The following is a 45,607-nucleotide window of genomic DNA, read 5'->3' on the forward strand; positions in this document are numbered from 1 at the left end:
CGATTACACAAGCCATTTCGAAACAATTATTACCGATTTACGATAAACCGATGATTTATTATCCTCTATCAGTTCTTATGCTAGCGGGAATTCGAGAAATTTTAATTATTACTACGCCGAAGGATCTTCCATCCTTTCAGCAATTGCTCGGGGACGGTTCACAATGGGGCATTGAGCTTGAATATGCAATACAGAAGCATCCACGCGGTTTAGCGGATGCTTTTATTATTGGGGAAAAATTTATCGGAGATGAAAACGTCGCTCTGATTCTAGGAGATAACATTTTCTACGGTCAAGGATTCACCCCGATTTTAACAATCGCAGCAAATTTAAAAGAAGGGGCGATCATTTTTGGCTATCAAGTAAAGGACCCGAAACGCTTTGGCGTAGTTGAGGTAGATGCTGATCATAACGCAATTTCCATAGAGGAAAAACCGAAGCAGCCAAAGTCTAATTATGCCGTAACAGGGCTCTATTTTTATGATAATGAAGTGGTGAAGATCGCAAAGGAGGTAAAGCCTTCTCCGCGTGGGGAACTAGAAATAACGGATATTAATCAAGAATATTTACGAAGAAAGCAATTGAAGGTCGGATTATTAGGACGCGGTTTTGCCTGGCTTGACACAGGCACGTTTGAGAGTTTCTTAGATGCCAGTCACTTCGTAGAAACGATAGAAAAACGACAAGGATACAAAATTGCTTGTTTAGAAGAAATTAGTCTTCGCAATAAGTGGATTTCAGAAGAAGAGGTGTTGACAAGTGCTTTAAATTATAAGAACGAATACGGAGCTTATCTTCATGACTTAGTATTTAGGAGGGATACAAATGATACCGGTCTCACAACCATTTCTACCTCCTAAAGAAGAATATGATCAGTATATTTCACAGCTTTGGGATACGAAATGGCTTACGAATCATGGGAGATATGTCCAGCAGCTTGAAAGTGAATTAAAGAAGTACTGTCAGTGCTCTTCCCTTTTTTATGTAAGCAATGGTACATCAGCATTGCAGCTTGCCATTAAAGGGTTGGGAATAAAGAATGAGGTGATTACTACACCCTTTTCATTTGTGGCGACGACGACATCGCTTCTTTGGGAGAACTGTACCCCTATTTTTGTTGACATTGATCCAATGACATTTTGCATCGACGCAGAGAAAATCGAGGCGGCGATAACGGATAGAACAGAGGCTATTTTGGCAACCCATGTTTTCGGTATACCTTGTGATGTTGAAAGAATTGAAGAAATTGCAAGGAAGCATAATCTATTAGTAATTTACGATGCTGCACATGCATTCGGCGTGCAATACAAAGGCCGCTCATTGCTCACATATGGTGATTTATCGACGATTAGCTTTCATGCAACAAAGCTCTTCCATACGGTTGAAGGTGGAGCAATTATGAACAATACGGAAAATAGCGAGCTCGATCAGACGATCCAATTAATGAGAAACTTTGGTTTTGTTGAGGAGAATTACGCAATGATCGGGATTAATGGGAAAAATTCAGAGTTTCACGCGGCCATGGGTCTATGTAACTTGAAATATGTTGATTCGTTGATTGAAAAGAGAAAAGAGCTATCTGAAGCTTATCGCAAACTTCTTGGAGCCATGCGAGAAACGCCCAAAATAATGACTTTGACAAAATATAATTATGCCTACTATCCAGTTCTGTTTGAAACGGAGGGGCTGTTATTGCAAGTGCAAAAAAGTTTATATGAAAATCAGATCGCCTCAAGGAGGTATTTTTATCCATCACTCAATACGTTGCCTTATGTGACGAGTGCTCACAATTGTCCGGTTTCTGAGGATATTTCCAGAAGAATTCTTTGTTTACCGTTGTATAGCGAGCTCGCTTTAGAGGAGGTTGAACGGATTGCTGCCATTGTAAAAGTAGGGCAAAAAGCAGTCATCGTATAGATGCAGTAAAAGCAATTCAAAAGGGTTGCCCGGTTGAGAAAGTGTTTTTAACAAGGAGTTATAATGTGGCGATTTGTGAAGGGGCATGATTCACATTTTCAAATGCTGTTTTGCATATCCTTTTTTAAAGTCGAGGTTCTTTACCGAAAGCTTGACTGATAGTAAAAAAAGATGTGTCCAAAGCTTGTAAGCTTCATAAATAAAGAGGTGGAAAGATCGGATGAATTTATTGGTTACGGGAGGAGCTGGTTTTATCGGCTCTAATTTTATTTCCTATATGCTGTCAAACGTTAAGGAAGAACTTCATATTGTAAACTTGGATAAATTAACGTATGCCGGAAATCTTCGTAATGTGGAAACGGTGGAGAATGACCCCCGTTACTCCTTTGTTCACGGAGACATTTGTGATGAAAATCTTGTCGCAATGATTTTTGAGAATTATAAAATTGACGGAGTGATCCACTTTGCCGCAGAATCTCATGTGGATAATTCTATCGAAAATCCAAGGCCTTTTTTGCAAAGTAATATTATGGGTACTTTTACGCTATTAGAAGCGGCGCGAAATTATTGGATGGATGGAATCGGTGTCTATAAAAAAGAATTTGCACATGCAAGATTCCATCATATTTCGACAGATGAGGTGTATGGAAGTCTTGGAAAAACAGGCTATTTTACAGAAGAAACAAAGTATGCACCGAATAGCCCGTATTCAGCTAGCAAGGCTTCTGCTGATATGCTCGTCCGCAGTTATTTTGAGACCTTTGGCTTGAATGTGGTCACGACTAATTGCTCGAACAATTTTGGGCCAAGACAGCATGATGAGAAGCTTATTCCGACGATTATCCGCAGAGCGCTTGCACTAAAACCGATTCCCATTTACGGAAATGGAGAAAATGTACGGGATTGGCTTTTTGTTACTGAGCATTGTCGGGCAATAGAAAAGGTTTTTGTAAAGGGCAAAGCTGGAGAAACGTATGTAATTGGTGGTCATAATGAAAGGAAAAATATAGAGATTGCAACGATGATTTGTGAAGTTCTTGATCAAGTTATGCCCGATCTGCTCAAAAGTTGCCATCTTGCGAGTTATAAAGAGTTAATCCAGTATGTGAACGATCGTCCAGGTCACGATTTTCGCTATGCGATTGATGACCGTAAACTTTGCGCAGAACTTGGCTTTGTTCACAAATATTCTTTGCAAGAGGGAATGGAACAGACTGTTTCTTACTACTTAAAAAAATATGCGGACGGGTTGAAAGGAGCATGGACATGAGCACTAATTTTCCCCTTCTTGAAGAGCTTCATTTGCTTAGCGGAGCAGATGATTGGAGTCCATTTTTAGCACGGTTCTCGAACCTTGATGTTTATTATACAAAAGAGTATATAGAGTTATTCGCAGTCATTCAAGATGGCACACCGAATGCGATTTATTTTGAAAATGAAGATGGAAAGGTTTTTTATCCATTTATAAAAAGAGGCATTGATGGTACCGGAGAATTATATTTTGATCTGATTACGCCATACGGTTACGGTGGTCCGTTAGTTGAAGGGGATCCAACGATTATTCGCGCGTTTTATTCATTATTTACCGAGTATTGTCTTAAACAAAATATTGTTTCTGAAACAGTCGCACTCCATCCGCTCTTAAAAAATCATGAATATATAAAAGAGGTTATGAGGACGGATTATGTGCGGAAAACAACGGCTGTTGATTTGTCCCTTTCGCTGGAGGAAATAAGAAGTCAATATTCAAAGAATGCGAAAAGAAATATTCGGAAGGCTGTTAAAAACGAGGTGACGATTTCAATTGCGAACAGCAAGGAGGAAATCGATCAATTTATAAATATGTATTATGAAACGATGGATCGCAATAAAGCATCAAAGTTTTATTACTTCGATCGCACCTACTTTCATAAGCAATTAATGGACACAGATTTGAGCAAGTCAGTGCTTTTGTTAGCATGGAGTCATTCAGAGATAATCGCTGGAGTGCTGCTGTTAATAGGTAATCAATTTGCCCATTATCATCTCGGTGCATCGAGAACAGAATTCTTGTCTTTACGACCAAACCATCTCTTATTTGATGCGATGATTGAATACGCGAAATGGTGCCATTCTAGGTTTCTCCATTTAGGAGGTGGGTATTTAGATGAGGACGAACTGTATCGTTTTAAAGCCTCATTTACGAACAAAGCCTCTTTTGATTATTACCTTGGCAAACATATTATTGATGAACAGAAATATGGCGAGTTAATAAAGCTAGCAAACAAGTCTAGTGAAGAAAGGTACTTTCCAGCATATAGAATGGGGTAAAACGATTGAAATGTTCTTTATAAAGAACTATAATGTATACAAATAAGAATAAACCTTGTTTTTTCTGAGAAATGTTCAGTATAAATAACGAGAGTGTAGATAGATAAAGTCATCAGTGAATGAAACGTAAAGCTATTTTCTTAAAAAGGAGTCTTGAAATTGAAGGGAACGGCAAAGACCGCTTTTATGTTGCTTGTGCATAATCATCCTGAACAGTTGAACAAATTTTTAGTGCAGCTAGTCGAAGAGGAGGCAGCGGATGTATTTATTCATATTGATGCGAAAAGTGATGCAAGCATAGGGGAAAGAATCATTCGGCATCCTCAGATTATGATTTTAAAAGAAAGAGTGGCTGTAAGCTGGGGTGACATTAGTCAGGTTGACGCTACGCTTCTTTTATTAGAAGCGGTTTGTAATTCGGATGCTCACTATGATTTTGTTTGCTTAAGAAGCGGGCAGGACTTATTAGTGAGAAATGGTTTTAAACAATTTTTAGCAGAAAATAGAAATGCACTCTTTTTAGCGTATCGGCCGCTAAAAGAGAAAGATTTCGGGATGGTAAAAATCCAATGGCCAAAAATCGTCCGAAATCGTTACGCTAATTATCATCCTTTACGCCTATTGCGCCGATTATTGCTTTGGCTTTACAAACGAGGCATTCATATTGTGCCAAACAGAAGGTATTTCCCTGAGCATTTCACGCTCTATAAGGGGTCGCAATGGTTCACAATCCCGTTTGATGCAGCTGTTTTTATTGTTGATTTTCTGAATAAGAATCGCTGGTACTATCCTTTTTTTGAACATTCATTAGTACCAGATGAGAGTTTTTTTCATACGCTTCTTTTAAATTCCTCTTACAAAGAAAAGGTCATTAATACTAATTTCTATTTTTTAAAATGGGGGGAATCGCTGAAAGAAAGAAATTCACCGCAATGTTTGCATATTGAAGACAAAGCTTTAATTGAAAGCTCTAATATGTTTTTTGCGCGGAAGTTTAATGAGGATATCGACAAAGAGATTGTGGAGTATTTTAAAGCCCGAGTGAAACTAGAGCGGGCAAATGAATTGGCTGCACACAAATATTGAGGAGGCCTGTTTTGAAAAACTCAATACAAGATCGCAATGTAGAAATAAATTTGATGGAAAAGAATATGAATTATGAAATCGTTCAGTCGTTAGCAAAGAGCTGTGGAGGGGCTTTTTTTCTACTTGATCTCGACCAGTTGGAGAAAAACTATCATAAAATGAATCAAGCATTTAAAAAGCATTATGACAATTTTATTGTTGCTTATTCGTATAAAACCAATTATTTGCCTGCTTTATGTACAAAGTTAATTTCATTAGGTGCTTATTCCGAGGTTGTTTCACGATTGGAATATGACCTTGCTCTCCGATTAGGCGAGAACGGTAAGCATATTATTTTCAACGGACCGATAAAGAGTAAAGAAGATATCTATTTTGCTCTGCAGCAAGAAAGCATTATTAATTTAGATTCATTTTATGAAATAGACTACGTGAAACAATATGCCTCTGAAAATCCGTCGCGTCCAATATCACTTGGTATAAGGGTGAATTTTGCTTTAATCGAGGATGGCGAGAGTATTTTACAGGATGGTTATGATGTTAGTAGATTTGGGTTTTCAGTAGAAAATGGAGATTTAGAACGGGCGATTTACGAATTGAAAAAAATAGCGCAGGTAAAAGTAATTGGCTTACATGGGCATTTTTCTACAAAAACGCGCTCTCTGTCTTCTTATCGTTACAAAACAGAAAGACTATGCCAGCTTGCAAAAAAATACATTAATGAAACACTGCAGTTTATTGATATTGGCGGAGGGATTTATGGGGAACTGCCAAAGAGCTTTAAAAGGACCGTTCCTTCCTTCGATGATTATGCTGCGGCGATTGGGACAGTAATGAGAAAAGAATTTGCTGGGGAGAGCAATAAGCCCGCATTAATATTGGAGCCGGGTGTTTCGATGGTTGCGAATACGATGAGCTTCGCCTGCCAAGTAATCGAACATAAGCGTGTGCAGGGGACTAGTTTTATCCTTGTTGATGGAAGTGCCTACAATATTAAACCTACTATGCATAAAAGTAATCTTCCTTTTAAAATTGTTGCAAAAAATCATAACGCAAAGCTTGAGCATTTATATCATATCGTTGGCTACACATGCATGGAAAGAGACTATTTAGCGCATAACGTACAAGGAACTCTTCCACAGCAAGGAGACTATCTCATTTTTGAACAGGTAGGAGCGTATACGCTCGTGTTGAATCCATTGTTTATTAAAGAGCGTCCTGCTGTAGTAGCAAGGGAAAAGGGACATGCTTTTCTTATAAGAAAAAAAGAGACGCTTGCAGATGCCTTCAATGAAAATATTTATCGTTTTTAAATTGAGGAAAGAGGGAAAGCATGAAAGAAGAATTAAGAAGAACAGTCCCTATTAGCGAAAGAAAATATCTTCTTGCAAATGTTCTCTATATTTTTGCGATCTTAGTGACATGCTCCATTGCTATTTATCTCGGTTTTCTCCAGTTTCGTGGACCGGAGGTGAAGCCGCTTCAAGCTAACGCAGAGCAATTTTCGGCAGAGCGGGCCTTGCAATATTTGGAGAACTTTGCAATCAGCCCACATCCTGTTGGCTCACCTGAACATGAAAGAGTTAGAGATTATTTAGTGAACGCTTTGGAGGAGCTAGGGCTCTCTCCGGAAATTCAGACAGCTGCAGACTCGCTTTTTTCATGGGGTGAACCTTTTAATGGCATCGTTGAGAATATTTTAGCAAGAATACCGGGACATAATTCCTCACAAGCGATTATGCTAACTGCCCATTATGATTCGGAACATAATAGCCCTGGTGCCGCTGATGATGGAGCAGCTGTGGCGGCTATATTGGAAACGGTTCGGATATTGCAGGAAGGAGAACCATTAAAAAATGATGTTATTATTCTCCTTTCTGATGGGGAAGAATTGGGGTTACTGGGTGCTCAAGCGTTTGTTAACGAGCATCCGTGGGTGCACGATATAGGAATTGTCCTAAACTTTGAGGCGAGAGGAAGTGAAGGGCCTTCAGTTTTATTTGAAACGAATGATCATAATGAAAGATTAATAGAAGAGTTTGCGAAAGGGAGCTCCCATCCGATCGCTCATTCTTTTATTGCCGATTTATATAGAATGTTGCCGAATGAAACAGACTTGACATTATATAAATCACATGGAATGTATGGGCTGAATTTTGCCTTTTTCGAAGGAATATACGGTTATCATTCTCCCGAGGATTCTATTGAAAATTTAAGTATTAAAAGTCTTCAACATCATGGTGAAAATATGCTCGACTTAGTTCATCATTTTGGAAACATGGAACTGGAGGCAAAAGAAGATGGATCAAGCCTATTTTTTAATCTGTTTGCCAAAAAGGTCGTCTTTTACGGGAAGCAGTACGTCATTCCATTCATGATTGCAGCTATTTTTCTCTTTATTTTAACTTGTGTCCATGGGATCAGAAAACGAGAGATGGCCACAGCAAGAATCCTGTTTGGTTTTCTTTTCTGTGTCGTAAGTGTGGCTATATCTTATTTTGCAGCAGAAGGGTTATTAAAGCTTTTTTCAGCGTTGACCGGTTACGATCTATGGTCAATCGGGGCTTATCCCAAATTGAGCAATCCTTTATTTATCTCAATTCTATTCATGATTGCTGCCCTTCTAACTGGTGCTTATTCTTTCATACTAGGAGCAGTAAAAGGGCTTAATTTTTTCATGGGGTCGTTATTAGGATGGTTAATTTTAATCGTTGCAAGCAGTTTCCTTTATCAAGATTCTAGCTATATCTTTGTTTGGCCGTATTTATTTGCTCTGATTGGAGTCAATGTTTTTTTAAGGATAAAGAATAGCATAATGGAGAAAGTGGTTCCTTTAACGATCATTATTTTTTCATTCTTGTTTATCACACCGATTATGTATTTGGTTTATGTGCTGCTAACTATCCATTATATAGGAGCTCTTGCTGCTGCTTTTGCATTATGTCTGGTGTTCATAATCCCAGCGCTCAGCCAAATAAGAAGACGCTATTTATCAATATTCCCAGCGATTTTACTGCTGTCGGGAGTATTGCCATTATTATTAGTGTGGAGTCACTAAAAAGGAGAAAGATATGAATATATTAATATGCAGTGTCGGACGTCGTGTTAAATTGATTGAATATTTCAAAAGGGAGTTAAATGAAATCAATGGTAAGGTTGTTGCCGTTGATTGTGATCCAAACGCACCAGCGTTGTACTTTGCTGATCAATTCGAAATTGTTCCTCGAATTGATCAGCATGATTATGTTCAAGAAATTAAGGCGTTATGCAAGAAGTATGAGATTTCGGCTGTTCTATCGCTGATCGATCCAGAGCTTTCATTGTTGGCTCGTTACAAGGAGAATTTTAAAGAAGACGGTGTTGCGGTGATTGTTTCAGACGAGCCAATAATAGAAATTTGTTTTGATAAATATTTGACATCGAAGTTTTTGCAAGAGCATGGGTTTCCCCATATTCCTACCTATACAAATATAGAGGAAGTGAAAAGCGCTTTAGGGAATGGAATGCTGCATTTTCCTTTAATCATTAAACCGAGGAATGGCAGTGCAAGTATGGGGATACAGTGTGTCTCCACGATTGCGCAGCTTCAATCCTTTTATGACCACGATGTTGTGATCCAGCCTTTTATGAAAGGGGAAGAATTTGGGATCGATTGCTATATAGATTTGATTACAAAAGAAGCAACGAATATTTTTATGAAGAAAAAAATAAAAATGAGGGCTGGTGAGACAGACAAATCAGTTGCTGTCAAAGATTCAAGGCTTAGGGAGCTAATGACGGCATTATTGGAAGTTTTGCAGCCAGTCGGACCAATTGATATTGATTGCTTTTATACGGAGCAGGGATATGTGATTTCTGAAATCAATCCAAGATTCGGTGGAGGCTATCTCCATGCTCATGAAATGGGGCAAAACTTTGTCAAAAATTTAATCACCAACTTGCAAAATATCGCCAATGTCCGTGATGAAGGAAATTATCAAGAAGGAAAAACACTTATAAAATATGACCAATATCTCGTTTTGTAATCTTGATCGTTCTTATACCGCTATCGGTTTTTGAAAAATCTCCTAAAGTGGTATGGAGCAATCGCAATATAAGATAAAAATTAAATTTCCAGATGGAAAGAGGACGTTGTAATGAGGAAACATTTGAATTTAATTCAATTTTCAAGAGCCTTGGTTCCATTTTTTGTCATTCTATTGCATGCTAAAGCTTTTCTAACTACTTACTTCCATTACGATTTTTTGCATCTATCTAATGTTGATCGTTCAGGAGGAGTGTACTATTTCTTCGCCCTCTCAGGCTTTATGGTGTATTACTTGTATCATCAAAGCTTTGGTGATCCTTCAAAATTAAAGGAGTATTTATACCACAGATTTATTCGCATCTATCCCCTGTATTGGATGATCACGTTCATGATTTTACCTATTTATTTCATCTTTCCTAATTTTGGCTCTGGAAATGAGCGAGAAATAGGGCATATACTTTCTTCCTTGCTTCTCTTTCCTGATGGGGGACAACCGATATTAGGTGTGGCGTGGTCGTTGGTTCATACGGTCTTTTTTTACTTAATCATTAGTTTGCTCTTTTTTAAAAACAAATGGCTTTCCTTGTTTCTTCCCGTCCTATGGGCAATGCTATCTTTGTTTTTTAGTTTACATATATTGTCCAGTACAAATTATTTTATAAATTATCTGTTCAATTTTTATAATCTCATTTTTTTGCTTGGACTCTTATGCGCCTTTGTTATTTTAAGAGTTAAAATTAGTGTGAAGATTTCAACGGTTATGGTGATTATTGGACTTGCTGGCTTTCCTTTAGCATGGATCAATGAACAAAATCGTTTTATTCCTATTGATTTGCAATATACTACGACAATTGCATCTGTTCTTCTTATTCTTGGGTTCTCTTCGCTTGATTTACAAAAAGAAATCCGTATTCCAAGGCTAGCTAAGTTATTGGGTGATGCTTCATTTTCGATTTATTTAACCCATTTCACCTCCATGTCTGCCATAAGTATTTTCTTTCGCACTACTTCATCACTGGCTATTCCTAACATCATATTAGCTATTTTGCTTATTACAGCTTCAATGATATGTGGTTTATTCGTATATGCTTTTGTAGAAAAACCATTGTATCGAAGACTGAGAAAAAGAACAAAGCGCATGGAAATTGCCGTCGTGCAAAACTAGTTATAAAGTTATTGTTGATCATGCTATTTTTTGCTCATTTTCGCTCTGACTCGATGAAACGAGGGAGAAAACAAGCTTTCTCCTAGTGTTTCATCGAGTCAGAGTCATCTTTCAGCTATGCTGAAAGACGTGAGAAATCAAGATTTCTCACGAAATGAGCCAAAAATCAAAAGAATCATATAGCATAGCCTTCGTTTTAAAATGCTGTTGATATTAGATGAAAAACAGATTTTGCAGTTACCGACAAAAAGTTTAATGGTTGTCGAGATGTAACAAAGGAGCATCTGTATTTTATGAGAATTTTGCTCAGTAAAAAATTATGGATCATGACGATCATCTTGATGATCATGTGCGGATATATTATTTGGGAAAATAATCGGATTGTTATTGTAGAGAAGTCCATTCCTATTCGAGAGCTTCCTGAAGACTTGGAAGGCTTCACGATTGTGCAAATAACTGATTTACATGAAAAAGTCTTTGGAAAAGAACAGGGTAAGCTAATAAATATGATCAATTCCATCAACTATGATGCAATTGTGTTTACTGGAGATATGCTTGTTTCACCAGAAAGCAACAATTATGCTCCGTTTTATACTTTGATTGAAGGAATAAGAAAGAAGGATATTGCCTATTTCGTACCAGGAAATACAGATCCACAAAGTTATATCATTGGAGAGAAGGAAGTGTATGAAAGAGATCGTTTTATTAAGGGAATGGAAGCGCGCGGCCTAAAATTGTTAGACACAGTTGAAAAAGTGAAAGTCGGCTCTTCCAACATATACTTTACCTATTTTGAAAATTCCATCGCATTATTAGAACAGAGTGAACAGGATAAAAAGCTTGAGCCTTTTATTGAGAAGTTGCTCATGTTAGAGCAGTCTTTCGAATCAGAAGTGCTCATCGCCTTAAATCATTACCCCGTCCCTGATGAAAGGATCGATCTTTTAAATGAGGAGGGACGTTTGTGGCCATATGATTTATTGATAGCTGGTCATTATCATGGAGGGCAGATTCGCTTGCCGTTAATCGGTGCCTTGTTTATCCCCGAGCCTTATTATTTGTGGGACGGTTTTTTTCCTCCTCAGAATCGGGTCAAGGGCTTGTGGGACTATAATGGAATTCAGCAATATGTTAGCACCGGATTGGGGAGTAGTGATGCCATTTCGTTTTTAAATTTCCGATTTTACAATCCACCGGAAATAAATGTGCTCACATTATATAAAGAATAATAAGCCGCCGTGATGATAGGTCTTATTACGGTCTAGGCTGAGCTTTGGCTTTATTACATGCAAAATTCTAGTTTCACACGAAATGAGCCAAAGGATAAAAGAGTGAAAAAAGGGTTAACGTTAATTCTCAATATCCTCTTACATTTTTGAAAGTTAACACTGACAAAAAAAGATACTCTTGATTATTAAGATTTTTACTATTATAACGAGGTGAATATCGAATATGTCGTATAGGATGGAAAAATAGTAGATGAAATGTGTTAAACTTATCCAATAATTTTCCGAAAATAACTATATACATCATGAAAGAAGTGAGGGAATTAAATGGATAAAGTGCAGCAAATGTTAATTAGAGAAAATAGAAATAAAAATTTACTTATGTTTATCGCGTTTTCAATTTCCCTTACAATGGGTCTTTTAAAGTCAATTGTTGCAAATCAATTTGACACGGGTATTATTTTCGCAGTTGAACTACTTCTTTTTGTGGGTGCTTATTTGATTTGCAGAAAGATAAGTAAAATTACATCTTTTTTCCCTTATATAAGTGTTATTATGGTCAGTTTATTTAACGGGATAGGTTTGTACTTTACTGGCGGTGGCTTAAATATCATTATCATCTCCTTCTTTTTAACTATCTTTGCATCGATTCATTTTAATAAAAAGGTCTTCTCAATAGGTTTTGTTTCTGGGTTGATTTTACTCCTTTTAACTGCTTATGTCGGGATAAATGATATCGAAGTCATTAAAGCGAATCTAGCGACTATTTTATTAGTCTATTTATTATCTGGATTAATGCTGAGCGTGTTGATTCATTTAAATGGAACGCAAGAGAAAAAAGTTAGGAATCTTATTCTTGAATCTGAAGAACAAGCGGAAGAGCAGAAAAGACAAAAACAGCAAATTCAAGATACGATGAATAAAATATTAAAGGAAGTTGCTACCTCGAATGAGCGAATTAATAACAATTTAATTGCGCAAAGTGAAATGAAAGCAAGCTTGAACGAGATTTCAATTGGCAGCCAGCAGCAGACAGCAGAAATTAACAGCATTTCCGGCAATGCGGGAGAAACATATCAAGTGGTGCTTAATTTACAACAGCTCATGGAGGAGTTATCTTCCGAGGCGAATAAAACGGAAGAAATTACGACTTTAGGTGAAGAGAAGGTAACATCTTTTAACAAGGATGCAATAGAGGTCCATTCATTCATTAATGATTTAAATAAGACGTTAAAAGACCTTACAGTCAATATTACTGAGACTAACTCTTATTCTGATGAAATTAAGCAAATCTCCGAACAAACAAATCTGCTTGCATTGAACGCATCTATAGAGGCGGCACGAGCTGGAGAAGCTGGAAAGGGATTCTCCGTAGTCGCAGAGGAAATTCGAAAGCTTGCTGAATCAACCAAACAAACAGCAGAGAATATAACTGTCAATTTACAAAAGGTTAATACCGACAATCAAGCTTCTATTAAGAAAATGGAGTTTAGTGAACAAAAGTTCAATCAAATCCTTGGTTCCTCTGAAGAGATTGTAAAATATTTTAAACAATTAAAGGCTGTATTTGAGAAATTAAAGGTTAACCTAGATTCATCTAAAAACATGACTAATGCTATTGTCACGAAGAGCCAAATTGTAGAAAGGTCGACAGCGGACTTGGCTGCAATTCTAGAAGAAACGAGTGCAAGCTTGGAAGAAATGACTGTATCTGTTGAAAATGTGACGAGTGATAATGAGAAAGTCGCTCTAGCAATGAAAAACACAACAGAGAACGCCAAAGGTTTATTAAGAAATAACGGCTCTCTTTAAAAGGTGAAAAATGAGGTTGGCGTAAAACCATTATTGAATAGTATGGTCATCAATTAGAGTGATTCATGAGAGCGCAGCTTTTTAGTAATAAGTTCTGTTTTTTACTTCTGACTCGATGAGAGTAAGTTCGTCGAGTCAGAAGTATCTTGAGCTGAAACATGATTTCTCATTACCCCTTAAAAAATCCTCCTTAAAACTCATCATCATGCCTCGTTTTTAAACGCATATGAAAAAAGAGAGATAGGTAAAATATGAGCGTATTTCCAATAGCTTTTTCATTAAACTCTGTAAGTGTTCGTTTTTCAACGACTTAGACACATTGTGAAATCGAACCACTTATGATATAATTTTATATTGCGTATAAAGTGATGCCAATCTTAGGAAGTTAATCATCATTTATATAAGAAGGACAAACAGAATATGTGGACGGAAAGTTTGTCTCGTTTATGATTACTAAGGTTGGTTGTACTCTAAGGCAATTTCCCTAAAATTATAGGGTTATCGCCTATAGAGTGTGGTAAAGTATAAAAATATATCATAACTTAGGAGTGTTTACATGACTGAAAAGATTGAAGTAGGAAGTGTTGTTACAGGAAAGGTAACGGGAATCCAACCGTACGGAGCGTTTGTTGCAATTGATGAAAATACACAAGGACTAGTTCATATATCTGAAGTTACTCACGGTTTTGTTAAAGATATTAACGAGCATTTAAAAGTAGGAGATGAAGTTTCTGTAAAAGTGCTCTCTATTGATGAAGAAGCAGGCAAGATCGGGTTATCCATCCGTGCTACTCAAGAGGCTCCAGCTCAAACAGAAGCACCGAAGGAGAAAAAAGCACCTCGTCGTCGCCAAGCAGCTGCAGCATTCAAACAAGAGGAAGCACCGCAAGGCTTCAATACTCTTAAAGATAAACTTCAAGAGTGGATCGAACAATCTCAACGCTAAATTTAATTTGTATAATGGAACTGACTGAAAAGTCTAAGTTCGATTCAAAAAAGCAAATGAAGATGAATAACCATTCATCATCATTTGCTTTTTTGTTATTAATGTTTTAATCGGAGTAATCTGCTTGTTAACTCCCGTTTTTTATTTTTCGCAATCTGTATTGGAGATTTTGTCTACTCATTCCCAGTGCTTTAGCCGTTTGAGAAATATTCCCATTATGTTGCGCTAATGCCCTTAGTAAAAAAGAACGTTCGGCATCGTGTAAAAATTGTTCGAGGGTGATTCCTTCCTGTAATGTGTTTAAGTCTGCTGAATAGGTGACAGCGTCCTTTCTAAAGGGAGGTTTGTAACGAATATGATTTGGGAGATGGGAAACTGTGAGCATCTCCTCCTCATGCACAAGATTCATGGCTCCTTCAATGAGATGCTCAAGTTCACGAACATTTCCTGGCCAATCATATGCAAGAAAGTGTTCTAATAATGCTTTATCAACCCCAGTGATATTCATCCCAAACAAATGATTATATTTTTGGATGAAGAATTGTACAAGTTCTGGAATATCGCCTTTTCTTTCCCGCAGGGGGGGAATAAATAAGGACACAACACTAAGGCGATAAAATAAATCCTTTCTCATTCGGCCATTTGTGATGGCATCAATCGGATCCTCGTTAATGGTGGCAATAATTCGAACATCAACCGGTCGATCTTTTGTATCACCGATTCTTCTGACTTTTTTCTCTTGAATCACTCTTAATAGCTTTGCCTGTAAAGAGAGATCAAGGGAATTAATTTCATCTAATAATAAGGTGCCACCTTCCGCTTGTTCAAACAGTCCAGGTCGTTCAACAGCACCTGTAAATGCGCCCTTTTTCGTACCGAATAATATAGCTTCCATTAAGGTCTCTGGGATCGCAGCGCAATTTTGTGTAATCAGTGGGCGTGATGCCCGAATGCTGCCTTGATGGATACTTTGAGCAAAAAGCTCCTTCCCGGTTCCAGTTTCGCCGATGATAAGGATAGTAGAATTTGTTCTTGTTGCTCTTTTACTGGACTCAATTACATCGTTGAATGCTTTATCAGAACCAATTAAGCTTTCAAAGGTAATTTTTGCTTCTCCTTTATTGAAAATATGATCCTGCAGTAACTTTTCAATTTTCGTTACATCCTTTGCAATTTCCATGGCACCAATTAAAGTCTCGCCCTTCATAATCGGATATGAATTATTAATGGTTGTGATTTCCTGTCCTTTATTATTAAAATAAGATTGTCTAATATTGGTAATTTTTTTCTTGTGTTGTAACACTTTTAGCAAAGTGCTTTCTCCGTTTTGATGGAAAGAGAAGACTTCTTGAAGCCGTTTCTCGATTACATCTTCAATATTCATCCCTTCAATTTCACTCATTTTCTTATTGTATATAATTGTTTTACCGTTTGAATCAATCACATGTACCCCTATATCGATTGAGTCAAGAACGGTTTCATATATTTCATAGTTCGGGTCCATCTTTCTTCCTCCCTCCCAGCGATTCTTTTTCTTTATTTTATCTACTGCAAATTAATTTTGCAAAATTGAATTAAAATAGCAAAAAAAATTTGCGTGCAAAAGAACCAAATGGCCTTTATCGTAAGGATAAGATCATGGCATAAAACTTGCATTAGATTAAGATAGTATTTATAAATGATAATAAAAAGGAGTGTTCATTCATGATCGTCGGAGACAAGTCCAAAGCGATAATCGAAAAAACAGATAAATACGGTGCAAATAATTATCATCCCCTTCCAATCGTTGTTTCAAAGGCTGAAGGAGTATGGGTTGAAGATCCTGAGGGGAATAAGTATATGGATATGCTCAGCGCCTATTCTGCTGTTAATCAAGGACATCGCCATCCAGAAATTATTCAAGCATTAAAAGAACAAGCTGATAGGGTCACACTCACTTCTCGTGCCTTTCATAATGATCAGCTTGGACCTTGGTACGAATTGGTGTGTCAGTTAACAAAGAAGGAAATGGCTTTACCGATGAACACGGGGGCAGAAGCGGTAGAAACAGCGGTGAAAGCAGCACGACGTTGGGCTTATGATGTGAAAGGTGTTGCCGAAAATGAAGCAGAGATCATTGCTTGTATCGGCAATTTCCACGGAAGAACCATGACTGCTGTTTCCTTGTCCTCAGAGGATGAATATAAGCGCGGTTTCGGTCCAATGCTTCCGGGAATTAAGCTCATCCCTTACGGAGATTTAGAGGCTTTGAAAAACGCCATTACAAACAATACTGCTGCTTTTCTAATTGAGCCTATACAAGGGGAAGCTGGTATTGTCATTCCGCCAGAAGGCTTTTTGAAAAAGGCATATGAACTATGTAAAGAAAATGATGTTCTGTTTATTGCTGATGAAATTCAAGCTGGACTTGCCCGCTCAGGGAAAATGTTTGCTTGTGAATGGGAAGATGTAGAGCCGGATATGTATATTTTAGGAAAGGCGCTTGGAGGAGGCGTTTTTCCAATCTCGTGTGTCGTAGCCGATAGAGATATTCTTGGTGTCTTCAATCCAGGCTCGCACGGTTCGACATTTGGTGGAAATCCGATGGCTTGTGCTGTCTCCATTGCTTCTTTAAATGTTCTTGTCAAAGAAAACCTGGCCGAAAGATCGTTAAAGCTGGGTGAATATTTTAAAAGTAAGCTAAAGGAAATTGACAATCCAATCATTAAAGAAGTGCGTGGAAGAGGATTGTTTATTGGAGTGGAGCTTCATGAGGAGGCTCGTCCTTATTGTGAGAAATTAAAGGATGAAGGCTTATTATGTAAAGAAACACACGATACTGTCATCCGTTTTGCTCCACCTTTAGTCATTAGTGAGGAAGACTTGGATTGGGCGATTGAACGTATTACGAAAGTGTTAAGTTAAGGAAGTAGAATAAAAACGGGAATATTTGTGAAAAATCCTTGCAAGGAATGCAAGGATTTTTTGCATATCGCTTTTTGTTTGAAATACTTCATCAAACGTCTGTATGTTTGAACATTTCTCCTTGAATTTTAAACATAAATTTTTGCATTACCTACTAAGATGGAAGATAATATTAGTGATAACGAAAGGAGACATGAACATGCAAAATTTCACATATTGGAACCCAACAAAGCTTATATTTGGTCAAGGTCAACTTGTACAGTTGAAAGAGGAAGTTCCAAAATACGGTAGAAAAGTGTTGCTTGTTTATGGAGGTGGCAGCATTAAAAAAAGCGGACTTTACACACAAGTTATCAACTTACTTCAAGAGATTAAAGCAGATATTTTTGAGCTTTCTGGAGTTGAACCGAATCCGCGCATCTCTACAGTTAGAAAAGGGGTGGATGTTTGTAAATCAGAAGGAATTGACTTTATTTTAGCTGTTGGTGGAGGAAGTGTAATTGATTGTACGAAGGCGATAGCTGCTGGTGCGAAATACAATGGTGATCCGTGGGAGCTGGTGACGAAGAAGGCTGTTGCTCATGAAGCTCTACCATTTGGAACAGTTTTAACACTTGCAGCAACTGGTTCAGAAATGAATTCAGGTTCTGTGATTACAAATTGGGAGACGAAGGAGAAATATGGCTGGGGTAGCGCAGTTACTTTTCCGGTATTTTCAATTTTAGATCCGGTTCATACGTATACCGTTCCAAAGGAGCAAACGATATATGGAATCGTTGACATGATGTCTCATGTATTTGAACATTATTTCCATCTACAAGAAAACACGTTATTGCAGGATAGAATGTGCGAATCTTTATTGATTACTGTAATGGAGACGGCTCCACAGCTTTTAGCTGATCTTGAAAATTATGATTTGCGCGCAACGATTTTATATAATGGAACAATGGCCTTGAATGGCATGCTGTCAATGGGCTATCAAGGAGATTGGGCAACGCATAATATTGAGCATGCAGTTTCAGCTGTTTATGATATTCCTCATGGGGGAGGACTTGCGATCCTTTTCCCAAATTGGATGAAGCATAATTTAAAGGTAAAGCCAGAACGCTTTAAGCAGCTTGCTGTTCGCGTATTCGGAGTAGATCCAGAAGGGAAGAGTGCTGAAGAAGCTGGTCTAGAAGGTATTGAGAAGCTGCGTCAGTTCTGGAATAGCATTGGGGCTCCTTCTCGATTAGCTGATTATGATATTGATGACAGCAAACTAGAATTAATGGCGGACAAGGCGATGATCAATGGTGAATTTGGTCGCTTTAAGAAGCTCAATCGCGATGATGTTTTAGCCATTTACCGCGCTTCATTATAAAAGCTTTCTATATAATAAGGAAGAAAAGTGAAAAAAATGCTCAAAATGAAGTGTTTTTCTCACCATTTCTTGATAACGGCGCGCGCTTTCGTTAAAGTATATATGAATATGTATAAGATGGAGGACAACTATGGCACAAGTTCGTTTTGATTATTCCAAGGCATTAAGTTTTTTTGGAGAACATGAAATTACATACTTAAGAGATCTAGTAAAGGTGGCTCACCATTCTTTGCATGAAAAAACAGGAGCAGGTCATGATTTCTTAGGTTGGATTGATCTTCCTGTTGATTATGATAAGGAAGAATTTGCCCGCATTAAAAAATCTGCTGCTAAAATTAAGGCAGATTCAGATGTTTTACTTGTTATTGGGATTGGAGGTTCTTATTTAGGGGCAAGAGCGGCAATCGATATGCTCAAGCACAGTTTTTATAATGTCCTTGAAAAAGAAAAGCGTCAAACACCGCAAATTATTTTTGTCGGCAATAACATCAGCTCTACTTATATGAGAGATGTTATGGATTTATTAGATGGAAAAGATTTTTCGATAAATGTCATTTCAAAATCTGGAACAACGACAGAGCCTGCGATTGCATTTCGTATTTTCCGTAAATTGCTTGAAGAAAAATATGGAATTGATGAAGCAAGAAAACGTATTTATGCAACAACTGATAAAGCGCGTGGAGCCTTAAAGACTCTCGCAACGGAAGAAGGCTATGAATCCTTTGTTATTCCAGATGATGTGGGGGGACGCTATTCAGTTCTAACTGCGGTCGGCTTACTTCCAATTGCAGTAAGTGGAGCCGATATTGATGCAATGATGAAAGGTGCTGCAGATGCACGTGAAGAATATAGTTCATCTGAGCTTGAAAGCAATCAAGCGTATCAATATGCGGCAGTGCGTAATCTCCTTTATAACAAAGGAAAAACGATTGAGATGCTGATCAATTATGAGCCTTCACTACAATATTTTTCAGAATGGTGGAAGCAATTGTTCGGAGAGAGCGAAGGGAAAGATCAAAAAGGTATTTTCCCATCCTCTGCTAATTTCTCAACAGATTTACATTCACTAGGCCAATACGTTCAAGAAGGTCGACGTGATCTGTTTGAAACGATTATCAAAGTTGAAGAGCCTCGTCATGAGCTTACGATTGAGGAAGCGGAAAGCGATTTAGATGGACTCAACTATCTTGCCGGAAAAACAGTTGATTTTGTAAATAATAAAGCATTCGAAGGTACATTGCTTGCCCATACTGACGGTGGCGTACCAAATTTAACGGTAACGATTCCAAAGCTTGACGAGTATACATTCGGATACCTAGCTTACTTTTTTGAGAAAGCATGTGCCATGAGCGGCTATTTATTAGGGGTGAACCCTTTTGATCAACCTGGTGTTGAGGCCTATAAAGTAAATATGTTTGCTCTATTAGGTAAACCTGGCTTCGAAGAAAAGAAAGCAGAGCTTGAAAAAAGATTATAGATGATAAAAAGGAAAAAATTAACGATTTAAACGAAATCCCCTTGGAGAAACTAAGAAAAAGTTTCGAAGGGGGATTTTTTTATGATCGAGATGCCTTCGAGTATAGAAGGAAAAGAATACGATCTAGACGATTTGGAACGGTTGCTTAAGCCAATCGGTTATTCGATAGGAGGGAACTGGGATTACGATCATGGCTTTTTTGATTATAAGATGGATGATAAGGAAGGCTATCAGTTTTTACGAGTACCGTTTCAAGTTATTGAAGGACAGTTAGATTCTTCCGTTTGTACAGTTAAATTAGGTAGGCCTTTTTTACTTTCTCATCAATATGAAGGCGGTATAGATGAAAAAGCTGAGGTCGGAAATATAACCGCCTCCATTAATCAGTTTCAATCTCCAGAAAATAAGGATGCTCCTTTTCCGAGACAGTTCGTTGAAACGGGTCAAATTCTCGTTTCTGAGCTCGAGAGCATTCTTTAACATGTCAAGTTGCTGAAATTACTAAGAGAATATCACTTTCTTTAAGGATAAAAGGATGGGGAGGATTAATAAATGTGTCTCCTCCTCTTTTAATCCCGAACAACAGAGATCCATCCTTGAGCAGCTCTTCGCTTGTTTCAATGAAATTTTTTCCGATAAAAGCCGTTGGCGATTGAAAAACAAAACGACTGCCGTTGAATTGTTCAAGCAACATCATGAGCGCATCGACTTTCTCACTGGAATGAAGGCAGTTTGTCATGACAGTGCTCGTGATTAAATTGGTTTTGATCAATTCATCAGCCCCCGCACGAAGCGCGTTTGCTGCTTGTTCGGAGGTTAATATTTCAGCTACTGTGTAGACCGTTGGATTCAGACCTTTTATGGCTAATAAGGTTAAAATCGTATCCATGTCTGCTTGAAGTTCATCTTTATTTTGGTCTGCTGTAATGAGAACCTTTTTCGTATCGTATATATTTGCTTTTATGAGGATTTGATCACTAGTGGCCCTACCTTTAATAAAATGAACATGGTAATCAGAAAATGGATTGGATTGAAGTGTTTGGTCGATTAAAACAATTAAACCGCTATTTCCGCTATGTAAAAGTTTTTCAATGATTACTCTTGAACGCTCATTCCAACCGATAATAATTTTATGATCTTTTCCTTTAAACATTAATTTCCCCTCAATATAATCATTTTGTCGTTTAACAGTAGAAGATGCTAAAGAAACAAAGTAGGAAGAAACAAAGCCAACCCCCAATAATATTAGTAATATTCCGATCGTTTTTCCTAAAATTGTTTTCGGAACAAAATCTCCATAGCCTACTGTTGAGGCAGTAATGATTGCCCACCAAATACCATTAAATAGTGATGTAAACGTTTCTGGTTCGATTAAATAAGCGAGTAGACCGAATGTGAAAAGCATTACAACGGCAATGAAAAGCAGGCGCAAAAAAAATGGCATTCTAATAAATTGCGAAAAAAAATGATGCGGCATTAATTTCATCACCCCGAAGATTTTGTTATTCTTTTATAGTCTGACCATTTCTTTTCAACGATAAACAAACAGAAAAAAACTGCAGAGCGCTGAAACGCTCTACAGTTTTGATTGCTTTTATTCACCTTTTGCCGCTTGCAGGTCTAATGAAATTTTGATCTTATCTCCTACAAGAACACCGCCGGTTTCAAGTGCAGCGTTCCATGTAAGCCCAAATTCACTACGATTAATACTGCCTTCTACAGCAAAACCAACCTTTTCATTTCCCCATGGATCTTTACCAGTTCCTCCGTAAGTGACTGTAAATGTTTGTGGCTTTGTTGTTTCTTTAATCGTTAAGTCGCCAGTTACATCATATTCACCATCACCTGTCTTTGTAATCGATGTAGCCTTGAAAGCCATTTTTGGAAAGTTTTCTACGTCGAAGAAATCTGCTGAGCGAAGATGTGCATCACGATCATTATTGCGTGTATCAACACTCGCGGTATCGATTGTAAACTCGATAGAGGCAGTTGTTAAGTCAGTTGGATCAGCCTCGATTGAAGCATCGAATTCATTAAAAGAACCTTTTACGTTTGCAAACATCATATGTTTTACTGAAAAGTCTACACTGCTATGTGCTGTGTCTAATGCCCATTTTGTTTTTGTCATTGGTAAATCTCTCCCTTTTTGTATTATCTCAAATCAATTTATCTCAAATTCAAGATGTTTTAACTTAAGATAAATTATATAAGTGAACAACATGATTGTCAATAATAAGAAATAAAAAAACCGATGATTTCATCAGAGAAGGTGCATTCTAATTAGAGAAGACAGATTACGAAAGGAATGATGCGTGTATGAACCAACCGCTTGGCTATTTAAAGGAAATCCTATCAAATTACACAGATCGCTCTGATCTTTGTAAAGAAATATACGTTCTAATAAGACAATATGATTTTACATCGGAAGAATCCTTTGTGCGGGAACTTACAAGCGAGCAAATTGACTATTTAAATAAAATTTTGCCAGATGAAATAAATCACGCGAGAGAAGTAGACGATTCAGAAAGAGTTGAGCAATTAAATGAAATATTTGAACTGCTCTATTAATGGAGAGCTGGAGAATTGAGCGTAATAAAGAGTATTTATTAGGATGCCCCCTTTAGGGGCGTTTGGCATTTTAGCAGATGGATCTATCTACCTTGACCACGAAAAAACTCCCTGAAGCTAAAACACCGACCGAATTGGTGTTGGTTGATTCGCTCAATATTGTATGGTTTATGAAAATGGTGAGTTGTGTAGATTTTTATTTGGTCTTTTTGCCAGTTATATTTTGCTTAATCTGTGCAAATAGGTGCTAGATTTGGCCACTCAACAAGAGTATCATGGTTTAATGTCCGAATAGAGGAAACATACGGACATCTAAAGGAGCAGCATCGGCTTATTGTCCGAATACAGCTTCTATTCGAATACACTAACAATGTACGGTCCGAATAGTCATAGCTATAGGCATTTTCCGCTGAACTTCCCCTGTAGATTTACCTATTTTTTAAACAGAAATAAATGATAAAATGCAAGTAAAGTTGTCTATGCTTCTTGCTTTTTTTGAAATTTTTCATGTGGCTCCAAAGGAAAGATTTAAGCTTAAAAACGGGACAATGTTATTTGTCCCGTTCTTCTCTATCCTCAACATAGGGTTCATGTTCATATGCGGGCAAATCTCCGAATGTTGTCATGATTCCTTCTTCGTCGAGTACTTCTTCGTAACGCTCATGTTGTGAGTTTGGATAAACAGTGATATTTTTACCTTCTATATCATTGCCAACAAAGTTTTCATAGTCCTCAACATAGCCGATGTTTTCTTCAGATTCAACATAAACATCATTATAATGATCTTCCACTTTGACAAAATCGGATGGTGTTTCGGAAGTTCCCCAGCTTTGCACCTCTTGCCACGCATCTTCAGCATCAAAAGCGACGGTTTCATCTTGTTCATCCATGTCAAACTTTCCAAATGGCGGCATTAAAACACCTTCTTCAATGGGGCGCTCATGGGAAGTAATTTGGTCGGGTGTATGCTCGATGCAATAGGTGGTGGTTGGTAATGCTTCTAAGCGCTGGAGGGCAATTTCCTTTCCGCAAATTTCACACTTGCCATATGTACCATGTTCGATCGCTTCAAGTGCCTTCGAAATGTTGCTTAATTCATTTCGGTAATGCTCACTAAGGGCGATATCTTTTTCTCGTTCGTATAGTTCAGTGCCTTCATCGGCAGGATGATTATCGTAACTAGAAAGTTCACCAACCGATTCATGATAATGTCCATCGCGTAAATTAAGATGATCGTTTGTTTCGTATCTATCCTCGAGATCCTTCTTTTGCCTTTCCAACTGTGATTTAAATGTTAAAAGCTGTTCGTTTGATAGCATTTATTAGCAATCCTTTCAATAGCAGATCTATTTTCATCTTAGTATGATTCAATTCCTTCATGTTCATGCAAAAGATAAAGCAAGCGAATAAAAATACAATAATAATGATAGCAGTGTCCATCTTATAAAAAAGGGAATTTGTAAGATCATCTGACAAGGAAAAACAGTGGTTCGAAAAAAAGTTTACAGAAAAAAGAAATGAATTTTTATAAAAAATGTTGAATAATTAATTATTGTGCAATCTGTAATGAGGAATAAAGGTAAAAGCAAAAGTTATTAGAAATCAAGCAAATAAAATGGAGATTATATGTAAATTAACCATTTTTCGTATTTTTTGTTATTGTAAAAAAACATTTAAAATGTTGTGAAGATTAATTATTCCGAAAAGTGAAATAATAAAAATTCCTTCGTTGTCCGAAATTTAATCGAAAATTACAATTACTTTCATTTTTCCCTATATTGCAAAAATTTAAACGTGATAGTATACTTTTGCTAATCATTGCTATTTAGTTATTCTTTTTCCCTCTTTTTGAGGTGAAATTAGTGCAAAAGTCTTGTAGTTAGAGAGAGGAATCTAAAGATAAAGAATGATTGTACTTGCTTTTGTTCTCTCTGAATGACATAGGGAAGGTTTAATCGATACAAAAAATCCAAAGCTAAATAACCGAGAAGATATTAAGTTGAGGTGCAGTTGATGACAGAAAAAACGTTATTGGATGTTAAAGGGCTAAAGACTTATTTTTATTTAGAAGGAAAAAAAGTTGCAAAAGCAGTAGATGGAGTTCATTTTTCTGTAAAACCAGGTGAGACTGTTGCCCTTGTTGGTGAATCGGGGAGTGGTAAGAGTATAACTTCTCTCTCCATTATGAAATTAATTGGAAAGCCAGGGAAAATAGAAGAGGGACAAATTTTATTTAATGGTAAAGATTTAGTGAAGTTTTCGGATAAACAAATGACGCAGGTTCGTGGTAGGGAGATTGGGATGATCTTTCAAGAGCCAATGACTGCGTTAAACCCCGTCTTTACAATTGGCAATCAAATAACGGAAACGCTTATAAGACATAAGAAGGTGTCAAAAGCAGAGGCAGAAAAAAAGGCGATTGACTTGTTGAAGCTTGTCGGATTTCCTCGAGCGGAAGAAACAATGAAGGAATATCCACATCAGCTTTCTGGAGGAATGAGGCAACGGGCGATGATCGCAATTGCGATCTCATGTGATCCTAAACTTTTGATTGCTGACGAGCCAACAACTGCTCTTGATGTAACGATACAAGCGCAAATTCTCGACATTATGGATGAGATGAAGAAGAAATTTAATATGGCCGTATTGCTTATTACTCATGATCTAGGGGTTGTTGCTGAGTATGCGGAAAGGGTCATGGTCATGTACGGAGGTCAAATCGTTGAGCAAACTACGGTGGAAAATCTTTTCTTAAACCCAAAGCATCCATATACAAATGGCTTGCTTGAAAGTTTGCCAAGCCTAGAAAAAGAGGTTGATAGATTAGGTGCGATTAAAGGAATGGTACCTGCTGCACATGAGTTTCCGGCTGGCTGCAGATTTTCTGATCGTTGCCCACATGTGATGGATAAGTGTAAAGCGGCAAATCCTGAACTAGTAACTGTTGAGCCGGGTCATAATGTCCGATGCTATCTGTATGAATAAGGGGGCTAACTAGTGTCAGTAATAGAAAAGGAACTAAAGATAGAGACGGAAAATGATTTTATAGTAGAAGCAAAAAATTTAAAAAAGTACTTTCCGATTAAGGGTGGGGTTCTAAAAAGGACAGTTGGACATGTCAAAGCAGTCGATGATATTTCTTTAAGTATTATACGAGGCGAAACCTTAGGGGTTGTCGGAGAATCGGGATCAGGAAAATCGACACTAGGTCGTGTTATTCTTCGTTTGATGGAACCAACCGAAGGTCAAATTTTGTTTGAAAATGAAGACATTTCTCGATTGTCGAACCGGCAGTTACGTCCGTTTAGAAAGGATATGCAAATTGTATTTCAGGATCCGTTTGCGTCTCTTAATCCAAAGATGAATGTTCAAGAACTAATTGAGGAACCGCTTTTAGTGCAAACATCTTTAGATAAGCACGAGAGAAGAGAAAAGGCGATTAGTCTTTTAGAGAAAGTAGGATTGAGACCTGACTCTCGTTTAAAGTATCCCCATGAGTTTTCCGGAGGTCAAAGGCAAAGAATTAGTATTGCTAGAGCGCTGGCATTAAATCCAAAGTTTATTATATGTGATGAACCAGTTTCAGCTTTAGACGTGTCGATTCAAGCTCAAGTATTAAACTTAATGGCTGATCTACAAGATGAGTTTAATTTAACTTATTTATTTATTGCCCATGATTTAAGTGTAGTTAAACATATTAGTGATCGGGTAGCGGTTATGTATCTTGGGAGAATAGCAGAAATAGCACCGAAGAAAAATCTCTATGATACTCCCTTACATCCATATACAGAGGCTTTATTATCAGCGGTTCCTTCGACGGACGTGCTCAATAAGCGTGAAAAAATTATTTTGAAAGGTGATCTTCCAAGTCCTTCTAATCCTCCATCTGGTTGCGCATTTAGAACGCGATGTCCTAAGGCACATGAAAGATGTGCTCTTGAGCGGCCAGAGCTAATTAATGTAAGCGAAGGACACTATGTTGCTTGTCACTTGTATGAGCAGTAGTTTTAACAGCTTTTTCCATATAAGGAGGTGGTGTGCCCTAGGATTAAGCAAGTCTGTTGATTTTCCAAAATTTAAAAGGGGTGAATGAATTTGAAGTTTAAAAGAAGTTGGTTAATTTTACTTAGCTTTGTTCTCATGCTAGGTATTCTTGCTGCTTGTTCAGGAGGCAGTGATAATACTTCTACTGAGGGTGAGGAAGGAGACAAAGAACAAACAGAAGCAGGTCCTCAAATGGGTGGAACAGTTTACGGTGCGATGGATACAGCGCCATCAGGAAGCTTCAATCCGATTTTTTATGAAGAAGCTTATGAGGCAAACATTCTTGATTTTGTATTTGAAGGGTTAGTTACGCAAAATGACTCGTTAGAATTTATTCCAAATCTCGCAAAAGAGTGGGAATATAATGAGGATCATTCTGAAATTACTTTTAAATTAGAAGAAAACGTAAAGTGGCATGATGGTGAACCGTTTACAGCACATGATGTCGTCTTTACTTATAAAGCGATGTCTGATCCTGCTTATATTGAAGCAGGTGGAGTACGTGCATCTGAATATGCTTCAAGATTAGTAGGGTATACAGAATATAGCGAAGGTCAAACAGATGAATTCCAAGGGGTAGTAGCAGAGGATGATCATACAGTAACATTTAAATTTGCTGAGCCAAATGTTATTGCTCTTTCAGATGCCAGCTTCCCAATTATTCCTGAACATATTTTCAAGGATATCCCAGTCGCAGACATGCCTTCAGCACCAGAATCTCGTCAGCCAGGAAAAGTAATTGGGACTGGTCCATTTAAATTCACGGAAATGGTACAAGGAGAGCAATACGTATTAGAAAAAAATGCTGATTATTGGCAAGGTGAACCATATCTTGACAGCGTTGTCTGGAAGGTTGTCGACCAGGCGGTTATTCTTGGTTTATTGGAAAATGGGGAAATTGATTTCGTTGCGGAACCAAATGGCTTCCAACCAGCAGATTATGAAGCAGTTGAAGCTATGGCGAATGTAGAAATTATTGAACAACCAGACTTTGGTTATCAACTTATGGGAATAATGCATAATCATCGTGCTGCTGGAGATATGACATTAGATCCAAGCAAATGGACTGTAAATGAAAACTTAAAGGATCAAAGAGTGCGCCAAGCGATTGCTTACGCTATTGATCGTCAAGCGATTATTGATGGATTGCTTTATGGAAGAGGAATTGTTCAAAACTCTCCAATTGCAACACAATTCTGGGCTTACGACGATCAAAATCCACCAGCATATGAATATGATCCAGATAAAGCAAATGAACTTTTAGATGAGGCTGGATATGTTGACGTAGATGGAGATGGTTTCCGTGAAGATCCGAATGGGGAAAAATGGGGCTTAAATCTCAACTACCCGTTAGGAAACCAAATTCGTGAGCGCTCTGCTCCAATTATCGAAGAGTTTCTTGAAGAAGTTGGCATAAACATTGACCTTCGCCAGCCGAAGGAAGCGGCCGCTTATTTCGAAGATCTTGAGAAAAATTCACAAGATTGGGATTTATACTTAGTTGGTTGGTCACTAAGCAGTGGCGATCCAAGCCCTGAAGGATTATGGGGTTCAAAAGACTTTTATAACTACTCCCGTTGGAATAATCCAGAAGCAGACAAATTGTTAGCAGAGGCAGTTAAACCACCTGAAGCGTTTGAGCAAGAGTATCGTAAAGAGATTTACAGTAAATGGCAAGTGGAATTTGGGGAAGATTTACCTGCGTTAATTTTATATGCTCAAAATAGCCTTTGGGCACATAACTCACGCATGGAAGGAATTGACGTCTTACCATATCGTTTCCACAATAATCCACATCTATGGTATGTAACGGAGTAAAAAAGTTTTACCAGAAATATGGAAAAGAGCGTTCGGTATGACGCCACGCTCTTTTCTATTTGTGGAAATGGCTGAATGGTTCAACAAAAATTCAGTTGACACTTGTAAAAAGGATGTAAAAACAGCTCTAGAATGGAGGGGGTACATTGTTTCAGTATATCATCAGACGAATCCTTGTTTTCATCCCAATGCTCTTTGTTTTAACAGTCATTGTATTTGCGCTCATGCAAGCAGCTCCTGGTGATGCCTTTACAGGAAAGATTGATCCAACTGTCGATCCAGAGGTGTATGAAAAGCGAAGAGAAGCACTAGGTTTGAATGATCCAATCCATATTCAATATTGGAATTGGGTAAAGGGAGCTGTGCGTGGAGATTTTGGTGATTCGCTGATTTATAAGGGCAGGGCGGTATCAGATTTGATCGCAGAGCGATTTAGTAATACTGTGAATTTAGGGGTTATGACCTTAATTATTACCATTGTAGTGTCGATCCCGATTGGCATTTATTCAGCACGACATCCTTATACGCCTTTAGATTATGGAGCAACAGCTTTTGGCTTTTTTGGACTAGCTACACCGAACTTCTTCTTTGGATTAGTGGCTATTTACATTTTTTCGATTAAGCTCGGATGGCTTCCGGCCCATGGAACTGTTTCAAAACCAGGAATAGAGGGATTTGAGTTGTTTTTTGATAAAATAAAGCATCTCATTTTGCCGAGTATTACATTGGGCTTAGCTGGTACAGCTTCATATATGCGCTATATGCGCTCGGAGGTTCTTGATGTCTTAGGTAGCGACTATATCCGCACAGCGCGAGCAAAAGGGATGACGGAAAATACGGTTCTTTATAAGCATACATTACGCAATGCACTGATACCAATTATTACATTGCTTGGTTTTGAAGTGGGAGTTTTATTGGGTGGTGCAGTCATTACAGAAAGTGTTTTCCAATTTCCTGGACTTGGGACCTTATTTATTACTTCTATAGGAAATCGTGATTATCCTGTGATCATGGCTATCAATTTAATGCTTGGTTTCTTTGTCTTACTTGGCAATTTATTAGCCGACATTTTCTATAGTATTGTTGACCCAAGAATCCGCTACGATTGAGGTGAAATCAATGGAACTTAAACCACAGGAAACGACAAGCACAGGCCCGGAATTGAATAAGAACAAAGTGGAAAAAGGCATGAGTCCTCATCAAATTGCCCTTAAACGTTTCATGAAAAATAAGATAGCTGTGGCAAGTGTTGTGATTCTGCTCATTATTGTTATTGCTGTACTTTGTGCACCGCTTATCACAGATCATAATCCAACTAAATCGAACTTGACCATGATTGAACGTCCACCAAGTGCTGAACACCCATTAGGCAATGATAGCTCGGGTCGAGATAATTTAGCTCGCTTATTATATGGAGGTCGCATTTCTTTAATCGTTGGCTTTAGTGCCATGATTTTTACATTAGTCATTGGCGTAACGCTCGGTTCTATTGCAGGATATTATGGCGGAAAAGTAGATGCGATCATTATGCGTGCTACTGATTTAATGCTTATGCTACCTTTCCTAGTTTTATGTCTTACAGTTGTTGCTATTCTTGAAAAGGTAACGGTTGGAATATTTGTTATGATCATCGCCTTCACCTCATGGCCAAACTTAACAAGGATTATACGGGGAACGTTTTTAACGCTAAGAGAACAGGAATTTATACTTGGTGCCAAGGCAATTGGTGTTAGTGATATTAGAATTATATTTAAGCATTTTATTCCAAACGCAATTGGTCCAATAGTGGTAAATGCAACGTTAATGATGGCAACATATATTATTGTTGAGTCTGCACTTAGCTTTATCGGGTTTGGAATTCCGCAGCCGACACCTAGTTGGGGGAATATGATATCGGAAGCGCAGAGTATTAGGATTTTGAGAAACAGTCCAGAAGCATGGATTCCTCCGGGACTTGCTATACTTACGACCGTACTTTGCATAAATTTTATTGGAGACGGACTTCGCGATGCTTTTGATCCGAAAAGTAATAGACGTTGATAAAAATAACCTACTGACTAAAAAATCAGTAGGTTAAATTTATATTTTGAAGCTAGTAGTTGGGAGCAACGTAGATGGTATTAAACGAGATTAGACCATTCAGAATATAAGCCGCTTCCGTTGCAGCCAGGGCAATCGTATGGATTGCTTAAATAAACAAACTCATTTGCAGGATAGATTAAGAAGCCTCTGCCATAACATTCAGGGCATTTGTTTTCATCCTTCATTTTTGCGACGTGTTTTTCATAACGAGAATTTTTCCACTCATTAAATGCTTCAAGCAGCCCCATTGTTTATCACCTCAATTCTTTCATTTTTCTCCTATAAAGAAGGTGCTGAACGGATAAAAAGCTATTATTTTGAGAACTTTTCTTTTCGTGCAAGCCACTAAGTTAACTAGCTTCAGAATCTCGTATTTCGAAGTCAACCTTTAGGCGATTTACATCTGTGCGTAAATGTCATCGAAAACAAACTTTTTCAGTTTGTAAAGCGGATTATTTTTTGAATTAGCGGTGGGAACGCTTCATTTTGCAATTTCAAACACCATATTGATAAAATAAGCTAGAAGTTTGTTTAATATCGCTTATGTTTTGTTATTTTGGTAAATTTTATACAAAAAATATCTTTAATTTTTTTGTAATCGGTTAGAGAGAACGGGGCGGTTGTTGAGCCACTAATTAATAGGTTATGATGATGTTATATACAATTGTACTATAACAGAAGTCGTATTTTTATTTATTATATGAAAAAAAAGAGTAATCGGCACTATTTTTTGATTTTTTTATAAATTCTAAAAAGTATTGATTATTGAATGGTACCGTGATTTAATAGGAACAGATGAACATATCTGATATGTGATGTCTGAAAAGAGCAAAGGAGGAGAGGAGGATATTAACATGAATGTTGAGAAAATTTCCATTAAAAAGGTTTCAGAATCTGTTGTAGAACAAATTGAAGAAATGATTGTAAACGGTTCCATTCGTTCTGGAGAGAAGCTTCCTTCTGTCAGGGAATTATGTGAGATGTTTGGGGTAGGGAGATCGGCGATTCGTGACGCGATTATTACATTGAAAGGAAAGGGGATTGTTGATGTAAAGCAAGGGGAAGGAACGTATATTTGCCATTTTGATTCTAAAAAATTGTTTAACTTGTCTTTAATCGCTCCAGAATCAAACGATGTGCAGGAGCTGTTTCAAGTGCGTAAGCTGCTGGAGCCAGGAATTGCAGAAATGGCGGCACTGTATCGAACAAAACAGCAAATCGCCGAACTAGAGAAATTCTTTGAGCAAACATCTTCATCAGGCTGGGAAGAGGACTATCAATTCCATATGACGATCGCAAAGGCATCTGCAAATCAAATTATCTATCAATTTATGCAATTTATATCTACCACTACGAAAAGGCATATGATTGACTTCCATCATTTTATACAACAAAACGACCTCATTAATGAAAGAATCACCCGACAGCATAAGGAGATTTTTAAAGCTGTAAACAATTCTGCCCCTCATGAAGCAAAAGAAAAAATGACTGAACATTTAGAATATGTAGAAAAAATAATGAAAAACAGTTTATGGAAAGAATAAGTTCGGAGAAGGAGAGGGATGATTTGATTACTTCGGATCTACTAAATGACCTCCAAATCATTGTAAGTGATGAAAGGGTTGTGAAAGGTCAAAATGGGGATGATTTTTTAGGAAATAGCGGAAGGATCGTTGTTAAGCCTGAGTCAGAAGAAGAAATAACAAAAATCTTACAATACGCGAATGCCCATAATCGGAAAATTTCGATCGCCGCCGGGGGAACAAAGCGTGGTTTTGGAGGCATTACAGAGGCAGAAGATATTGAACTTTCACTTGAAAATTTTAAAGGAATTATGGAGCACACAGTTGGAGATATGACGTTAACGGTCAAATCTGGAACTCCTTTTAAAGAGCTTCAAGCCTATTTAGCGCAGTATAATCAAAAAATTTCTTTAGATCCTTTTTACCCAGAGCGCGCAACAATTGGTGGTATTATTGCTGCAAATGACAGTGGTCCGAAACGCTTAGGTTACGGTTCAGCAAGGGATGCAGTAATCGGATTACGAATTGCTTATCCGAATGGCTCGGTGATTCGCACGGGGGGAAAGGTAGTCAAAAATGTGGCAGGCTATGATATGAATAAACTTTTTATTGGCTCTATGGGGACGATCGGTGTGATAACAGAGGTAACATTAAAACTGCGTCCACTTCCGCAATATGAAAGCGTTATCTTACTTGCGTTTCCAGATGGTCATCATGAGTGGATGAAAAGTTTTGCAGTTGAACTTCTTGATTCAATGATGGAGCCGGTTGCTCTTGAATTATTAAGTCCAACCTTGTCTGAAAACCTTACAGGATGTAGATATTATACAGTTGCTATTAGTTTTGAGGATGTAGAAGCATCCGTTCATTATCAAGAGGAATTTGTAAAAAAATTAAGTTCGTCTTTTGCCAATATCAGTATATTGGAAAAGGAAAAAGCTTGTCAGTTTTGGGAGCATTTTTACAATATTGACCATAAAGAGAGCGAAAAAAATGAGACGAAAGCAACACTAAAGATCGCTGTCATCAATTTAGATGTGATTCGTGTTATTAAGGAATGTGAATATTTAAGTGATATCCATAACTTGAAAATCGAAGGGCATGGAGGATTTGGTCACGGTTTGTGTCATGTTCATTTATCTGGAGCGGTAGAGGATGTAAAAACAGCGATTACGCAATTACGGAAGCTAGCTACTGAATTAAATGGTTATGCTGTTTTGAAATATTTACCGTTAAAACTACGCCAGGAAATCAATGTATGGGGAGAAGAACCTTCCTATTTCTCTTTGTTAAAAGGCATTAAAGAAAAAATAGATCCTAAAAAGATATTGAATCCGGGCCGGTTTGTAGGAGGGATATAAATTGAGTTTAAGAGAAAATGAACTGAAAGGTGAGCCGCCTTGTCATACGAATTCTTTAAGTAATTATTTATGGAGTGATCCACCAGATGAACATAAATGGGCTGATTGTGTCCATTGTGGCTTATGCTTAGAAGCATGCCCAACCTATGAACAAACTGGTCAGGAACAGCATTCGCCACGAGGCCGAGTCCATTTAATTAAATCAGTGGCAGAAGGAAAATTAGTGGTTGATGATGACTTTGCGGACCCTGTATTCGTTTGTTTAGATTGTCGTGCTTGTACAACAGCCTGCCCAGCTGATGTGGACGTAGGGGGCTTAATTGAAGAAGCTAGGGGACAGGTGCGTCAAGCAATGCCTTTAAAAGGATGGAAAGGAATGACAAGCAAATTTTTATTAGAAGGACTGTTTCCTCACCAAAGTCGTCTCCACTCGTTGGGTAGTTTACTTGCATTTTATCAGAAGAGCGGGTTGCAAAAGGTTGTTCGAAAAACAGGTTTAATTAATATGATGCCGAAGCATCTAGTAGAAATGGAAGCAATTATGCCAGCGATTGGTATACCTGTACAAAAGAAATATAAGGAGCAAAAGGTCATTAAGGCTAAAGGAGAGACGAAACGAGAAGTGGCGATGCTGACGGGCTGTATAATGGATATCATGTTTAGTGATATTAATCAATCGACGATTAACGTGCTTACGAAAAATGGCAACGATGTGAGCATTCCTAAAAATCAAACTTGCTGTGGGGCTCTTCATGTCCATGCAGGGGACCGTGAGATGGGGAGAAAGTTAGCAAAGCAAAATATAGAAGCTTTTAAAGATGCGGAGAAGGTGATTACGAATGCGGCGGGTTGTGGATGTATGCTGAAAGAATATCCTGAACTGTTTCGGGAAGAACCAGAATGGCATGAAAAAGCAGAAGAATTTGCACAAAAAGTAGAGGATATTTCAAAATATTTATACGATACAGGGTATGAAAAGCCGAAGGTGGAATTGAATACGCGTATTACCTATCATGATGCGTGTCATTTAGCCCATGGTCAAGGTGTTCGTGAACAACCGAGGGATTTGTTAATCAATATTCCAGGGGTAGAAATGGTTCATATGCCGAATGCTGATCGTTGTTGTGGAAGTGCAGGAGTCTATAATATTACCAATCCTGAAATGGCAGGAGCTGTACTTGAAAGCAAAATGAAAAATGTTCCTGAGGATGTTGAAATGATATCGATGGGCAATCCTGGTTGCATGCTACAAATGGCTGTTGGTGTTGAAAAGTATGGAAGAAATCAAAAAATTGTTCATACAGTTCAACTACTTGATTGGGCTTATCAAAAAGAAGAGAATGAGAGGGGAAATAATGGCGAAAAAGGGTTTGCAAACGACTGACAAGGATATTATAAATCTTGCAAAAATAGTCGGTGAAAAAGAGATTTTATTTAAAAAAGCCGATCTGCTTGCTTATGATTGTGATGGATTCACGATTCATAAGCATCTTCCAAAGGCAGTTGTTTTTCCAAATAGCACAAAAGAAGTGGCTGAAGTGGTCAAATATTGCGATTTGAATCAGTTGCCTTTTCTAGCCCGTGGTGCAGGGACAGGTTTAAGTGGAGGAGCAATACCGTTAAATGGAGAAGTCATCATTAGTTTAGTTAAAATGAAGCGGCTGTTAAGCGTGGACTTGGAAAATAGGCGTGCCGTGGTCGAACCTGGCTTTGTTAACCTTAAATTAACGAATTCGATAGCTGATAAAGGCTATTACTATGCACCAGATCCCTCTAGCCAATATGCTTGTACGATTGGTGGTAATGTTGCGGAAAATGCTGGCGGAGCTCATTGTTTAAAGTATGGCGTGACAACGAACCATATTTTGGGATTAGAGGTTGTCTTGCCGAGCGGAGAAATTATTGATATTAGTACAAATGGTGTTCTTGATCTTCCCGGTTATGATCTATTGGGGCTTTTGACCGGTTCAGAAGGGACGTTAGGAATTGTCACAAAAATTACGGTTCGAATTTTGAAAAATCCAGAAGCAAAGCAAACGGTTCTTGCTTATTTTGACAAGGTGGAAGACGGGAGTCAAGCAGTATCTGATATTATTTCTTCAGGGATTGTCCCTGCTGCTCTTGAAATGATGGATAAGACTGCAATTGAAGGAGTGGAGGCAGCAGCGTTTCCTGTTGGTCATCCGAAGGATATAGAAGCTTTATTATTAATTGAAGTAGATGGGATTTCAGTCGGAATTACCGAGCAGATTAAGCAAATTCTTGAGGTTTGTAAGAAACGTAATGTGCGGGAGGTAAAGGTGGCTCAAAGTGAAGAAGAACGGGGGAGATGGTGGGCAAATCGTAAAACAGGATTTGGTGCGATGGGAGCCATCTCTCCTGATTATCTTGTTCAGGATGGGGTTATCCCACGGAGTCGATTACCAGAGGTTCTTGCGAGAATTAACAAAATAAGTGAAGAAAGCGGACTAAGAATTGCTAATATTTTTCATGCTGGTGATGGGAATTTACACCCGCTCGTCCTCTTTGATGCAAGAAAGTCTGGAGAAATAGAGAAGGCATTAGCTGCAGGAAGTGAGTGCTTACGAGTTTGTGCGGATGTTGGTGGTACAATTACGGGAGAACATGGTGTCGGAATCGAAAAAAGAGAAGAAATGCGCTTTGTGTTCACGGAGCGAGAAATTGCAGCACAGACCGATATTCGTGATGTCTTCAATCCTAAAAACTTGTTGAATGCCGGTAAATTGTTTCCGTCTCCCGGACGCTGTGTAGAGGTAAAAAAAGAAATGAAGAATGCTAGAGAAACCTTTGTCTAATTGTAAGGGCAGACTTATGGACATTAAAACTGAAAGTAAGGTCGTTATAATGCAAAAATGAACCACATCTCGAGTAAAGAGATAAAATATTTAGAAAATTATTGAAAGATGTTTTTCCCCGTGATATTATTTTTTTAGAGATAATATGAAACGATGTTTCGTAATAACAAACAGATAGGAGGATAATAAATGTCTGATTATGTAAAAATTAGAAATTTAAAGGTATCACAGGTTCTTGCTAATTTCATTAATAAGGAAGCGCTACCAGAAAGTCAGGTTGAGGAGGGAGCTTTTTGGGAAGGCTTCGAAAAACTGATTATTGATTTAGCGCCAAGGAATAAAGAATTACTAGCTAAACGTGAGGAAATTCAAGAAAAAATCCATGCTTGGCATAAAGAAAATCAAGAGTTTAAGTTTGAACAATACAAAAGCTTTTTAGAGGAAATCGGTTATTTAGAAAAAGAGGTCGAAGACTACAAAGTAACAACCAATCATGTAGATGATGAGGTTGCGTTGCAGCCTGGCCCACAATTAGTTGTTCCTGTTGATAATGCCCGATATGCCTTAAATGCTGCAAATGCACGGTGGGGAAGTTTATATGACGCTCTTTATGGAACCGATGTTATTAGTGAGGAAGGCGGTGCTGAGCGCAGTGGGGGTTACAACCCGATTAGGGGAGAAAAGGTGATTCGCTTTGCGAGAAATTTCCTCGATAAGGCAGCGCCTCTTTCTAATGCTTTGCATGAGGAGGCTGTGAAATATGCTGTAGTTGATGGTAAGCTGGCTGTAGCGTTAGAGGATGGAAGGGTGACTGGATTAGTAGACCAGTCAAAGCTTATCGGTTATCAAGGAAGTGCTGAAGCACCGTCTGCTATTCTTTTAAAAAATAATCGGCTTCATTTTGAAATCCAGATCGATCCTCATTCTCCGATCGGCAAGTCTGATAAAGCTGGGGTTAAAGATGTGCTTATGGAAGCAGCTTTAACGACGATAATGGACTGTGAGGACTCAGTGGCAGCGGTCGATGCAGAAGATAAGACGCATGTTTATCGCAATTGGCTTGGTTTAATGCGAGGCGATTTAACCGCTACGTTCAAAAAAGGTGAAAAAATGATCACTCGTTCTTTGAATCCAGACCGTTTCTATACTTCTCCAAGTGGTGATGAAATTACTTTAAATGGCCGCTCCATTATGTTTACAAGGAATGTTGGCCATCTTATGACGACAAATGCCATTTTGGGGCCAAATGATGAAGAGATCCCAGAAGGTATAATGGATACGGTTATTACAAGTTTAATAGGAAAGCATACGTTATTAGGCAATGGGAAATATCAGAATAGTGCTAAAGGTTCCATCTATATCGTCAAGCCTAAAATGCATGGATCAGATGAAGTGGCATTTGCCAATGAACTTTTTGATCGAGTTGAGGATTTGCTTGAACTTAAGCGAAATACGTTAAAAATTGGGGTTATGGATGAGGAAAGAAGGACTTCTATTAATTTAAAGAATGCAATTAGTAAAGTTAAAGAACGGATTGTCTTCATCAATACAGGATTTCTTGATCGAACCGGAGACGAAATGCATACCTCTATGGAAGCGGGTGCCATGATTCGTAAAAATGATATGAAGTCAACGGCATGGCTTCAAGGCTATGAAAATTCTAACGTAAATGTCGGATTATCAGTAGGTTTTCAAGGCCATGCCCAAATTGGGAAAGGAATGTGGGCAATCCCTGATCTGATGGCAGAGATGATTAAGCAAAAAGTTGCTCATCCTAAATCGGGTGCAAATACAGCGTGGGTTCCATCTCCAACGGCGGCAACTCTGCATGCCCTTCATTATCATGAAGTTGATGTTATAGCTGTTCAAAATGAGCTTTTAAAAGAGAAAGCGGTGGATTATCGCGATAATATTTTACAAATTCCAGTAGTTGAAAATCCAACATGGACACTAGAAGAAATTCAACAAGAGCTTGATAATAATGCACAAGGAATTTTAGGTTATGTCGTCCGTTGGGTTGAGCAAGGAGTTGGATGTTCAAAGGTTCCCGATATTAATAATATTGGCTTGATGGAAGACCGTGCTACACTGCGAATCTCGAGTCAACATATGGCGAACTGGCTCCATCATGGGATCGTAACAGAAGAGCAGGTTTTAGAGACGCTGAAGCGTATGGCCAAAGTTGTTGATGAACAAAACGCTGGAGATGCGAACTACCGTCCAATGTCCGCTAACTATGATGATTCAGTCGCCTTCCAAGCAGCATGCGATTTGGTTTTTAAGGGGTATGAACAGCCAAGTGGCTATACGGAGCCTATTTTACATCGCCGTCGTGCAGAATTTAAGGCGAAAATAAGAGTTGGAAGTTAAGTAATTGACATAAAAGGGGGCATTCATCATTGAAAGGAATGCCTCTTTTTCTTAGGTAAAGAAGCCCTTTGTTTAAAATGGATGTAAAGGATGAAGAATTAAAGCACACAGCATTTTTTTGACAAATGAGAATCATCCGCCTGCACAAAATGTGAGCAAAAAGTTCGGCAGCCATATTTTTTAATCTTAAGCTTTGCAATATGTTGATGTTGATTTGGATTCATTTTCTCAACCCATGAATGAAAGCAATGTGAATCCAAGTGCTATTTCGTTTAACAAAACCTAATCTTAAAGTTTATCCGGAGGAGTGGAAAAATGAAATTTACACGTTTTTCAGTGGATGCTATTGAATATAAAGGAGTGTTGGTCGAAGACGGCATAAGAGAAATAAAAGGAGATATATTTGCAGACTGGGACTATACAGGAAAGGTTTTTTCAAAGGATGAAGTAAAGCTTCTAGCCCCGCTGATGCCTACTCAAATAATTGGAATTGGTGCGAATTATGTAGCAAGTGTTGATCAATTACCGAATGAACTGCCTGATATTCCGGTTTTCTTTTTTAAGCCAATTTCCTCAGTCATTGGTCCAGAGGACGAGATTATCATTCCAACAGGCTGTGATACTGTAAAATTTGAATCTGAACTTGCGGTGGTGATTGGAAAAAAAGCAAAAGATATTTCAGAAGAAGAGGTTTTTGATTATGTGTTTGGCTATACAGTTGGAAATGATGTCACCGCTCCTGCCTACTTTCACGAAGCGGGTCATTGGACAATTGGAAAGTCATTTGACACCTTTACACCATTAGGACCGTTCATTGAAACGAAAATCGATCCAGTATCATTAAGAGTGAAAGCGCGATTGAACGGGGAAGAAAAACAAAATAGCGGGCAAGAGCTAATGATTATTTCCACCGCAAAAATGATTTCTTATCTTTCCCATGTTATGACGCTACAGCCAGGGGATGTGATTTTAACTGGCAGTCCTGTAGGAGCAGAGTTTGTTCGTGCTGGAGATGTGATAGAATGTGAAATAGAGGAGATTGGTATATTGAGGAATTCTTTTGTGAAAAAAGCGGTCTCGGTCGAGCATTAAGTTATGTAATAATGGCTCTTTTTCCATTTTGAAAAGGAGCCATCGTTACTTCGTATGAAGCGGAGGTGTGAATGGATGGAAAGAGACAATATGGTTAAATCAGTGGGACGAGCACTGGATATTATTAATTTAGTAAGCTCGAAAAAAGGGGGGTTAGGTGTAACAGAAATCGCAAAGCAAGTTGATATTAATAAGAGCTCTGTTTACCGGATTCTTTCAACGTTAGCTCAGTATGGTTATATTGAACAGGATGTCGATACTGGACGTTATAAATTAGGTTATAAATTTCTGGATATTAGTTCAAAACTTTTAGAATCAATTGATATTAGAGCAGAGGCAAGACCTTTCTTATTGGAATTAGAACGGGAAACAAATGAAGTCATTCACTTAGCTGTATGGGACCAGGGCGAGGTTGTATACATTGAAAAACTGGAAGGAAATCAAACATTACGCATGCATTCAAAGGTTGGAAAGCGAGCTCCCATGCATTGTACTTCTGTTGGCAAAGCAATTCTTGCTTACTTACCGTTAAATGTCGTAGAAGATATTATTGAAAGAAAAGGGCTCCCGATCCATACAGAAGCAACGATCACTGAGAAAGAGGCGTTTCTAAAAGAATTAGTTAAAATTAAGCAAAAAGGATACGCTTTGGATTTGGAAGAAAATGAATATGGAATCACTTGCATTGCAGTTCCACTGTTCGACCATTTAGGGAAGGTCATAGCCTCGGTAAGTATTTCCGGACCAACGATAAGGATGACGGCAGCAAGATTGGAACAATTGAAAATAAGAATGAAGGAAGCAGGAGCGAAAATATCAGGAAGATTAGGGTACGTAAATACTGTTTAGGAAACATATGAAATTAACGTTGGTGTTGATTTTGGCTCATCTCATGTGAGGTTTCACACGAGATGAGCCAAAATCATTTTCTCAACAACTTTGTTTAACTATCCATTAAAAAATCTCGAAGCTTTGTTTCACAATGATGAAGCGATTGAGCATCAGGTAAAGGATGGCAGTATGGCTTGGAAAATGTTGCGGGTTTTAAAAATTTACTAATGCTGAGTTTCAGCACTTCAAGTTCAAAAACGAACGTTCATTTGATTTTTACATTTTAAGGAGTAAATGCGGATTATTAAACTTGGTATTGTTCGTTTTAATTAGCGATGGTACATTATGAAATTGGATTCCTACTGTTAATTGTTTTAAACAATGCAATTTGATTGTTGTTTTTCTGTGGAGATTCATAAAAAAGTATAGCAAGCAAATTTTTTTATTTCTCTTCAAAGGTGGACGCTCCTAAGTTGCTATAACTAGAGAGTGTGTTGAACTTTATATAAAAGAGCGATCATATGGATTTTTTGTCGTAATAAAATGAAGTGAATTTTCTAAAAATTATTGAAACTATAGTATAAGTGTGTATAATTTAAGTAAGTATCTCCTGTTATATAACAAATATAATATTGTTATATGACTTTGTTGTCTATTGTGCAACAATTGAAATCATTGTTTTTTATCATCAAACGGAAGGGGAAGTGCTATGAGCACAGGAATGCTTGCTTTTTTATCGCTATTGCCGATTATAGCAGTAGCAATCTTTCTTGTTGGATTAAGATGGCCAGCAAGTAAAGCAATGCCAATTTCTTATTTAGTTGCAATTGGACTTGCGTTATTTGTTTGGAAGGTTCCGGGTGCCAATGTTGCAGCTGCATCATTGCATGGGTTATTTACGGCCGGGACACTATTGTACATTATTTTTGGCGCAATCTTACTGTTAAACACGCTTCAGGAGAGTGGCGGAATTAAAACGATTCGCCAAGGTTTCACTGATATTTCTCCAGATCGACGTATTCAAGTGATCATTGTTGCTTGGTTATTTGGCTCCTTTATAGAAGGATCTGCCGGATTTGGTACACCCGCGGCCGTAGCTGTGCCGCTGATGGTAGGATTAGGATTTCCAGCAATGGCAGCTGTTGTGGCTGGAATGTTAATTCAGAGCACACCTGTATCATTTGGTGCTGTAGGTACTCCAATGTTGGTCGGAGTTCAGTCCGGCTTATCGGCAGATGCAAGTCTTTCCAATGACTTTTTAGCTTTAACGATTGAGATCGCGGGGAAGGTATCTATTCTTCACATGATTGCCGGGACGCTCGTGCCCCTTATCGTTGTTGCATTTATGACAAAATTTTTCGGAAAAAACAAATCTTTTACTGAAGGGTTGAAGATTTGGAAGTTTGCTTTATTCTCAGCTTTTGCGATGACGATTCCATATGTAATCGTTGCTAATACACTTGGTCCAGAATTCCCTTCGATGGTTGGAGGTTTAGTTGGTTTAGCTATTGTGATTTACGCTGCCAAAAAAGGATTATTTATGCCTAAAGAAGATGAAATTTGGGATTTCGAAGAAAAATCCAAATGGGATCCAGAATGGATTGGCAAATTAGAAATGAAAGATATTGCTCATAAAAGTGGAAATATGAGTATGGCGAAAGCATGGACTCCGTATGTTTTAATTGGTCTTTTTCTTGTCTTGACACGTTTGCAATCGCTTCCATTCTTAGAATGGACACAAGCGTGGACTTTAAAATGGGAAAATATTTTCGATTCTGGAATCACAACTAGCTTTCAGCCTCTCTACTCTCCAGGATTTATCTTTATTCTGGTATCTGTCATCACTTACTTCCTCCATGGGATGAACGGAAAAGCCTATGGCAGAGCATGGTCACATTCAGGAAAAACAATGCTGTCAGCTTCAACAGCACTCATTTTTACCGTTCCAATGGTTCAAGTTTTTTTAAATACAGGAGGTGGAGCGGCAGGTTATGAGCGGATGCCGATTGAATTAGCCAACGCTGTGGCAGCATTAACTGGTGATTTTTGGCCGATTTTTGCGACATTTATTGGCGGTTTAGGAGCATTTATTGCTGGTAGCAATACTGTTAGCAATATGATGTTCTCCTTGTTCCAATATGATGTTGGTTCGCAAATTGGTGTTGATCCAACGTGGATCGTTGCACTACAAGCAGTAGGTGGAGCTGCGGGAAATATGATCTGCGTTCATAATGTAGTTGCTGCTTCGGCAGTTGTCGGTCTTGTTGGAAAGGAAGGGACGGTTATACGGAAAACACTCCTTCCGTTTGCATACTACTCCTTGTTTGCTGGTTCGCTCGGATATGCGATCGTCTGGTTCTCTGAAAAAGGTTTAGTTAATATCGGTTCCGTTATTGCGCTCTTAATTGCCATTGGTGCGATTTATATTATTGCAACGAATCAAAGAAGGGCCAATCTATTAGTAAATAATTCTGGAATAAGCACACCTAAATAGAGAGTGGTAAAAGGCGACCTAGGAGTCTATTTACTTCTAGGCCGCACAATGATTTAGAACACGAAATAGGAGGCTTCAGCGAATCGCAGGAGAGGATTTCAATTGCGCGTCATGGCAAGCTTTGTATCAATTTTTGGCAGATATTCAATTTATTAAAAATTCTTCTTAAAATTGCTAAAATTTAGCTTTTGATATTGAAGAACATACTGATCGAGCATCTGACTTAATTGTATTGTATTTTTACTAGATAGACCTTCCTTAATTCCAGTTTGGATCATTTCTTTTCTTAGTGTTTCAATTTTGTAGAAAAGGCTTTCTTCTAAACAGGACCTAGACATGTAAATAACTCCTTAGTAAGTGAAAAATAGTGAAACGAATAAGGATGCCATCTCAAAGTTTGTGATCTCATGCATAATTAAAACCCCTATTTCCTTGATTTCAGGTAATAAAGGGGTCTATTACATTTTAATACAGATTTTAACAGATTGCAGTGATATTTTCCACATCGAAATAAAAAAATTCGAGATATCTCGAATTTTTTTATGGTTTCACAGCAATGTTCGTGTGGAAAAACATTTTTTTGTCGTACTCTAAATGATCTTGTCAAAAAATAGCATATGAAATGGTCTGTATTAAATGGATAATCATTCTACAAGAAAGTGTCTTTTCTTTTCGGTAATAGGATAAAAAACGACAGACGGTTGTGTTATTCGAATATCAGGGATCCCCAAAATGGATGGGACCGCCTGAGGATCATAAAAATTTTCCAAGTCCACCAACTGTAGTGCTTCTGTTGAACAGGCCTCCACACAAGCGGGCAGTAAACCCCGATCTTGTCTAGGATAACACATCTGACATTTGCTAACTTTATTCGTTTCATAATCGAATTGAGGGGCCTCGTAAGGGCATGCTGCTATGCATAGTCTACAGCCTGTACAAAGATTCGAATCAATTAAAACAATTCCATCATGCCGCTTCATAAAAGCATTTTCAGGACAAACTCGAAAGCATTCAGGGCTATTGCAGTGATTGCAGGATAGGGAGAGAAACCCTTGAGATGACTTCGATACTTTGCGCCAACGAACGTTCCTGTCTGTGTGATTTTCATTACGACAAGCAATTTCACAGGAGGTACAGCCAATGCAATGGTCTGCATTAAAAACAAATCCCATTTGTTTAGACATATAATCAACTCATTTCTTCTATGGGTGTTTTAGACTCTTAATACTTACAAAGCAATCATAAAAATGAGTGCTTGATAGTTCTTCTTGTTTTTGCAGTTGTGAGCCAATTAATTGATTGATAGAGTTTTCACCGCTTTGACTGACGAGAACGACATCATGTGGCAGATGTTGATTTTTGCACGCTTTGATGATGATCGTTCCGTTTTCATTGTAAACTTTCACTTTTTCTCCATCGTTAATTCCCAATGACTCTGCTACCTTGCTGTTTATTTCAATAACGGTCTCATCTGGCTTGGGATTTAGCCAGGAGATGAGAGCAAACTGAGAATGTATTTTTAATAATGTTTGAGGGGAGAGCAGTCGAAATGGATATCGTGAGGGCTTCCCCTTTGTTTCCAGCCGCAGTGAATGCAACATGGCTTTCACGTCATCTACTTGTATAAATGAAAAGTGCTTATTCTCTGTTTGATTAGCGAGTCGTGGCTTAGGTCCATCAACTAAACTCGTATACGATTTGAGGCCATACAAAGCTTGCACCTTTTCATTAAGTTCAAGCTCAATCCAATCTTTCGGTTCTAGCTCATAAGGAAATGTGGAAAAACCAGGACGGAGCATGTTTAATTTTGCCGTTAACTCACGGGCAATTTTTAAATCACTTTTCGTTTCGTAAAATGACGGTATTGCTTTTTGATTTATAGAGAGCCAATGATGCCAGTATCCCACATTTAAATCCTCTTCCTCAAAATGACTTGCTGCCGGAAGAACAATGTCTGAATGTTTAGCAGTATTCGTCATAAAAAGGTCAACTGTGACGATCAATTCCAATTCTTTAAATAATTCTTGCCAGACATTAATGTTCATATCCTGTGAAAGTGGACTTCGAGATGCAATCCATAATAATTTAAGAGGAGGATCTTGTAAATTTTTTGCTTCCATCGCAAAGTTTGCACAATTGATCATTCTCGAATTTTTAATAGATGCATGTTTTTTTTCTGGGAAGTTTAATAGATTCATTGGAAAATCTTCATAATTGGAATGTGTAAAATAGACACCCCCATTTGCTATATATAGTCTCTCGGAAATTAATTTTCCGCATTAGCTCTAGTCTTACGACTAGGGCTTTTTATCGTTACACCCCCAATAAGGGATGCGAACAAACTTTCCGTCTTGACAAACGTACGTTCCCCTCACAAT

At 38.0% G+C, this 45,607-nt stretch carries 38 protein-coding genes (1 of these 38 running past the window's edge); 30 read left to right on the forward strand and 8 right to left on the reverse strand.

Going from position 1 to position 45,607, the window contains the following annotated elements:
• From rfbA to yugI, 12 genes are all read left to right on the forward strand, one after another.
• Positions 1 to 860, forward strand: partial view of a glucose-1-phosphate thymidylyltransferase RfbA gene (rfbA, locus tag PZE06_RS09500; protein ID WP_150915452.1) — the 3' portion only. It extends 46 nt beyond the left edge of the window; 860 of the gene's 906 nt are visible here — the last part of the coding sequence; its start codon lies beyond the left edge, outside the window; the stop codon is at positions 858 to 860.
• A complete protein-coding gene (locus tag PZE06_RS09505; RefSeq protein ID WP_150915453.1) occupies positions 826 to 1,917 on the forward strand; it encodes a DegT/DnrJ/EryC1/StrS family aminotransferase in 1,092 nt (363 codons plus the stop codon). The genes rfbA and PZE06_RS09505 overlap by 35 nt, the downstream gene beginning before the upstream one ends.
• A 220-nt stretch (positions 1,918 to 2,137) precedes the next feature.
• Positions 2,138 to 3,187 carry a dTDP-glucose 4,6-dehydratase gene (rfbB, locus tag PZE06_RS09510; protein WP_150915454.1) on the forward strand — a complete coding sequence of 350 codons (1,050 nt, stop codon included), beginning with the start codon at positions 2,138 to 2,140 and terminating at the stop codon, positions 3,185 to 3,187.
• Positions 3,184 to 4,227: a lipid II:glycine glycyltransferase FemX gene (locus PZE06_RS09515; protein WP_191963205.1), complete on the forward strand. Its 1,044-nt coding sequence runs from the start codon at positions 3,184 to 3,186 to the stop codon at positions 4,225 to 4,227. The genes rfbB and PZE06_RS09515 overlap by 4 nt, the downstream gene beginning before the upstream one ends.
• Before the next feature lie 159 nt (positions 4,228 to 4,386).
• Positions 4,387 to 5,313 carry a beta-1,6-N-acetylglucosaminyltransferase gene (locus tag PZE06_RS09520; protein ID WP_150915456.1) on the forward strand — a complete coding sequence of 309 codons (927 nt, stop codon included), beginning with the start codon at positions 4,387 to 4,389 and terminating at the stop codon, positions 5,311 to 5,313.
• Between the two features lie 11 nt (positions 5,314 to 5,324).
• Complete coding sequence (locus PZE06_RS09525) at positions 5,325 to 6,623, forward strand: type III PLP-dependent enzyme domain-containing protein (protein WP_225310659.1); 1,299 nt, start codon at positions 5,325 to 5,327, stop codon at positions 6,621 to 6,623.
• A gap of 20 nt (positions 6,624 to 6,643) precedes the next feature.
• On the forward strand, positions 6,644 to 8,368 hold the full coding sequence (locus tag PZE06_RS09530) for a M28 family peptidase (protein WP_150915457.1): 1,725 nt from the start codon (positions 6,644 to 6,646) through the stop codon (positions 8,366 to 8,368).
• Positions 8,369 to 8,381: 13 nt separating this feature from the next.
• Complete coding sequence (locus PZE06_RS09535) at positions 8,382 to 9,335, forward strand: ATP-grasp domain-containing protein (RefSeq protein ID WP_150915458.1); 954 nt, start codon at positions 8,382 to 8,384, stop codon at positions 9,333 to 9,335.
• A 111-nt stretch (positions 9,336 to 9,446) separates the two neighbouring features.
• Positions 9,447 to 10,502, forward strand: a complete 1,056-nt coding sequence (locus PZE06_RS09540; protein ID WP_150915459.1) for an acyltransferase family protein — start codon at positions 9,447 to 9,449, stop codon at positions 10,500 to 10,502.
• A 293-nt stretch (positions 10,503 to 10,795) separates the two neighbouring features.
• On the forward strand, positions 10,796 to 11,731 hold the full coding sequence (locus PZE06_RS09545) for a metallophosphoesterase (protein ID WP_150915460.1): 936 nt from the start codon (positions 10,796 to 10,798) through the stop codon (positions 11,729 to 11,731).
• A gap of 324 nt (positions 11,732 to 12,055) precedes the next feature.
• A complete protein-coding gene (locus PZE06_RS09550; protein ID WP_150915461.1) occupies positions 12,056 to 13,540 on the forward strand; it encodes a methyl-accepting chemotaxis protein in 1,485 nt (494 codons plus the stop codon).
• A gap of 556 nt (positions 13,541 to 14,096) precedes the next feature.
• Positions 14,097 to 14,486 carry a S1 domain-containing post-transcriptional regulator GSP13 gene (yugI, locus tag PZE06_RS09555; RefSeq protein WP_150915462.1) on the forward strand — a complete coding sequence of 130 codons (390 nt, stop codon included), beginning with the start codon at positions 14,097 to 14,099 and terminating at the stop codon, positions 14,484 to 14,486.
• 127 nt (positions 14,487 to 14,613) lie between these two features.
• On the opposite strand, the gene PZE06_RS09560 is transcribed toward yugI, so the two are convergent.
• Positions 14,614 to 15,990, reverse strand: a complete 1,377-nt coding sequence (locus PZE06_RS09560; protein ID WP_150915463.1) for a sigma-54 interaction domain-containing protein — start codon at positions 15,988 to 15,990, stop codon at positions 14,614 to 14,616.
• Positions 15,991 to 16,190: 200 nt separating this feature from the next.
• Here PZE06_RS09560 and PZE06_RS09565 point away from each other — a divergent pair, with 200 nt between their 5' ends.
• The 4 genes from PZE06_RS09565 to PZE06_RS09580 all read left to right on the forward strand — a co-directional run bounded on the left by PZE06_RS09565 (position 16,191) and on the right by PZE06_RS09580 (position 20,710).
• On the forward strand, positions 16,191 to 17,390 hold the full coding sequence (locus tag PZE06_RS09565; protein ID WP_150915464.1) for an ornithine--oxo-acid transaminase: 1,200 nt from the start codon (positions 16,191 to 16,193) through the stop codon (positions 17,388 to 17,390).
• 199 nt (positions 17,391 to 17,589) lie between these two features.
• Positions 17,590 to 18,753: an iron-containing alcohol dehydrogenase gene (locus PZE06_RS09570; RefSeq protein WP_150915465.1), complete on the forward strand. Its 1,164-nt coding sequence runs from the start codon at positions 17,590 to 17,592 to the stop codon at positions 18,751 to 18,753.
• A 130-nt stretch (positions 18,754 to 18,883) separates the two neighbouring features.
• Entirely contained in the window at positions 18,884 to 20,230 is a 1,347-nt protein-coding gene (locus PZE06_RS09575; RefSeq protein ID WP_150915466.1) for a glucose-6-phosphate isomerase, read from the forward strand.
• Between the two features lie 81 nt (positions 20,231 to 20,311).
• Positions 20,312 to 20,710 carry a YugN-like family protein gene (locus PZE06_RS09580; RefSeq protein WP_150915467.1) on the forward strand — a complete coding sequence of 133 codons (399 nt, stop codon included), beginning with the start codon at positions 20,312 to 20,314 and terminating at the stop codon, positions 20,708 to 20,710.
• 4 nt (positions 20,711 to 20,714) lie between these two features.
• Here the strand turns inward: PZE06_RS09580 and PZE06_RS09585 are convergent, their stop codons facing one another.
• Both PZE06_RS09585 and PZE06_RS09590 read right to left on the reverse strand, forming a co-directional pair.
• Positions 20,715 to 21,707: a potassium channel family protein gene (locus PZE06_RS09585; RefSeq protein WP_150915468.1), complete on the reverse strand. Its 993-nt coding sequence runs from the start codon at positions 21,705 to 21,707 to the stop codon at positions 20,715 to 20,717.
• Positions 21,708 to 21,824: 117 nt separating this feature from the next.
• On the reverse strand, positions 21,825 to 22,358 hold the full coding sequence (locus PZE06_RS09590) for a YceI family protein (RefSeq protein WP_150915469.1): 534 nt from the start codon (positions 22,356 to 22,358) through the stop codon (positions 21,825 to 21,827).
• 188 nt (positions 22,359 to 22,546) lie between these two features.
• On the opposite strand from PZE06_RS09590, the gene PZE06_RS09595 reads away from it, so the two are divergent.
• Complete coding sequence (locus tag PZE06_RS09595; protein ID WP_150915470.1) at positions 22,547 to 22,798, forward strand: sporulation protein; 252 nt, start codon at positions 22,547 to 22,549, stop codon at positions 22,796 to 22,798.
• A 551-nt stretch (positions 22,799 to 23,349) separates the two neighbouring features.
• Here PZE06_RS09595 and PZE06_RS09600 read toward each other — a convergent pair.
• A complete protein-coding gene (locus PZE06_RS09600; protein ID WP_150915471.1) occupies positions 23,350 to 24,117 on the reverse strand; it encodes a TraR/DksA C4-type zinc finger protein in 768 nt (255 codons plus the stop codon).
• 694 nt (positions 24,118 to 24,811) lie between these two features.
• Here PZE06_RS09600 and PZE06_RS09605 point away from each other — a divergent pair.
• The 5 genes from PZE06_RS09605 to opp4C all read left to right on the forward strand — a co-directional run bounded on the left by PZE06_RS09605 (position 24,812) and on the right by opp4C (position 30,700).
• Positions 24,812 to 25,783: an ABC transporter ATP-binding protein gene (locus tag PZE06_RS09605; RefSeq protein WP_150915472.1), complete on the forward strand. Its 972-nt coding sequence runs from the start codon at positions 24,812 to 24,814 to the stop codon at positions 25,781 to 25,783.
• Positions 25,784 to 25,795: 12 nt separating this feature from the next.
• A complete protein-coding gene (locus PZE06_RS09610; protein ID WP_150915473.1) occupies positions 25,796 to 26,803 on the forward strand; it encodes an ABC transporter ATP-binding protein in 1,008 nt (335 codons plus the stop codon).
• Between the two features lie 84 nt (positions 26,804 to 26,887).
• Positions 26,888 to 28,660, forward strand: coding sequence for a peptide-binding protein (locus PZE06_RS09615; protein ID WP_150915474.1), 1,773 nt, complete (start codon positions 26,888 to 26,890; stop codon positions 28,658 to 28,660).
• A gap of 146 nt (positions 28,661 to 28,806) precedes the next feature.
• Positions 28,807 to 29,769 carry an ABC transporter permease gene (locus PZE06_RS09620; RefSeq protein WP_150915475.1) on the forward strand — a complete coding sequence of 321 codons (963 nt, stop codon included), beginning with the start codon at positions 28,807 to 28,809 and terminating at the stop codon, positions 29,767 to 29,769.
• 10 nt (positions 29,770 to 29,779) lie between these two features.
• Complete coding sequence (opp4C, locus tag PZE06_RS09625; RefSeq protein ID WP_150915476.1) at positions 29,780 to 30,700, forward strand: oligopeptide ABC transporter permease; 921 nt, start codon at positions 29,780 to 29,782, stop codon at positions 30,698 to 30,700.
• Between the two features lie 80 nt (positions 30,701 to 30,780).
• Here opp4C and PZE06_RS09630 read toward each other — a convergent pair whose 3' ends face one another.
• On the reverse strand, positions 30,781 to 30,990 hold the full coding sequence (locus PZE06_RS09630) for a methionine aminopeptidase (RefSeq protein WP_150915477.1): 210 nt from the start codon (positions 30,988 to 30,990) through the stop codon (positions 30,781 to 30,783).
• Between the two features lie 606 nt (positions 30,991 to 31,596).
• Between PZE06_RS09630 and PZE06_RS09635 the strand changes: the two genes are divergently transcribed.
• From PZE06_RS09635 to PZE06_RS09670, 8 genes are all read left to right on the forward strand, one after another.
• Entirely contained in the window at positions 31,597 to 32,286 is a 690-nt protein-coding gene (locus PZE06_RS09635; RefSeq protein WP_150915478.1) for a FadR/GntR family transcriptional regulator, read from the forward strand.
• A 23-nt stretch (positions 32,287 to 32,309) separates the two neighbouring features.
• Positions 32,310 to 33,626, forward strand: coding sequence for an FAD-binding oxidoreductase (locus tag PZE06_RS09640; protein ID WP_150915479.1), 1,317 nt, complete (start codon positions 32,310 to 32,312; stop codon positions 33,624 to 33,626).
• 1 nt (position 33,627) lies between these two features.
• Positions 33,628 to 35,010, forward strand: coding sequence for a (Fe-S)-binding protein (locus tag PZE06_RS09645; RefSeq protein WP_150915480.1), 1,383 nt, complete (start codon positions 33,628 to 33,630; stop codon positions 35,008 to 35,010).
• Positions 34,982 to 36,442: an FAD-binding oxidoreductase gene (locus tag PZE06_RS09650; RefSeq protein ID WP_150915481.1), complete on the forward strand. Its 1,461-nt coding sequence runs from the start codon at positions 34,982 to 34,984 to the stop codon at positions 36,440 to 36,442. The genes PZE06_RS09645 and PZE06_RS09650 overlap by 29 nt, the downstream gene beginning before the upstream one ends.
• 189 nt (positions 36,443 to 36,631) lie before the next feature.
• Positions 36,632 to 38,812: a malate synthase G gene (locus tag PZE06_RS09655; protein ID WP_150915482.1), complete on the forward strand. Its 2,181-nt coding sequence runs from the start codon at positions 36,632 to 36,634 to the stop codon at positions 38,810 to 38,812.
• Positions 38,813 to 39,127: 315 nt separating this feature from the next.
• Positions 39,128 to 39,904, forward strand: a complete 777-nt coding sequence (locus PZE06_RS09660; RefSeq protein WP_150915483.1) for a fumarylacetoacetate hydrolase family protein — start codon at positions 39,128 to 39,130, stop codon at positions 39,902 to 39,904.
• A 75-nt stretch (positions 39,905 to 39,979) separates the two neighbouring features.
• The gene (locus PZE06_RS09665; protein WP_150915484.1) at positions 39,980 to 40,753 is read left to right on the forward strand and encodes an IclR family transcriptional regulator; all 774 of its coding nucleotides are present in this window, start codon (positions 39,980 to 39,982) and stop codon (positions 40,751 to 40,753) included.
• 691 nt (positions 40,754 to 41,444) lie between these two features.
• The gene (locus tag PZE06_RS09670; protein ID WP_150915485.1) at positions 41,445 to 43,229 is read left to right on the forward strand and encodes an L-lactate permease; all 1,785 of its coding nucleotides are present in this window, start codon (positions 41,445 to 41,447) and stop codon (positions 43,227 to 43,229) included.
• Positions 43,230 to 43,381: 152 nt separating this feature from the next.
• Here PZE06_RS09670 and PZE06_RS09675 read toward each other — a convergent pair whose 3' ends face one another.
• The 3 genes from PZE06_RS09675 to PZE06_RS09685 form a co-directional block, all read right to left on the reverse strand.
• The gene (locus PZE06_RS09675) at positions 43,382 to 43,567 is read right to left on the reverse strand and encodes an aspartyl-phosphate phosphatase Spo0E family protein (RefSeq protein WP_150915486.1); all 186 of its coding nucleotides are present in this window, start codon (positions 43,565 to 43,567) and stop codon (positions 43,382 to 43,384) included.
• 306 nt (positions 43,568 to 43,873) lie between these two features.
• A complete protein-coding gene (locus PZE06_RS09680) occupies positions 43,874 to 44,413 on the reverse strand; it encodes a 4Fe-4S dicluster domain-containing protein (protein WP_150915487.1) in 540 nt (179 codons plus the stop codon).
• 18 nt (positions 44,414 to 44,431) lie between these two features.
• A complete protein-coding gene (locus PZE06_RS09685; protein WP_150915488.1) occupies positions 44,432 to 45,427 on the reverse strand; it encodes a molybdopterin-dependent oxidoreductase in 996 nt (331 codons plus the stop codon).
• Between the last annotated feature and the right edge of the window lie 180 nt (positions 45,428 to 45,607).

The organism is Robertmurraya sp. DFI.2.37, assembly GCF_029211245.1.
Lineage (GTDB): Bacteria > Bacillota > Bacilli > Bacillales > Cytobacillaceae > Robertmurraya > Robertmurraya methanolica_A.

Excerpts from the sequence above, each read along its gene's own strand:
- PZE06_RS09570 (WP_150915465.1), top strand. The coding sequence starts at position 17,590 with ATGCAAAATTTCACATATTGGAACCCAACAAAGCTTATATTTGGTCAA.
- PZE06_RS09560 (WP_150915463.1), bottom strand. The coding sequence starts at position 15,990 with ATGGACCCGAACTATGAAATATATGAAACCGTTCTTGACTCAATCGAT.
- PZE06_RS09665 (WP_150915484.1), top strand. The coding sequence starts at position 39,980 with ATGGAAAGAGACAATATGGTTAAATCAGTGGGACGAGCACTGGATATT.
- PZE06_RS09515 (WP_191963205.1), top strand. The coding sequence starts at position 3,184 with ATGAGCACTAATTTTCCCCTTCTTGAAGAGCTTCATTTGCTTAGCGGA.
- PZE06_RS09595 (WP_150915470.1), top strand. The coding sequence starts at position 22,547 with ATGAACCAACCGCTTGGCTATTTAAAGGAAATCCTATCAAATTACACA.
- PZE06_RS09615 (WP_150915474.1), top strand. The coding sequence starts at position 26,888 with ATGAATTTGAAGTTTAAAAGAAGTTGGTTAATTTTACTTAGCTTTGTT.
- PZE06_RS09565 (WP_150915464.1), top strand. The coding sequence starts at position 16,191 with ATGATCGTCGGAGACAAGTCCAAAGCGATAATCGAAAAAACAGATAAA.
- PZE06_RS09655 (WP_150915482.1), top strand. The coding sequence starts at position 36,632 with ATGTCTGATTATGTAAAAATTAGAAATTTAAAGGTATCACAGGTTCTT.
- PZE06_RS09590 (WP_150915469.1), bottom strand. The coding sequence starts at position 22,358 with ATGACAAAAACAAAATGGGCATTAGACACAGCACATAGCAGTGTAGAC.
- PZE06_RS09540 (WP_150915459.1), top strand. The coding sequence starts at position 9,447 with ATGAGGAAACATTTGAATTTAATTCAATTTTCAAGAGCCTTGGTTCCA.
- PZE06_RS09635 (WP_150915478.1), top strand. The coding sequence starts at position 31,597 with ATGAATGTTGAGAAAATTTCCATTAAAAAGGTTTCAGAATCTGTTGTA.
- PZE06_RS09575 (WP_150915466.1), top strand. The coding sequence starts at position 18,884 with ATGGCACAAGTTCGTTTTGATTATTCCAAGGCATTAAGTTTTTTTGGA.
- PZE06_RS09600 (WP_150915471.1), bottom strand. The coding sequence starts at position 24,117 with ATGCTATCAAACGAACAGCTTTTAACATTTAAATCACAGTTGGAAAGG.
- yugI (WP_150915462.1), top strand. The coding sequence starts at position 14,097 with ATGACTGAAAAGATTGAAGTAGGAAGTGTTGTTACAGGAAAGGTAACG.
- PZE06_RS09580 (WP_150915467.1), top strand. The coding sequence starts at position 20,312 with ATGATCGAGATGCCTTCGAGTATAGAAGGAAAAGAATACGATCTAGAC.
- PZE06_RS09650 (WP_150915481.1), top strand. The coding sequence starts at position 34,982 with ATGGCGAAAAAGGGTTTGCAAACGACTGACAAGGATATTATAAATCTT.
- PZE06_RS09545 (WP_150915460.1), top strand. The coding sequence starts at position 10,796 with ATGAGAATTTTGCTCAGTAAAAAATTATGGATCATGACGATCATCTTG.
- PZE06_RS09535 (WP_150915458.1), top strand. The coding sequence starts at position 8,382 with ATGAATATATTAATATGCAGTGTCGGACGTCGTGTTAAATTGATTGAA.
- opp4C (WP_150915476.1), top strand. The coding sequence starts at position 29,780 with ATGGAACTTAAACCACAGGAAACGACAAGCACAGGCCCGGAATTGAAT.
- rfbB (WP_150915454.1), top strand. The coding sequence starts at position 2,138 with ATGAATTTATTGGTTACGGGAGGAGCTGGTTTTATCGGCTCTAATTTT.
- PZE06_RS09670 (WP_150915485.1), top strand. The coding sequence starts at position 41,445 with ATGAGCACAGGAATGCTTGCTTTTTTATCGCTATTGCCGATTATAGCA.
- PZE06_RS09605 (WP_150915472.1), top strand. The coding sequence starts at position 24,812 with ATGACAGAAAAAACGTTATTGGATGTTAAAGGGCTAAAGACTTATTTT.
- PZE06_RS09630 (WP_150915477.1), bottom strand. The coding sequence starts at position 30,990 with ATGGGGCTGCTTGAAGCATTTAATGAGTGGAAAAATTCTCGTTATGAA.
- PZE06_RS09685 (WP_150915488.1), bottom strand. The coding sequence starts at position 45,427 with ATGAATCTATTAAACTTCCCAGAAAAAAAACATGCATCTATTAAAAAT.
- PZE06_RS09675 (WP_150915486.1), bottom strand. The coding sequence starts at position 43,567 with ATGTCTAGGTCCTGTTTAGAAGAAAGCCTTTTCTACAAAATTGAAACA.
- PZE06_RS09550 (WP_150915461.1), top strand. The coding sequence starts at position 12,056 with ATGGATAAAGTGCAGCAAATGTTAATTAGAGAAAATAGAAATAAAAAT.
- PZE06_RS09680 (WP_150915487.1), bottom strand. The coding sequence starts at position 44,413 with ATGTCTAAACAAATGGGATTTGTTTTTAATGCAGACCATTGCATTGGC.
- PZE06_RS09585 (WP_150915468.1), bottom strand. The coding sequence starts at position 21,707 with ATGCCGCATCATTTTTTTTCGCAATTTATTAGAATGCCATTTTTTTTG.
- PZE06_RS09530 (WP_150915457.1), top strand. The coding sequence starts at position 6,644 with ATGAAAGAAGAATTAAGAAGAACAGTCCCTATTAGCGAAAGAAAATAT.
- PZE06_RS09505 (WP_150915453.1), top strand. The coding sequence starts at position 826 with ATGATACCGGTCTCACAACCATTTCTACCTCCTAAAGAAGAATATGAT.
- PZE06_RS09660 (WP_150915483.1), top strand. The coding sequence starts at position 39,128 with ATGAAATTTACACGTTTTTCAGTGGATGCTATTGAATATAAAGGAGTG.